Raw genomic sequence first — 47,370 nt, 5'->3', positions numbered from 1 at the left:
ATCGAGCACGAGCCCGAAACTCACACAGCCGAAACCGAATTCGGCCCTCCTATCTGCGAGTTCACTCGCATCGAGCGACATCGTGTCGCAACGGCTATACAGGATGTTCGCCGTGCGGCACCCCGTCGACGCCGCTGGCCGTCGACCAATATCGCTACGAGGTCGATGTCCAAGAAACGATCGACTCTCGACTCGCGGATCGAGTACTTCACCGACCTTGTCCGCGAGGGTATCGACGTCACCCGGGGACAGATCGAGTTGTTCACCCCGGCCCTGGACGAGCCGTACCGGCTCGACGACGCCACGGTGAACCGGGCCATCGAGGTCTACGAGAACCAGCGCGCCGACCAGGTGCTGTTCCGCAACCAGGCCGACCGGTGGGCGGGCGAAGCCGCCACCGCGGCCGGGAAGGCCGCTCTCACAACCTATGTGGCGGTGCTCGACGAACTCGACCGGCTCACGGCCGACGTGCTCGGCATGTGCACGACGCTGTCGGGCCAGACGATCGAGAAGCTGATGGCCAAATCCGACGCCGAAGCCGGGCTCGAGGCGCTGATGCGGCTCGCCCCGCGACGGCCGGATCTGATCACATATCGGGTTCGCTGAGATTGCGTGTCTACCACACGAAGTCGTCGGGGACCTCGTGGGTGTCGGTGGTGAAGTCGCAGCCGGAGCGGTTGCAGACGTGCACCAGCTCGCCGACGTCCAGTCCACCGCGGACTTGATCATCGATCTGTACGCACCGCATTCGGGGCAGTCGTTGTTCGACTCGTTCTCGGTGGGCACGTAATCGTCGTCATCCGGATCGGCCACTACTTTCACCATGGGTGATCAGGCTATCGAGCCGACAGGCTCTGTCGGTGCGGGTCGGCATGATCTCGGATCATCCCTCGAATGAAGATCGAACCCCTGTCGGTACCACGCATCAGCGAGGTCATCGACCTCATGAGCACCGGCATCCTCCAGCACACCGACCAACGTCATTGGCAGCCAAGCCGAGCACCGATCACGATGCCCCGCAGCCCGAACCGGAATCCCGACATCACCGCTGGTCAAGCCATTGTCGTTGTTTTTCGCAAGATTGCTCCGGGACCCCTACATCTTGGTGTATCGGGCCATGGCGAAGCTGTAGAGGCCGTAGGTGATGATGCCCAGGCCGGCCGTGATGAGCAGCGCTGCTCCGTAGGGTTGGGCCCCGAGAGTCTTAAAGGCACCGTCGAGGCCGGCGGCTTTGTCGGGCTCGGATTGGTTGACGGCGAGTATTACCAGCAATCCGATGGCGGCGATGCCCAGCCCCTTCGCGATGTATCCGACGGTGCCCAGCCGTCGTACCAGGTCACTGGTGGTGCCCTCGAGGTCCTGGAGGAAGCTCTGTCTGGCTCCTTTGTAGATGTGGTAGCCGCCGATCGCGATGATGATCAGCGCGCCTGCGATGAGGGCGATCGTGCCGGCGGCGGTTTGCATCATGCGGGCGGTGATTCCTGCGCTCTGGCCGCTGCTGGACTTGCCGCTGCCGCGGGCGAATCCGAACGCGGAGAACGCGAACGCGAAGTAGACCACTGCCAGGGAGAACGCCTTGACGCGATCGATCGTTTCGGACTTCTTGTCCTCGGCCTGGGGTTTGGACGCGCTGCCGAGTGCCGCTTCGGCGAGCCGCCACAGCGCCATCAGTACGAACGCGACGACGCCCACCCACAGGGCGAGGACGCCGCCCGGCTTGGCGGCCAGTTCGGTCATGGCCCCGGATTGGTCGGCGGTGCCGGTTGCGCCGCCGAGGGCGATCCGGATGGCGATGTAGCCGATGATCAGGTGCACGATGCCACTGACAACGAAGCCGGCGCGGGCGAAGCGTTCGAAGACGCTGTTCTGGGCCAGTCGGCCCGCTATCGAGGACGAGTTGTCATACGACGCCGACGGCGATGCGCCGGCCGACGTCGAGGACGGATTGTTGTCAGGCATGGTGCTCGCCCCGTATCCGTGGTGGTGAGAAGCTCCGCCGGGGGTGCGATGGGCGGTCTGCGGGGTGCGCAGCACAGTCCCGAGGCCGGCTACTGTCGGGCCGGGCCGTTGTCCCGAGAACCCACCCGATGGCGGGGGTTGTCGAAGGGTCCGAAAGGTGTCCGTTGTGCGGCGCTGCCGTGCTGTCAGCCTAGCCCCGCCTTCCCTGCTGGCGGTAGATACGGGGCCGGGTCGGCTCGGTCTGATCGCTCATTTTCCCAGTTCGGGGATGTGTCAGCTTTCGAAGTCGCCTTCGGTGATTCCTCGAAGTCGTGTTTCAGTGCATCCCTGCTTCGGTGCGGAGTTGGCGCTGACGTCGGCGCAAATCGGGCGGCCATAAAGTGCAGCTCTACGTTGTTGACTCAGTGGGTATGCGGTGGTTGAGTGAGCATCACAGCGTAGATCTGGCGGGTAGCACAGTGATCGTCATCATCGGTCTTGTCGTTCTGGTCGCGGCCGTCATGGTCGGGCTCGCTGGGGTGCTGGCCAACGGGGGTGTCAACCACGCGTTGACCGACAATTTCGCCGTGTTCGGCTACCACGTGACCGGCTCGACCGGCCTATTGTTTCTCTACGGCATCGTGGTCGGCGCGGCCGGACTGGCCGGGCTGAGTCTGCTGTTGGCCGGTGCCCGGCGCACCGCCCGCCGCGGCCGTACCGCGCGCAGCGAACTCGAGGTGTCGCGCCGCGAGACCACCGCGGTGAGCCGGGACCGCGACGACCTCGCCGACCGGCAGTCCCACCTCGACGAGCAACGGCGGCGCACCACTGCCTCCCCCGCCCTCGGCGACACGCGAGATACCCGAGATACCGGAACCGACGGTGCTGCGCGTCGCGACCGATTCCACCTTTTCGGATTCGGCAACCGATCGGGGGACCGCCACGCCGCAGGCAACCCGCACTCGGGGCGCGGCTGACGCCACCCGCAATAGATGTTCGCCGCATCCGCGACGACAGCACACGCGAAAAGGGACCACCACCATGAGCATCGGTAAGAAGATCGCGCACAAGGCCGAAGCCGCCAAGGGCGTCGCTAAGAAACTGGTCGGCCGGGGCACCGGCAACACTCGCCTGCGGACCGAGGGGCGTATCGATCAGGCCAAGGGCAATACCAAGCAGGCCGGAGCAAAAATGAAGGACGCCTTCAAACACTGACGCCCCACCCAACTAGCGGGGTGGCCCACCCGCACAGCCCCGTCACTGCGCCACCGAAACCAGGTATCGACCATGATCATTCTCGGAATCATTCTTCTCGTCGTCGGTTTCCTGCTGAAAATCCAGATCCTGTGGGTCATCGGGATCGTGGTCCTCATCATCGGTCTGGTGTTGCTGCTGTTGGGGTCGATGGGCCGCGCCGTCGGCGGGCGACGCCACTACTTCTGACGCCCGGTCTTGGTTCATCCATCGACTCCAGGAGGCCAATGATGCGGTGGCTGACACTGCTGGTGCTGGTATGGCTGATCATCGGCGCGGTCGCCGCCGGGCAACGCGGATACATCACCCACGCCGAACAGAACTGCGCGGGTGTCGGGACCATCGCGGTGACCGTGCTCGCGGGGCCACTGAACTATGCCGGGGTCAATCCCAAGGTGACCAACTGCCATGTGCCCCAACCCAGTCGCTGACAACATCGGCGCCCGCGCACACGGTCGCCGGTCGACCGAACCCATTCCCGACACCGGCGCCAACCACACCGACCACGCTCAACCAAGATCGAGGAGGCCGACATGACCACCACCACGATCATCGTCATCGTTGTTGTCGTGATCGCGGCAATCCTGATCGTAGCCGCGCTCACCTGGCTGGTGTTGAACAAACGTAAACAACACCGCCGCGTCGAAGCCGCGGGCATCCGCGAAAAGGCAACCGAACGGTCCCACGAGGTCGGCCAGCGTGAAGCGCTCGCCGACGAGACCGCGGCCAAGGCCCGAGCCGCTCGGGCCGAGGCCGATGTCAGGGCAGCGCAAGCGGCGGGCCTGCAAGAACAAGCAGCGGCTCACCGCGGCGAAGCCGTCACCTCCCGCGACGAGCTGAAGCAGGAGTTCGAACGCGCCGATAAGATCGACCCGGACTCCCCAGCACGCGACACGCGAGAAGAATCCGAACCCCGCCAGACGCCGTCACGCGAAGCGTCCACGCGCGACCGAACCGACCATCGATGACCCTTCCCGGTGAAGGGGCGCTTTCACTGCTGCTGTTCCTTCGCGGGCGCAAGGTAGCGGTGTAGTGATGCCTTCGCGATGCCGGTCCTGCTCGTGATTTCGCCGAGGCTGCTTCCTTGTTCGCGGAGGTCGGCGTACGGGCCTTTCGGAACATGTTAGGTGGAACGACTTCCGGAACGAACGCTGTCCCGGTTCACCCTGGTCACCGCTCGCTGGCTGTGGTTCGTCGGGTGTGGTGTCGTCGTTCCACTTCCAGGGGAGCGGAACAGTTTGCTGACGGGGAACACGCTTCGCGATCACCGGCGTGTCCACGCAGGAACTATCTAGAGTCGATTGCTATGAGTTCCCGGACTCGGAAACGCCGCAAGCGCACCCATAGGGATTCCGCAGCGCTCGGCCTGGTGACGGCCGCAGCGCGGCGTGACCCCTGTAGCCCGACCGGCAGGACCTGGTTCGCCGCTCGGGCCGTCGAGGGCCTCTACCCGCTGGTGCCGGGGTGGGCCGCGGCACCAGCGGGCACGCAGGCGTTGGCAAGAGATACCTCCGGCGCTGATTCCGCTGCTCGCGCCAGGCATCGTCGCTGAATTCTCACCGGCCTGTCCTCGCCGACCACGTAGTCAGAAGATGCAGGGGTGGCTCAGGAATGGCAATTACAGACGTCGCGGCCTACGCGCATCTGAGCCCGGCTGATGTCGAGGCGCTCGGCTGTGAGCTCGATGAGATTCGCCGCGACATCGAGAACCGGCGTGGGGCACGGGATGCGCGCTACATCCGGCACACGATCGCGTTTCAACGCGCACTCGATGCCCTGTCGCGGCTGACGATCGCGGTCAGCCGCAGCAGAGTCGGCTGGGTGCTGGGCACCGTCGGATTGGCGACGGCCAAAATCATCGAGAACATGGAAATCGGCCACAACGTCTGCCACGGCCAATGGGATTGGATGAACGATCCGGAAATCTGTTCCAGCACATGGGAATGGGACATGGTCGGGCTGTCCTCGCAGTGGCGGTACTCGCACAACGTCCGCCACCACATGTACACGAACGTGCTGGGTCTTGACGACGATATCGGTTTCGGTGTGATGCGGGTGACCAGAGACCAGCCGTGGCGGCCTCGGTTCCTGCTGCAGCCGCTGAGGTACGTGTTGCTGGCGGTCACCTTCGAGTGGGGCATCGCCCTGCACGGCTTGTACTCCGAGCAGGAGCGCGTGGCAACCAGCGCGGAGCGAAGATCGCAAGCCAAAACGCTGATCGGCAAGATCGCCCGACAAGCTGGGAAGGACTACGTGCTGGCCCCTGCGTTGACTGGTCGACGCTGGCGCCGCACGCTCGTAGCGAATCTGGCAGCCAACACCCTGCGCAACCTCTGGGCACATGTGGTGATCTTCTGCGGCCATTTCCCCGACGGCGCCGAGAAATTCACGCCTATGGCGGTGGAGCAGGAGACCAAAGCACAATGGTATCTGCGGCAGATGCTCGGCACGGCGAACTTCGACGCGGGGCCGGTGCTGGCGTTCCTGAGCGGGAATCTGTGCTATCAGATCGAACACCATCTGTTCCCGGACCTGCCCAGCAACCGTTACGCCGAAATCGCCCGGCGCGTCCAAGCGTTGTGCGACAAGTACGACATTCCCTACACCACCGGTCCGCTGCCACGCCAATACCTGTTGGCGCTGCGCACTATCCACAAACTAGCGCTCCCGGATAGGTTCCTTACTGAACAGGACTTCGAAATCACTGAAGGCGACTTCGAAACCTGACCAACCTCGCGAAGATCGAAATCAGACGGTGTCGAGAATCGTGTTGAGTAGGCGAAGTGTTTGACAAGTCGGGTTGACCGATTGTTGGACAGCGCCTAGGTGATGCGCGCTCGTCGGCATTACCGGGCACTCGGGTCAGATGTGGCTGGCACCATGGTCGAGCCCGTCGCCGATAGTGCGTTCGGCTTCGGTATGGGTGAATTGATCGATGCCGATGTGAATGGTGGTGGCGTTGTACAGGGCTGCGTAAGCGTCGTGGCGGGTGAGCAAGCCTCGGCCGACGAGTCGGCCGAGGCTGTTGGCCGCCAGCAGCAGCGTCCGATGTCGGGTGCCCGTCGATGCGGTACGTACGCGGGTGGTTTGGTTGCCGAGGGCCTTTGCCACGTACGCGTCGAGGTCCCGTGGTGCCGCAGTGGGGATGATCGGCGGCGGGGGAGTGACCAATGCGGTGATCAGCCAATCGGGTAACGGTATCGGTGCCCGGTTGTCGACCAGTCGGTAGCGGCCGAATCCGAGGCTGGATCCGGCAGCGACGACGTAGCCGCCGTGGCCTCGCGTGTCGATATGCGCTCCTAGCCGCCCGATGCTGTTGCGCAACAACGGTTCTACGGGTGCCAGGTAATACAGGTGAGCACCTCCCGATGGTGTGGCGACGGTATAGGTGGGGACCGGGACGGGGTGTCCGGTTGTGTCCGCTAGTTGTTTGAGAACGTCGCGGCCATCGCCGACTTCGGTCCGAGGCTGCGGCGTGGTCGGGGAGTAGGCGACGTCGAGGTCGAGGACATGGAGGTGGCTGGGACCACACGCGATCCCCACGTTTCTGGTCGAGTTCTGAGGCCACCATGCGTTGATGGTGGAGGAGTTGATGGTGGCTTGCTGCTCCCACCGTTTGATGGCGGGCTTCTTCGAGCGGGGTCGCAGCGGAAACACGAACCAGCCGTGGCGGGCCGCGGCGAGAGCGCTATCTCGAAGCCGATTGTCAGACATGAGGTTTCACCTCCGAACAGATCTTGTGATCGTGGACTATCCGGGAGAACGCAACATCGGGACGCCGAGATCGGTCAGGGTGGCGGTGGCGGGGTTGGTCAGGGTTCGGTCCAGGGCGGCGAGTTTGTCTTTGCCTTTCGCGAGGCTGTATTTCAGTCCCTGGACTTCGCCGAGCCAACCGTTCATGGTGGCTTCGGTGATGCGATCGTCGAGGTTGCGGATGATCTCGATCAGCCGGTTGCGTTGGGTCGGTGCGACTCGCAGCATCGGACAACGCAGACAGGCGTGTTCGTGCTGACAGCCGGTGCCGTAGGGGCGAGCGCAGGTACCGAGTTCGAGTTTGCGGGTGTGGAAATGCTGCTGGAACTCTTGCCATTCCGTGGTGGTGGGTTCGCGATACTCGGTATCGGGGCGCACGGCACGACGCCCGTCGACGTAGGTGCGGTAGGCGCGGATGAGGTCGTCTTGGAAGACCGCGAGATAGGTTTGGGTGGTGACGATGGTGCGGTGCCCGAGCAGGCGGGCCGCGATATGAACGGGCAGCCCACCGGTGACCGCTTCGGTGGCGAACATCCGGCGGAAGTCGTGTGCGGTGTAGGCAAGGGCATCACCGGCCGCATCGCGCAGTCCGGTACGGGCCACAGCGTCGTTGAGTAGTCGACGGACGACGGTGTAGCTCAACACTTTCCAGCGGTGCGCGTGGCGTCGCTGGAACAGGTGGGGAAGGTCGGGCCCGGTGGTGCGTTCGTGTGGATCGTAGCGCGCGGTCAGCGCGACGATGCCGGCGTTGCCGCGGCGCAGTCGGCTGATGATGGAGGCCAGGACGCTGGCGAGCTCCGGACTGACCAGCATTCTCTGAACTTAATCTTCGGTCGGCGCCCGGATTCGACACTGCGCTCAGGAAATTGTTGTGACCGTGGGGATTCCGAGGCTGGTGGTGGTCGTGTCATGGGTGCGCCGGTCGAGTTGAGTGAGTTTGTCCTTGGCGCCGGCGAGGCTGATTCGGAGTCCCTCGACTTCGCCGAGCCAGCCTTCGCGTTCGGCCTCGGCGATGCGGTCGATGAGGTTGTCGCGGATCTCGGTCAGTCGGGGTCGTTGGGCGGGGTTCCGGCCAAAGGAGCGCGCATCGGACGCAGGCGTGTTCATGGACGCAAGGGCTAGAAATCGCGCGTCCGCAGGTGCCGACGGAGACCTTGCGGCGTTCGAAGCGGCCGAGGAATTCTTCCCATTCGGCGTCGGTCGGGGTGCGGTATTCCTCGCTGGGGCGCAGGCTCCGGCGGCGGGCTAGGAACGCCAGGTGGGCTTGGATGGCTTCCTCGGGATAGACGGCTTTGTATCCCATGGTGACGTTGATGTCGTGGTGGCCGGCGATGATCTGGGCGATATGCGGTGGCAGGCCGCTCATGATGGCATCGGTGATAAAGATTCGCCGGAAGTCGTGGGGCGAGTAATGCAGTGGTTGTCCGTCGGTGGGGTCTTTCAGGCCGGTGTGGGCCAGGGCGGAGTTGAGCATGGTTCGTAGTGAGCTGTCGCTGATCGCCCTGATCTCGCTGGGGAACTGTCGCTGGAACAAGACGGGCGCTGGTGGCCTCCATACGCATTCATAACGGTCATAAACGGGAACGAGTGGCACGGTGCCATCGGGTTCGCGGATCCGACGGATGACGGTGGAGAGCACGTCCGCCAACTCCGGGGAGACAACCAGGAGCCTCTCCTCATCGGTCTTCGAGGGAACGATCTGCAGCAGCGGCACGATCTCACCCGTGGTGGGCAGGCGGTATTGGATCAGGCTGTGATGACTGATCTCGAGCAGTTCCTCGACCCGGCAGCCGGTCAGACGAAGAACTTCCACGGCCGCCCACGCCCAAAACGCATGGTCGTCTTCGTGGCCGAGGTCGCGGCGCTTGCCGGTTGCTGGATCGTCAGCCCAGATCTTCTCTGCGGTCTTGGTTATCGAGCGGGTCAGTGTCTGTCCGGCGGCAGTGAAGGGTTGGCCAGGCGGGGTCTGGTCAGCAGCCTGCCGGAGGATCGCCGCGTTGTTTCGTCGCTCGCTGACGGTATGCACCAGCACCGGAAGGACCGGAAGCCGTTCGCGAGTGCGTGCATCCATACGTGCTTTGCGGTGGCGCTGGAATTTGCGTTGGCTGATCTCTTCCTGACCGACCGGGCAGGGAGTGGCCCACCGCGCCCACCGGGCAGGATCCTCGATCGCCCACTGAGCCAGATCGAGGTAGAGCGCCCGCACCGGGGTCAGGCATTGGCGATAGCCGATCCGCTCCACCGCGATGACGGTCTTCTCTCCGCTCGCCGTGGTGGTCACCTGTTGTTTGGTTCGCTGGCGCTGCTTCCATGTCTCGGCGACCTCGCGTGGCAGTTGCAGGCTGTCAATCCCGGGGTGATGCTGTTCAAGATCGGCCCAGAACCGTTGTGCCAGATAGTAGGCGAGTTGCTTCAGGCTGGTGTAGTCCAGCGCAGGTTGGCGTTCGGCCAGGTAGTCCACGAGCAAGTCGCGGACGGGGCGGCACTGCAGTCCGTAGCGGTCGACGAGTTCGGCCGGGGTCAGCTGGCCTGCGGTGCGGAACGCCCGCAATCGTTCCGGCGCGTCGGCTTCGAAAACCCCCACTTCGCGCAGCATCCGATAGAAGACCTTGTGATCTTTTGTCGGACAGGTGAAGGTCGCTGCTTCGCAGTCCATCAGCTCCAGCGCATCACCGACGGTGATGTCGGTCAGGATGCCTCCCTTGGCGGCGATGATCTCGGCGCTGCGGCGCAACGTCAGGCTTGCCGCATAAGCGGACACGTGGGGGTCGGCGTCGCACAACGATCGAAGGCGCGCGAACCCCTGCGGGTCACGATGGCGGGCCAGGTTGCGGGTCAGAGAGCCCTTGCCGGCCGCGCCGGCGACCAGGCAGCCCAGCGAAGGGCGGACGATGTCACCGCAGATCGCGACGACCAGCGCCCCCGACAGTTCATGCCAGAGCCATCGCGACTCCCGACCGCGCGCCCGTTGCCAGGCGATCGGCGATTGACGCCACGCGTCGCCGAGATCGTCGGCGCCGCTGGCCATCCAGCGTTGCTGCCACGTTTCACCGGGCTGGTCGGTCAGCCAGTTCAATAGCCACGCCAGTCCGCGAACGCGCCTCTCCTGGCTGTTGACATTGTCGAGCACGAACATTCCGCTCGTGAGCCGTTGCCACACCTGACCGCGGTCCTGCCCGGTTGCGGGCCAGTCGGTCTCCACCAGACGCGGGGGAAAGCGGACTCGCGCTGACTCGCGCTGGGCCTTGGAAGGACGAGACGCAATGCCCGGAAACGTGATGACCTCAGTCATGGCGCCCGGCCCCGAACAGGATATCCAGCGTTTCCGGTCGGTAACCAGGAGCCGGGGCCGGCCGCTCCCGTTCGGCGGCCTGCCGGGTCTGCTCAGCATGGTGGGCCAGCACCCTGCGGATCACGTCCTCCTTGCGGGGCGTCAAATAGATCTGCGTCGTGGTCAGCTGGGCATGACCCATCACGAACTGGACGTCGGTCAGCGGCAGACCAGGGTCTTCGGCCATCCGGTAGGCCGCAGTGTGTCTCAATCCGTGCAAGGTCGCCGTGCTGCCCGCCGCAGCGTTCACACGCTCGAACATCCGGTGCGCCGCATGGTAAGTCAGCGGCCGGATCGGCCGCCGCAGCGTCCACCACAACGGCAGCCGCTTTCCCCGCGGAATCAACTCACCCATTTCGACCTGGTAGAGCCGCAGCCACACGAACGCATCCGACGAGGCCGGCAACTCCTGAATCGCCCTGCTGCCCTTACGAATCACCGATATCACCTGCCGTCCCGGATCGGCGCCGGCCTGCGTCGCCGACAACAACTCCGAGGCCCGAGCACCGGTGGAGACATAGAACGCGACCAGCGCGCGATCCCGGTGTGAGGGCAGGTGCGCGAAGATCTCGTTGAACTCATCGTCGGGTATCGAGCGCGGAACCCGCTTGGGCACCCGTGGCCGATACAGTCCCGACCGCTCGTTCCGGAAGGGCTCCATCGGATTGTGGTGCGCGTGCCTGCGGCCCTCATGCCCCGCGCGAACCAACGGGAACGGGTTGACCAGAATCGGTCCAAACGCGACGCCGAGGTGGAAGTCGTAGAAGCACCGCAACACCGTCTCACTGTGCGCACGAACCGACGCCGCATACGGCTGCCCGGAAGGCGTTGCCGCCGAACTACTCTGGTTGCGCCAATGCGACCGGACAGGCTTCCCCGCGACCAGCAGCCACCGGCAGAAGTCGCGGGCCTCCACCCGAGTCGCCCGATCCCACGGCATGCCGATCGCCCACAAGAACCGGAACCAGCGCAACAAGCCCAACCCGTATGAGCGGACCGTCGCCCGACTGCGCCCGGCCGCCTGCAACTCACGGAAATACGCCGCTACCGCCTCGACCGGCGCTCCATCCGGATCGACCAGACGATACGGCTCCCACCGATCGCCCGTCGCGACCAACGCCCCGGCCGCCGGCACCACCAATGACTTCAGATCCCGCTGCTTCTCGTTTGAGACCACGGGCAGGGACCGTAGCCCCTTGACGCTGGATCTGTCCCCTGAACTGCTAAGACAGACAACGTAGTTCAGTCAATAGGTAGTAGGCGTTCCTCATCGGTCTTGGACGGGATGATCTGCAGCAGTGGCACTAGCTCGCCGGTATCGGGCAGCCGGTAGGAAGTCAGTGCGAGGTGGGTGATTTCGAGGAGTTCTTCGACGCGCACGCCGGTGTGACGCAGCGTCTCGATGATCGCCCAGGTCCAGAACGCCTCGTCCTCCGCGCGTGAGAGGTTGGTCCGGATCGCTGTCTCGGTCTCTTCGACGATGACGTCGTGGGGGCCGCGTTTGTAGCCGGTCGTCTCGTTGGCGGCAGTAATTCTGCGGTAGCGGTGTCCGTCGTGGCCGAAGACCTCCCCGACACGTGTGGCGGTGGCCGAGTCGAGAGCGTCGCGGCAGGTGTCGCGGTGCCCGGTGGCGGTCTCGACGAGCACGGGTAGTTGCGGAAGGCGTTCGCGGACGCGTTGATGCATCGCGGCGGTGGAGCGTTGGCGAGCTTTGACGATGCCATCGGTGTCGCCTTTGCGGACCGGGCTGCGCACGGCCCACTGCACCCAGTATGGATCGGCGTGGGCCCACTCCTGGATGTCGAGGTAAAAGGCGCGGACCTGAGTCAGGATCTCCAGCACCGAGGTTCGCGGCCGGATCGTGCCTCGCTTGGTCGTACATGTACGCAACCGATGTTTCCATGCGGTGGCGATCTCGTCGGGCAGATCGAGGTCATCGATGCCGGGATGGTGTGCTTCGATATCGGCCCAGAATGTTCCCACCAAGCGACCTATCATCGTGCGCAAGCTGTTGTAGTCCAGGGCGGGTGCACGTTCCTGGCAGTAGCGGATCAGCACTTCCTGTGCCCGCGGGCTGGTGATGCGATAAAAGTCGACCAATTCATCGACCGGGCGCTGCCCCACCCGAACGGTTTCGGCCAACGATCCCTCTACCTCGAGGACGCCGACCTCACCGAGTAGATCCCAGGCGGTGTTGATGCCCTTGTTGGCCGTGTTGTGGCCGAGGTTCCAGTCTCGCTGCTCGAAAATGTCGGTGGCGGTGAGCGCGCGGATCGTTTTCCCGGTGTGCAGTGCCGTCCTGGCGATGACGCGGACAGCGTTGCGGTGTTCGAGCGCCGTCACTTTCAACGCTGTTGCCCGTTCGGCGACGCGGTCGAACATTTCCGCGTCGATCGCGGCAGGACCATGTTCGTAGAGGAACTGTGACCTGTTGTGGGCGAAGTAGCCGTAGCCGGGATTGATGGTGCGCCCCAGCAACAGCCAATTCATTCCCGAACGCAATTCATGGTGGTTGATCGGCCAACCCCGCGGGTCCGCGGCGGTGAGTTGACCGAGCCAGTCGTAGCCGTCATCGATACCCGAAGCTGACCAGCGTTGCTGCCAGCCGGCACCGGGTGATGACTCGAGCCATGCCAGCACTCGAAGCGCACCGCGTAACCGTTGCGCCTGCACATACGCCTTGGAGTCGAACCACATGGGTAGGTCGAGCAGACGACGGGCGGCCGCCTCGGCGGAAAGGCGATCCGCCGGACCAGCGACATGCCCCGGACACGATCCCCTCAGCGGCGCAACACTATTGGCTATCGACGGGGCCGGCTCGATGGTAGTCATCGGATCCCCTCCCCGAACAAAACATTCAGATCGGCTGCGTCGTACCCCGCCGCCGGCGCAACAGGCGGGGCAGCGGCGTCGGTTACGCGGCGCTGCAGATGTTGATGGACTCGCTCGATCACCTCGGTCTGGTCCTCGGCCAGATAGATGTCCGCGGTGGTCGATAGATGGGCATGGCCGAGGATGACCTGGACATCACGCATCGACAGCGCCGAATCCCTGCTCATCCGTAACGCGGCGGTGTAGCGCAGGTCATGCATCGACCAGTTGGTTCCTAGCAGCGTATTGACCCGACGGAACACCGCACGCAGCGCGTCATAACTCAACGGCTGCCGGGTCAGGCCGCTACCATGGTCGCGGCGTCGAAGTGTCTGCCACAGTGGCTGATTCGGCGGCAGCGGAGCGCCGAGATCAGCCAGGTACAACCGGATCCACACGAAGGCTTCCGGGCTGACCGGCAGCCACTGCTCGGCGCGAGTGCCCTTGCGTACGACGCGGACCAGCTGCTCGCCCCAGTCCAGGTCCACTCCGGACCGGACACCGAGCAACTCCGCGGCACGGGCACCGTTGCTGACCGTGACAGCAAGGATCGCCCGATCACGATTAGAACGCAGACCCGAGAACAACGCGATCCATTGCTCGTCGGGAATCGCCCGCGGCGTGCGATGAGGAACTTTCGGGTTGTACCGGATACGGCCCTGCGGGCGAAAGGGTTCCAGCGGGTTGTGATGAGCGTTCGCTCGACCCCTGCCGCGACCCAACGGCACCGGATTGACTACAGGACCCTCACCCAACTCGTTCCAGAAACTGTAAAAGGAGCGGATCACCGCATTGCTGTGCCGGACCGTGCGCGGCTTGTACCGATCGTCGAGATAGGGCTTGCGGGTAATCGGGTTGGTTGTGCCAGCGGTGGCGGTCGAAGCTGTTCGCTGCGACCTGATCGGCTTGTGTGCCAGCCGCATCCACAGAACCAAATCACGGGTTTCAGCTGTGGTGGCATGCTCCCAGTCGACGCCCGCGACGTGCAGCCAGCGCCACCACCGCAGCAACCCGAAGGCATAACTGCGGACCGAGGCCGGACTGCTGTCACGTGCAACGAGGTCCAGCAGGAAGCGTCGGATCGGTTCCACTGCAACACCGTTCGGATCGACCACCAGCCAGGGCGCGGCATCATTGACGGCCATCACCGCACCCCACCGTGGCAGAACGATCAAGGACAGATCGGGCCGGGTATCGCCGTGCGGTGTCATGCAATCTCCTGAATTGAGCGGATGCACAACGGGTACAGGGTGTTTGAAGTGAGGTGACGTTCCAGGCCGGAGTGTCGTCTGTTAGTCCGGTCAACAGGTTGTCGGCGGGCCAGCGGCGCCACCAGCGGCGGATCCGTGCCAGATCACGGGTGGCGTTGTCTTCCCAGCGTTTGATGGCGGGAAGCTTGGTGGCGGGATGGAGGGGGAAGATGTGGAATCCGCGTTCTGCGTGGTCGAGGGCCGCGGTGAGCAAGTCCGGGCCCGCTGGCGCGAGCGGGGTGGTCACTGCTGCTCCTGGCGGGTGCGGCGGTGCGCTGCGATGACACGGGCCAGTTGTATCGTGTGCGCGGCGGTGACGTCGAGTTCGAATTCGGTTGCGCCGCTGTAGAGGACGCGGATCTGCCCGCGAACACCGTCACCGGATTCGCCGAAGCTGATGCGATCACCAGGAGGGAGGACTTCGGTGGGGGCCAGGACCCGGCACAGGGTGTCGATGGTCGCGTCGGGCTGGGTGAGGCGGATCGTGTGGGCGTGCGCGCGGGGGCGGCACCGCGCGAGAGTGGCTTGGTAGTCGGGCAGTAGTCGCCGGGAGATGTCGGTGGCGATCGCGGTCGCGGTGCGGTGGGCGGAAACGGTGATGGTGTTATCGCCTTCCCCGGTGCCCAGGTCTGAGCCGTATTGGTGGTAATCGGCGCGGATGTGCAGGCGGCCGTGGTCGCTGCGGCGGTGGGAGTCGTCGCCATCGGTGACCGACAGGCGCTGTTCGTCGGGGCCATGGAGTAGGACGTGTGCTCGGTGTGGCTGGCCGCGTTCGGCGACCCAGCCCGCCCCGAGGGCGGCGGTGATCTGGTGGGTGAGGTCGAGCAGATCCATGATCACGCTCCTTGCTGATCGGTAGAAGCGCGGATCGCGGTGATCCGGCGCCCCGTCGCGGCGAGCCCGGCGAGGACGTCGGGCGATGTCACCGCGACTCACCCGGGTCGCCGAACAACGCACGCCCGAGGATGAGCGCGGCGAGTAGGTCTGCGGGTTGGTCGGGGTTGGGGGCGGCGTCGCGGATCTTGCGGACCTTCAACAGCCGGGCATTGCGCAGGTCGACCCCGATCGCGGGTGGGGTGGTGTCATCACCGGGGTCGGAGACGATGATGTAGTCCGACAACGGCATCCACGCCTCGTACCAGGCTTCGGCGGGTTGGCCTTCGCGGGCAGGTTCGCGGGGATCACGCTCGGGCACCGTCCACACCGCGCAGCGGCAGGCCGGGTCGGTACAGCGGGAGAACCGCTCGCCCGGGTTGGGGTTGTAGCGGTGGATGCGCCCGGCCAGCATCGGACATACACGCCGGGAGTAGTACCCACATTGCGGGTGGACTCCAGGCTCTACAGCCAACCCACGCAGGTAGTCGACGGGCCGTATGTAGATCACGACACGGTCGTAGAGCCGTTGCCCGCAGATCTGACACAACCGGTCACGGAAGGTCTCGGACAAGATCGCGGGGTCGAGTTTGCCCCACACCGGTCGGCTCCGGTCGCGATGGGCCAGGGTGATGTGCGGGACAACCATCCCCTGGGCGGTCGGTGCGCCGGCCAAGTACGCCAGCGCGGGTGCACGGTCGGACGCCGTCGGTGGGTGAGGGGTTGGTGAATCGGTCATGATCATCTCGAATCTGGTTGTGCCGCCGCAACACTGCGCGACATCGGTGAATGCTCGGGTGGTTCGGTGACAGGGCTGGCCGACAGGGCAACGGCGGTGACGCGGTCGGCGGTTGCGGTGCCGTGGATACGCACTCGCACTTCGATGTCGGCGGTCACCGCGCCGGGGGCGGCCGGTGCGGCCTGCCAGGGTCCGAACCGGTCCTCATCGAGGACAGGCAGGTTCGCTTCGATCCAGGCCAGCAATGCTGTGCCACTGCCGATCACCTTGGCCTCCAGCGCCTGCCGGTATGCGGGTCGTGGTCGTGGACGTCGACCACGGTGGGCGCACCAGGCGCGTGCATGGTGACCGACCGGGGCAGCACGGCTTGACGACCACCAGCCGACCAGCATCGGTCGGCGATCACGCACCGGCCCGCGACGTCGATGTCGGTCGGGGCGAGATACCAGCTGAACCCGGTGGGGAGTTGGTCGAAAGGGCTGTTTTCCCAGTGGGTTCGGCTGGTGCCGTCGCCATGTGGTGTGATGACCTGGGTGGCGTGCTCGACCCGCACCAGTGCCATCACCGGCAACCGCTCGCCGCGAGCAGCGGCGACATCGACGCCGGGAAACATCCCGACCACGGTCGCAGAATGTGGGTGCATGCCGAAGGCAGCGTGATAACCGGCGACCACGACACCGCTGAACCCAACAGAGTGGGCCGGGTCGCAGGCGCGGAGGTGGTGGTCGTAGCGGGGGGCGACGCGTAGCCGTGCGGTGTAGGCGTGCAGGTCAGTGTTCATCGGCGCCACCGAGGGATCGCGACGCCGGAGCCGCGGTGATCGTGAACGGCAACCGCCGCACCCGGTCTCCGAGGTAGGCCGGAAGCGCGGGCAGCAACTCGGTGACGATGTCGTCGCGATGCGACGGCGCAATGCTGTTCATCAGTTGGTGTCCTCTCCGAATGGTGGGTCAGGGCAGTTGCTGCACCGATTCGATGAAGGTGAGCGGCAGCAGAACTCCGGGAGTGTTGGTGTTGTGGTGCACGACGGTGTGGTGGCGATGCACAGCACCAACCCGCACCCGGTCGTGGCGGTACCCGCCGCGTGTCACGACGGTCGCGATCGTGTCGAGGCGACGCAGCCGGTGCAGTTCGGTACCGATGACCTCGACGACCGGATCCACCGCATCACCGCGCGCGGCAAAGTTGCTTGCGTCGGAGAGGGTGAGCGGGCGGCGGTTGACGAGCTCCCGGACGTGGTGCAGGCCATCGCGATTCGCGTCGTCGACCAACCAGGCGTCGATGACCTTGAGTACCCGGCGCAGGAACTCGCCTTCGGTGTCGACACCCACCTGCGAGGGCAGCTACGGCCTGCTCACCGATGGCTCCAATAGAAGTCGAACCAGCGGGCGAGACGATGCAGCGGGCGTGGTCGATACGGTTAGAGCGCCGACGCCAGATCGTCGGCTGCCTGGGGGCCGAGATCGGTGTAATGCCAACCACTGTGAGGGTTTTGGCCCTCGTGGATGAGCAGCCGTACCCGGTGGCCATCGGTGCTGGCGATGACCGGGTGGTCGTAGATATCGCGCAGCCGGATCAGCGTGCTGGCGAGGGTGAGGTGTTGTGTCATCACAGGATCGGGGTCCTTGCCTAGGGAGGGGCGCCACCGGCGCCAGGGCGGTGTCTTGCGGTGGATATGTTGGCGTTCAGGCGGTTTCGAGGTCGAACAGGTCGGCGTAGCGTTCCTCGCCGTCCAACGACGGGCACACGCACTTGGGGAAGGAGTACAAGCAGTCGGCGCAGAAGCCGCACAGAGAGCAGTGCGGGCCGACGGGGTTGTCGTTGAAATAGCCGCATTCCTCGCAGTAGCCCCAGTAGCCGTCCTCGGCGGGTAGGTAGGTGTGGTTGGAATACCAGCTGCCTTCGTCCCAATGGCCGAGGCGTTCGTTGAAGATGTAGGCCGAATGCTTGTAGGCGGGGTCGACGCTCAACAGCACCATCTTGTCGGTGCCGAGCCAGCGTTCGAGCCGTTCACGCCCGGCCCAGGAATCCAGCGACCCGAACGGGTGTATGGGTAGGAAATCCTCGGCGGCGATACGGGTGTCCGAGCGCGGATCATCCTGGGTGGGGTGCACGGTCTCGGGCAGGATGCCGTTGTGCGCGAGGACTGTTCGCGCGTCCCCACCGACGACGAACGGGTGACAGTTTTCGACATCGCGCAGGCCGTGGGTGGCCAGACGGGAATGGAACAGTGCGGGGCTGTTCGGGTATTGCTGTCGGACAGCGGCGAATTCGTTGAGGACGGCTTCGGCGTCCATGCCGCGGCCGACGGTGATGGTGGCTGCGGTGATGACCGCGTAGCCGTGCCCGTGCGGGTTGGCCAGCGCGCCGCCGCGCAGGGCGTCGAGGTTGGGGCTGATGCCGGGTTTGACGAAGGTCAGGATGCACATGCCAGGGCCTCCAGTTCAGCGAGCAGGGGCGAGTACTGCGGGCGGGTGCGTAGCCAGGTGGTGAACGCGGCCCATTCCCAGCCGCGGCGGCGCGCGATATCGGCGGCGCGCAGGTGGCGGGTGTATTCGACCGATCCTGCGGCGAACGCGAGTGCGGCTTGGACCTGTTGCGGGGTAAGGGAACTGGCGAAGACCCGCAGCTCGAACGTTTGCTCGGGGCGGACGTTGATGGCCTCGTAGCGGGCCGCGTCACGCTCGCCTTTCGCGAAGTCACGGACACGCGAACGTGCCGAGGGGGAGAACAGCGCCCAGTCAGATGAGCGCCGCGCCAGGGTGGTGACCTGAGTTTGGTTGCGGTACACGAACTTCAGCCACCGGTAGGCGTGGGCGGGGGAGTCGAACCCATCGCGGGAAACGTGGATGTGGATACCGACGTTGGTGTCGGTGTAGCAGCCCAGCGACCGCAACCGGTTCAACAACGGCCACGGGAACCTGGTTCGTGCGTAGTCGAACGACATCGGGTGGGTGACCAGTTCGAACCCACACGGCCGGATCGAGGAGTCCTCTTTGAGATAGGCCAGGTCCCCGAGGTGGTCCACGGCGGTGTCGACCGCGTCACGGAATCGGGCATCGGGGGTTTTGATTTCGAGTTCGAGCCCGAGGAACAGCGGTCCCTCACCGTGGAAATCGGGATCGGGTTTGTAATCGTAGTAGTGGACTGCGTCGTGCTCGGGTCGGGCGCAATCGCGGCAGTAGATGTCGTCGTAGGCGATGACGTTGAAGCATTCGGCGCAGTCGTGGTAGTTCTCGTCGAGGCAGGAAGCGCAGACCCGGTTGCCACTATCGACGCGATAGGTGTCGATCGCGAGCCGGTCGCAGTCATCGCAGGTGGTGTATTCGTCCGCGCAGTTCTCGCAGATGTCGCGGCCGCCGACCGCGGTGCGGATGTCGTGGCTGTAGGTGTCGCAGTCAGCGCATCGGGTCCACCCGGACACGCAGTCCTGACACAGCAGGCTGTCTTGGCTGGTGCGGTGGCTGGTGCGGGTGTGTCGGGCGCAGCCATCGCAGCGAGACAGGTCGGTGGCGCAGCCCGCGCACAGGTCCTCACCCTCGACCGTGGTGGTGAGGTCCGCTGCAGGCATGGGATCTGAACAGTGCGAGCACAGCTGGTCGAGCAGCGTGGATGCGGGCATGGCACAAGGCCTTTCGGTGAAATGTAAAGAACCCCGCACACAGCTCGATCGGCTGCGTACGGGGTTCTCGGGGACAGATCAGCGCGGGCTAGGACTCAGGGAGACGTCGCCCGAGGTCGTGAGGTCGATGGAGCCAGGCACCTTTGGTTGGGCTGGGGTGTGCGTTGCGCGGTCCGGCTGTGGTCGAAGCACTCGCAATCGGGGAAGGCGGTTTCACACTCGAAGCACCAGCCGCATCCGCTGCAGTAGCGGCCCTTACGGTCCAGGTCGAGGTCCTGGCAATAGCCGCACAGATACCGGCGGGCCCGTTTCGGCCGGCGCAGCGCCGAGGGCAGGTAGCTGGTGTTGGAGTACCAGACACTGTTGTTCCAGTGACCGGCCTTCTCGCCGAACAGGTAGGCGCTGTAGCGGTAGGCAGGGTCCAGGGTGAGGATGACCAGCTTGCTCGAGCCCAGCCACGAGGCGAGACCGCGTGCGCCGCGGCGGGTGTCGATCGACCCGAACGGCGCGGTCGGCAGATAGTCCTCGGCAGCGATACGGGTATCCGAACGCGGATCGTAGGGGCCCGGATGCACCCGCTTGGGCAGGACACCGTTGTGCGCCAACACTGTTCGCGCATCACCGCCGAGACGGAACGGATGACAGTTCGCCACAGAGCGGACCCCGTGGGTGGCGAAGCGCGAGTGGAACAACGCGGCCCACCGCGGATAACGTTTGCGCACCGTGGTGAATCGGTCGATCACGGCCGTAGCTTCCATACCGTGGCCGGTGATAATCCGGTGTCCGGCAATGATCGCGAATCCGTGACCGTGCGGATTGACGCCCGCCCCGACCGACAGGGCGACCGGATCCGGTGTCGTGCCGGGCGGGAAGTAGGTCAGCAGGCACATGCGAGGTCCTCCATCTCGGCCAGAAGGGGCCGGTAGTCGCCGCGCTGGGCCACCCAGGCGGCGAAGTGGCCTTCGGCGGTGTCGGTCAGCTCGATGACGCGTTCGCGGCAACTATCGCAGCGAGCGAGTAGCCGCAGGCAGCGCTGGCATACCGACTGATCGTGGATCGGATAGCGGTCACCAGGATCGGTCGACCGACACACGACACACACAGGTGGGGAGTGCAGGGAATCGGGCATGGTGCAGCACCTTCCGAAAACGAAAGAACGCCACACCCGAGCGTGTGCTCGGATCTGGCGTCCGGGGTTGGTCGGGGATCGCGGTTTCTCGGCTGGCAGACAACCGCCGCCCGCCGCTATGAAAAGTCGAGACGGGCGAGCGTTTTCAGTGGGGAAGTGGGTTCGCCTGAAACACAAGTGGATTGAGATCTCGAGTTGTCGGGGCTGCCGCGTCACAAGGTGGGGCTGGGGCGGACCGGCGCGGCGAGTGAGATTCAGAGATGGCCGGAGCCGGCACGAAGATCGGCGCGTATCCTCGTAGCTGGGGACTGATGCGCGGATCGGCTGGTCAGGAATTTCAGCATGGACAAAAACGTTGCATCCCGTCGTGCCCGCGGCACCCGCTCACCAGAGGTCGTCGCACGACTTGAACGCTCGCGCGCACGAATTCGCGATCGCCGCGATGCTGCCCGCAAACGAGAGCAAGCGGTCACCGGTGAAGTAAGGCGGTACATCGCTGCCTGGCAGGCGATCACGAGGATCGAGGAGGCGCGCGATGACAACATCGCCGCCCTACAGCAGCAGATAGCGGCGGCGCGGGAACGCGCTGCCGCCGAAATCGAAGAGCACCGACACCGTCAAGCACTCGCCGCCGCGAGGATCCGCGAGCAAGGCAACACCGATGACGATGTCGCTGACCTGCTCGAGATCACGCCAAAGCAGGCACGTCAGCTGGTAGCCGCTGCTGACGACGCTACGAAAACACGCGATCCTGACGTTGGCGCACGTCGAGACGGTATGAAGACGGGCGCCCCCGGACAGCGCTTCGAGCGTGGACTTGCCGCCGATCCGGAGTCCATGTCGGCAGCGGTAGAAGTGTCTCGACGGGTTCCAGGCGGAGGTGATTCCGCGCCGACCGGCGAGAGTCTGGGGCAGTCCAAATGACCCGGACTGTGCCCTTCGTTTCGGCTGAATGGACTTGCGCCCGTTCAGACCTATCGCTCATCGATGACGTGGCATCAGCGGTGGTCGAGGGCGTTGTCAGCGTACGAGAGCCCATCGAAGGGACAGGAGATCCGCCGGACCGCTGCGGCATTGAGGTTCAACAGTTCGTCGGGGGAGCATGTGCTGTCCACCGTCCTTCTCATCCGTCGTCACGCTTCCGCGCGGTGCGCAGACAGCTACGAAACCTCTTTGCGGTCGGTAGGGCGAGGTCGACGCTACGGTTGAGTGCAACCTCCACAGCGTGTAGCTCAGACGTTGGCGTATCCGCCTGCGTTCCAGACGATCGAGGTGAACTGGTGTGGCGCGATCGATTCTCGGGCGGTAACGGTGGCGGTGGGTGGGTAGGGCCAGAAGCAGAGCCCGCAGCGGTGGCAGTATTGACCAGCCCGCCAGACAATGCTGGCGGCGGGGATCCCACGAGAAATCCGACTGTTGCGACGGACGCGATGACTGGCGATCGTGAACACGATCGCGGAAGGTGTCGCGAGCACACCGAGAATGACGAGAGCCGCGAACAGTGCCCAACCCCATCCGATACCGGGCTGTGGCCGCATTACCGAGAACGTCATCGGGGCAAGGGCTCCGAGGAATGGGATCGACATCAGCAGCCCCCATGCAACCAGTCGACCTGATCGACGTTGAGCCGGTGCGATGGCCAGAGCACGTGCAAGGTTCGAAGTGCTCGTACGTTCGATCGTCGTGGAGCCAACGACAGGCACGAAGCCGCTGGAAGCGATCCCGACACCGGTGTAATAGTCGGTGCCTGTGATCGTCTGGACTCCGGTCGCGCGGATCGCGGGCACACTTTGGACCCACTCCATGCGCCCGCAAGTGGGGCAGGAGATATCGATGTCCATGCCTACGTCCCCTCCCGACGTGGTCGCGCCGCGGTGACGTCTGCTGCGCAACGGCGTCTCTGCTGATGTCCAGTGCTGCGGCGAAGGCTCCCTATATGAGACACCGCGCGCGGTCAGATGTCGAGGAGTATGGCGGACGGCGCGGCGGGTCGGGACGATGCGATGCTTCATCGGGAGTCCTCCCTGTTAGGTGCTGCGGGATACGGATTCGATGGCCAGGACGTCGAGACTGGACGAGTCGACAAGCCGATCCGCGGCGAACCGGTTGCATCGCGGCGTGGTTGCATGGCCGGATCAGATTGCCGAGCGTCGTGCGTCGAGGTGGCGGATGTGGCTGACCGCGGCAGCGTTCGTCCAGGATCGATTCAGTCGCAAGGATGATGCTGTAGCAGGTGATGAGGGTGCCGTCCGATGCCTCGACGATCTCGTATCCGTCGCGTGCTCGCGGGGGCCTGGAGTCGTTTTCGCAACTTCTACTTCGATTTCAGTGACGCTTGTTGAGGAATATTGCGCCGGTGATGGCGGAGACGGGTTGAGTGCGACGATGGTGGTGGTATCGACAGGCTGCACGGCGGAGGTGTTGGCGTGCGGTAGGGCCGGATCGTCGAGGTCGTGTCTCAGCGCAGGTCAGGAGTGGTCTTCAGTGTGCCGCCAGTGTGTCAAGACAGGCAGGTACAGGCCGGACACGGCGACATCAGCGGAACACGAAAGGCCTCTGACCTGGATAGGACGGTGTCAGCTGGACGTCAGAGCGCATAGCCGGGTTCACTGGGGGTCAGGTGGTCGCAGGTTCAAATCCTGTCAGCCCGACCGACAAAACCCCTTCCGACCAGCATCGGAAGGGGTTTTCTCGTTTCTGGAGAAGCTCCGAGATTTGAACGATCTCACAAAAATCTCACGTTTTCGACCCCGGCCCGCGCGCCCAGGCCTCCAGCACGGCCCGATTGTCGGGCACGGTCTCGGGAATATCGATGTAGTGGGTCTTGGCGACCTCGCGGGTGTTACCGAGTTGGCGGGCGGCGCGTTCAGGGTTGTCGAAGGCGTGATCGACTGCAGTGGCCACGCCTTTGCGGAACGTGCGTGGGGTGACCCAGGCGAAGTCGTCGCCGCGGGCGGCACGCCAGGTGCGCCCGAAGTTGTTGGGGTTACGCACCGAACCGTTGCGGGCGGGGAACAGCAACCTGTCCGGGTTGGGGCGTGCGGTGACTTCGAGGTCCTTGACGGCTTCACGGACCGCTTCGATGGTGTGCTCGGGCAACAGGATCCGCCGCCACCCGTTCTCGGATTTCGGTGCGGGTTTACGCACCCAGCCTCCGGCACCGGCGCCCTTGATCTCCACCAGGGTGCCGGTGACATCGAGGTAGGGGTCGGTGGCGTCTAGGTCGATGTCATCGAGCAGCAGTGCGAACACCTCGTGAGGTCGCATTCCGGTCCCGGTGATCACATCCACCACCCACACCACGGTCCAGTCCCTGGCGGGACCGCTGGTGTATGCAGGTGTGCCGGGGATGGCTTCCCCGCGCGCCCAGGCCCGCACCTGGGCCCGGAACGCTGGCAGCGCAGTGTGGTCACCGACTTTGCCGCGCGCGGGAACGCGGCGTCGGGTGAACGCGGCGACGCCGTCGACGGGGTTGGTGTCGATCACGCCGTGGCGGACCGCGATCTGCATCATCGCCCGCAGGATGATCTTGTGCTGCTTGGCCTTTCGTCGCAATCCGAGGGAGACCAGGTGCTTGATGTGGCGGTCGAGTTCGCCGGAGGTGGCTTGCCAGATCTGTAGGTTCCCGATGGAGTTCTCGATCTTGATCGTGGCCTTGTTGGCGCGTCGGTCGGTGGAGACGTAGATCTCGCGCCGGTAGTCCTCGATGTTGCTCGCGGTGTAGGCGTCATCGCCAGCCAGCTCGCCCAGTAGTTCTTTCGCCAGCGCAATCAGTTTGGTGTTGCGTGTGATCCGATCCCGCCCGAGCTGCTCTCGGTAATCGCGCATGGCCTCCGCCAACCGGTTACGGGCGTCGTCGGCACTGACACCCATGCGCTCGAGCTGTTGCGCACCGCCCGCACCGTAGTAGCGGACAGTGGTCCGCCAGCGCCCGTTGCGCTGCTTCTTCGGCTTGGTTGGTACCCCAAAAGTGCCGACCGGTTTCGGCAACCTACCGCCCATCACACCCTTCCCAACATTTCGATTGCTACTGATTCACTGGTCGACAGCCAGGTTCTCGAAGGAATTCACATGCGCCTTATGTGCACTTCGCCTCAAGATCGGGCCGCGCGAGAATCTTCGGCAGAGCGATCCGCTGATAGCAAGAGCCAGAAGATAGCCGAGAATTAACTATCGATGGTTGGATCTCTCACCGGGAGCATTGGGAAGCGTCGTTTGTGCCGATCGTTTCGGCTCAGCTGTGCGTCCTTCGGGTGGGGCCCGTTCCGCCGCCTCGGTCGAGTTGTTCTTGTTCCCAGGCGAGCAGGTCACTGAGCCGATAGCGGCGGTACCGGCCCATCCGGGCGAAGCGCGGGCCGCGACCGGCACTGGCCCACGACGCCAGCGTCTTCAGCGGGATCTTCAACCGTTGGGAGACTTCGAGTGAACTCAGCCAGACTTCATCACCGGACATCGCTGGCCTGAACTGTGCGCGTGGCGTCAGGGGCGATGATCCCCGAGTGGTGCGAAGTGCGGTGTGGTAGAAGTTTTTTGGGCATGGGTAAGCACCTTTCTCAGATCCTCCCCAGCGCATACGTACCCGACCTCCATTGAACACCAAGATCGGCCGCCGCGGCCAGATCTCACTGATGGGACAACACTGCACGGTCCCTCGATGGCGGCATGGACGTCGGCCTGTTGCGTTGCGGCGCACCTACATTGGGCGACCTGGCGACATGGTGGTGTCGCCGACATGGTAGGGAAGCGAGGGGCCCGGACAACTGGTTCCGGGCGGCTCGACCACTAAGCGCAAATGATGAATGCCGCCGGATGGTCTCCGGACCGGGCGTGCGTCCCGACCCGAAGCGCCACCTTCTGCGTGGATCCATAGCAGCGACACAAATGCTTGCACATCCAACCTGGAATGCGGAGAGGCAGTACACGATCGCGGGCCAATGAAGGATTCGCCGAAACGGTTTGACGGTGTCTGGACCGCGGAAGACATACTTTGCTAACCGGGTTCCGGCCGCCGGACACCCGCACAGCGCCCACGTGTCTACAGGAAGAGCTCGCGGCTCGGACGGGAACGGAGCGGTCGCCGTGTCAGATCACCGGGCGGCCGAACGGAAGCCCTGCCACCGTGTCTGCCAGGGCACCCCACGAAGGTCGCAATGAGTCAGGTGTCCGGACTATCCGACCGGCCGTTCACCGTAAGTAGACTGGAAAGGGGAGGACCAGCGGTTTCTCGTCGACCAGTTGGTTATTCAAGCCGATCGCGCGTTGTCGGGCGGCCATAGGGCGGGGGCCGGGCAAGACCGATTCCGGGCTACTTTGGGGGTTCATGTCCGGAGGGGGATCGGACCCATATCCCCAACCTGGTGCACGCCACTGAACTGCAGCTTTTCTGAATTTGGCGTGTCTGTGTCTAGGACACGGTGAAGGACAAGGGGGAGTGCACCGAACTGCAGCGAATTGACAAGCTGGCGTGCGGAATCTGCGGTGAAGTTGCCGGAGATCTGGGTTGGGCTGCCGGGCGGGGTCGGCGATGACGTGAACGTAGGGAACGTCTTCCTGATGCGCTTGTCGGGCTCGGTATCCTATCGCACATCACCGGTCAACACCCCGCGGGCATACGCGGCGGCCAACTGGGTTTACGGACTCCCCACATCCCGGTCACCACCACCACCGGGCCCCGATGCACCAGCTTGCGTAACCGCGTCAACGGCGCCCGAGTAATGAACTCGACCGGTGGGTGTCGGGTCCGGCTGATCTCGGGCGGCTGGACTACCCGGTGGATCCCGCCGGGTAGTCCGCAGCCGACCCATCCTTCGGCTCGGGCCGACCCACTCAGGGGCGAGTGGCCAGCTCCACTGGCTGTCCGGACTCAGTATCGGGTAGCAAGATGAAGTCGGGATCGATCTGTGCGACCAGATCCTCGCCTGCCCATGCTTTGGCGTTGCGCACGTGGAATTCGACGGCTTGGCGCTGGTAGGTAACCCAGTCGCGGGTGACGGCGTCGAGGGCTTCCTGGATCGTCGCCAGGGCTCGGCGATTGTCGGGTTCGAGGTCGGCGATCGGTCGAACGTCGCCGCGTTCGGCCGCGCGCACGTGCGCGGAGCGGCCGATCCAGCACAGCAGGTTCTCGCCGACGTGTTCGCGCAGGAAGGCCAGGTCATCGGCGTCGCAGATCTTGTTGCCGATGACGGCGATGCGGATGCCGAAGTCCTTGGCGTAGTTGAGATATTGGCGATAGACCCCGACGCTGCGCAGTGTCGGCTCGCATACCAGGGCGGTCAGATCGAAGCGGGTGAACAACCCCGAAGCGAACGAGTCGGCACCGGCGGTCATATCGACCACCACATACTCGCCGATACCGTCGACCATGTGGTTGAGCAGTAACTCGGCCGCTCCGACCTTGGAGTGATAGCAGGCCACTCCGAGATCCTCATCGGTGAACGGTCCGGTCACCATCAGCCGGGCGCCGCCGACGTCTCGCATGCAGGCGGAGTAGATCGGGTTGTCTTCCACGACACTCATCAGCCGCGAACCCGCTCCCGGCGGGGTTGTTTTGATCATCGCCTCTGCCGAGGAGATCCGCGGGTTGTGTCCGCGCAAGTAGTCCTTGATCAATGGCAGGTGCTCGCCGAGGGTTGGCAGGGTCAGCGATTCCTCTTCGGTGGAACCCAGTGCCGTGGCCAGGTGTTGGTTGATGTCGGCATCGATCGCCAGGGTGGGCAACGCCTGCTCGACCAGATGACGGATGAACAATGAGGACAGGGTTGTTTTGCCGCTGCCACCCTTACCGACGAAGGCGATTTTCACCGCCACTCTCCTCTCGTATCAGTAACGATATTCATGTTCGAGATTGGCGACGACAATGTACTCGATACCTCGCCGCGATCGAACGGAGGGTTGCGCAAGCGTCGATGAGTTCCGATCTACCGCAATAGGTTCCAGCCGACACGCACGCGACGAGCGCCCGTGTACAGCGCATCGGTCTCGGTGTCCGGCAACTGCGGAGCCTGGCCCGGGTGACGTGCGGCGGCAACACCATCCCTACGCATTTCGAGATCGAGCGTTGCGTTGATTTCCCCGGTGCTTCACGGTGCCGCGGCCGCCGGTGAGCGTAGTGGTCGTGTCCGGAGGGGCTCGAACGTGACGCCACCTGATCTACGAGCGGAAGTCGCCGATTCGAGGAGAGGGGATGGCCGGTCGCCCGACCGTTGGCATCGGCTGAGGTCGGCCCTACGCTGATGCGCTTCGGTGAGTTGGTATGGACGGGTCCCTATGTTCAGTTGGTCGGGCCGTCGATGCGGTAAAAGTTGACCTTGTAGTGGCCGAAGCGCTTGCGGAATATCGCGCTGACCGCGCGGAGCACGATTCGGCGCGGTAGCGGCACTCGGGGGCGGATCCGGTCTGGCAGTTGGGACAGGTCTCGGGATTCCAGGGTGTGCAGGCCGGGGTGCCAGCGTTCGAGTTCGCGTGGGTCGTCGCAGGCCCATCGCATGCGGGCGGTCACCTTTTTCATGGCGTCGTGGCGATCTTGGTGGTCGATGATCCAGCGGCCCGAGGTGTCCAGGACAAGGTGTGCGCCGGGGAAGTTCTCGGTGATGAGGGTGAGTGCCCGTCGGACGTCGGATTCGTCCAGGTAGATCAGTACGCCCTCGGCAATGAGGAAATACGGTGCGGGAAAGGACTTGACGATCTCGATCCAGGATTCCTCCAGCACGGATGCTGCCACCATGCGGCGTCGGTCGGATTCGGTGAAGAACTTCGATCGCAGGGCCATCGCATCGGGTAGGTCGAGGTCGACCCAGTGCAGTGTGCCGTTGTCGACCCGTTCGAAGCGGGTGTTGAGCCCGGCGCCGATTTCGACGACGGTGCCCTCGGGGTGCTTGTCGAGGAAATCCAGCACCCATGCGTCGATCATGCTAGTGCGCAGCACCACGCCGAGGAGGCTGCGGCCGCCGTCGAAGCGAGCGAAGTCGTAGTCGATCGCCTCGACCATCTCGACGGCCTTGGCATCGTGTAGCAGCCCGTCCGGCTTGTGGGTTTCGGTGGCCCGGCCGAAGAGGGGGATGAGCAATGTCTCCTGGATTTCGCCTAGTTCCGCGGCACCGGTAGTCATAAGCTACTCTTTCTGGAAAACGTTTTCAATAAATGTAGTCAGGTCGAGCGATCGACGGCAACGGCTTCATGCCAGGCACACTGTGGCAGCCGCGTGGCCGAAGATGTCGTGGCCGTCGGTGTGTGCGGTGAGCGCGATGACGGCGGTGCGGTCGCGCTGGTTGATGGATCGCACGATGCCGCCGAATTCGAGGTCGGTTGGGCGCCGGGAGTTGACGGTGACAGTTCGGGCGAACCGAACGGTGTATTCGCGGACGCAGCTCGGATCGTCGAGCCAGCTGGTGAGGTATCCGGCGCCGAGGCCCATGGTCAGCATGCCGTGTGCCACGACGTCATCCAGGCCTGCTGTGCGCGAGACGATGTCGTTCCAGTGGATCGGGTTGTTGTCACCGGAGACACCGGCATAGTTGACGAGGTCGCCGCGGCCCAATCGGTAGGTCCGTCGCGGAAACTGGTATCCAGCGACGATTTCCCCACGGTGCGGCAATATGGCGTCCGGCTGGGTCGGAAACGTCAAAGGACCGTCTGCCTTCCGGGTATCGGGGATCGGCGGGGCGATCTCCTGGATCGAAACCCGTTGTGCGGCTTCGATGATGTCGCTGACTTCGTTGCCGCCACGGCCGCTGAGGGTGGTGTGGACGGTCTGTACCGGGCCGGTGTCTCGATCGCTGATGACGGTGGTGACGACGATGAGGTCGCCGCCGTCGACCGCGCGGTGGCTGTTGACAGCGAGGTCCCAGGTCAATCGGTTGCCCGCGCGGATCGGCCGGTGGAACAGCAGCTCCTGTTCGACGTGGAGCAGGCGGCTGGACTCATAGCCTCCCGTCGCTTCGCGGAACATCGCCCGCTGTGCGAAGGTCGCGACCGAGGAGGCAAAGGTCAAGGGGGCCAGCAGGGTTGGATGGCCGAGTACCGCGGCCGCCGCGTCGTCCCAATGTGCCGGATGAACGTCCTGGACGGCGCGGGCGAACTCTCGGATCTTTTCACGGCCGACCTCGTAGTAGTCGTCGCAACGGTATTGCTCCACGATGTCCTTCGGTCAGGGGCGTTTGCGGGCGACGAAGACGCGTTGGCCGAGCGCGGCCAGTGGATGGTCCGTGTCGGGCAACACCAGGTGCGATTGCAGACCGGCGAGGGTGAGCTGGTCGAGCCATTGGTGCTCGCTGAGGAAAATGCGATCGGTTCCGGCGCGGATATCGGTGCCGCCAGGCGGGGCGGCGCCCGGTTTCGGCGACATCAGGAAATGCATCGAGGTGAGCAATTGGCAATGCTCGCGACAGGATTCCACGAAAATCAGGAATCCGCCCGGTGCCAGGAGCTCACCCAACTCGTGCAGCGTCCGGCCGCAGTTCTTCGCGTTGTGCAGGACGTTCGCGGCCAGCACGATGTCACACGGGGGCTGGCGTGGCAGGTCGGCATTGAGATCGACGATGCCGTAGCGCATCCAGGGATAAGCGGCGAACTGTTCGCGCGCGGTGTCGAGGAAGAATTTCGACAGATCGGTGAAGTGATAGTCGACCAGCGAATTGCTCAGCGCCGTAACAAGATCGGCTGTCGTTCCGCCGACTCCCGCGCCCAGTTCCAGGATTCGGACCGGTGCGTGCGCGGGTTCGAGTTCGCGAATGGCCCAGGTGATGATCTCGCGGGTCGCGGCGTTGAGGTAGTGGTTGATCGGGTTGGTCCGGTAGGCCGCTTCGGCGGTGCGGAAGTCGCCGTCGGGAAAGAGGAGTTCCTGCGCGAGTACACGATCGCGCAGTAGGTCGGGCAGCGCTCGGTTGGCGCGCGCGAAGAACTGTGCGAGTTCGGGTGCGAAGCCGAGGTCGGCGCAGACCTCGCGCAGCTCGGCGCGAGCCGGGACGTGCTGCTCGCGCAGTGCTCCGTAGCCGCTTCCCGGTTGCCGGGACAGCCATCGGCGCGCGGTCAGTTCGGCCAGCCACCGGCGCAGCAGCCATCGATGCCGCGGCGCGACCCGCAGGCGGGCGGCGATCTCATCTTCGCCACAAATCACATTGTCGGGCAGTGCTTCTCGCAGCACGCGAGTCATGGCACGCAGACCGAAGGTGTCGAGGTCGTCGACGGCCGAAATGTAGTGCTGTGGGTCGGATGTGCTGCTCGGTAGGGGAGTCGCGGCGTCGGCGGCACGGCGGGCGCTATCGGCGAGTTCGGCGATCATCGCGACTCGCTGTCGAGTCGGGCACCGGCCGGTGGGATGTTGTGGTTACAGCGGAAGACGTTGTTCGGATCGTATTCGGCTTTGACGCGCTGTAGCCGCTGGTAGGCGTGGGGGTGGAAGGCACTGCGGACCCGCGCGGGCGAACAGGATCCGTCCAGGATGCCGACGTACGGACCTCCGGCCGAACAGCTTTGGACGGTGTCGATGATGTCGGCGATCCAGCGTTGCGCTGCCATCGGCTGCCGACCGCCCGGTGCGCCGGAAAAGACGACCAGATGATAGTTCGCCTCGTGGAAGCTGAATGCCGTGGCCTCGTTGGATGTCCGGCGGATCGCGCCGCCGAGCTGATGGATCGAGATCAGGGTGTGCGGTGTAGGCATCCGGGCGCCGAAATCGACCAGCCCGTCGATGGTGCGGTCGTCGAGGGCGCGCAGCCATTCGGTCCCGGTAGCCGTGCCGTGCCCCTCGGTAAAGGCCTGCTCGGTATTGCTTTGCAACTCGGGATAACTCAGCGGCCGCATCAGATCGAGCTCAGGTTCGCCGATCCGCCGCAATGGCCGCAGCGCCACGCGAGCGTCTTCGGCCGAACCGAGGTAGGAGGCAGTGATCGCCGCCATCGGTGGCCCCTTGGGCGCGGTGGGTGGCCAGTTGATCAGGGTGGCCCGCAGGGACAGCTCGGCGGGTGCGGTGGCGCACAATTCGCGGAAGGCGGTGAGCACCGCGCGCACCTTGTCGTATCGGTACAGCAGGGTGCCCGCATAGATTGTGCTGATCGGGTGGAGTTGGAGTTCCAGGCTGGTGACAACGCCGAAGTTGCCGCCACCACCGCGCAATGCCCACAGTAGGTCCGGATGATTGTCGGCATCCACCCGTACCTGTCGGCCATCGGCGAGCACAATATCCGCAGCGAGGACATTGTCGCAGGTGAAGCCCAAGGCGCGTTGCAGCCAACCGGTTCCCCCGGACATCGCGGTGCCGATCACCCCGACCGTCGAGACATCGGCGCCGGTGACCGCCAGTCCGTGCGCTTGTGCGGCGCGATCGAACTCGGTCCAGGTCACCCCGGGCGCGACGGTTCCGCGACGGTTGATCGGATCGATGGTGACGGCCTTCAGCGGTGACAGGTCGAGCATGACAGAGTGCTCGACTTCGGCGTGGTCGGCGACATCGTGTCCGCCCGCCCGCATCGATACGGGTAGGCCGCGGCGGCGCGCGAAGTCCACGGCCGCACGGATATCCGCGGTATCGGCGCAGCGCACGATCACCGCGGGCCGGTGGTCGACGGCGATGTTCCAAGTGTGGCGGGACGAGTTGTAGCCGATGTCGTCGGGCAGTAATACCGCGCCGCGGCAGGCGCTGCGTAGGTCGTCGAGTTGGTCGAGGAATGGTGTTGTCGTCATGGGACGGTTGGCTCCTGTGCTACCGCGATAAGCGGTGTGGCTGCGGTGGGGAGTTCGCGCTCGAGGTAATCGGTGAGGATCTCCGGAAGTCGCCGCTGCACGAAGGTGGTGTTGGGGTCGTTGCTGGCAACTGTTGAGTCGCTGTCGCGCATGGCATCTCGATCGCGATAGAACTCCGGCGGGCCGGCGGCGAGCACGCGGCCGTCGGCGGAGTCGAGCAGCACCGCCCACGAGGGCGGGATGGCGACGGCGAGTTCGGCGGGGCGGACGGCGCCGGGGGCGTGCGGATCCAGCAGTGCGTTCGGAATCCCGGTGACCAGTGTTGGTTCGCGCGTCAGATCGGCGGCGTGGAGCCGGCCGGCGGGTAGCGCGGACCATGCGATGGTGCGAGCCGGTTCCGGTGCGGGGGCGTCGACGGTGTACACGATGTCGTAGCGGTATCGAGTGAGTTCGGTGTCGTCTCGGAACGGTTTGGCGTAGCAGGTGGTTCGGATGTCGCGGTGATGCCGATTGGCGATGCGGGCGAATAACCTTGGATCGCACAGCAATTCCTCGTCGGCGGCGAGCCGATCGGCGATGCGCGCGGACAGCTGCGGCTCGGTCGCCTCGGGGTTGCGTGCGGTTTCGAGCCAGCGTGCGAAATCGGGGGCGTTGGCGAGGTTGCGGATATCGCCGACAATCACGGTCCCGCCCGCGGTGACGAGATCGAGCGCGTCGTCGAGTACGGCCGTCAAATACTGTTCGTTGGGGAAGCATTGGGTGACGCTGTTGAGCACCACACAATCCGGGTCCGCCGCATTGTCGCCGGTGGCCTCGTGCAGCGCCGCGGTGACCGACGCCGAGGTGAGCTCGTGCGCGGCTCCCTGCAGCACCCGCACACCCGGCAATGCTTGGGCGCGCAGCCGCTCGACGGCGGGTTCGGCGACATCGATGCCGACGTAGGCGCGGGTGCTGCGGTGTACGCGGTGAGCGAGGAGGCCACTGCCGCAACCCAATTCGAGCACTACGCGTGGTTTGTCGCGCAGGACGAGTCCAACCGCGTGGTCCACCCATTCGATCATGTGGCCGCGTGAAAAGGGCTTGCCGGTGTCGGAGGCGCGCCATCCGGACAGGTCCAGATCGTCGCCGTGTCGTCCCTTGGTGGTCGAGTACACGTACTCGTACACGTGCCGCCAGTGCTCCAGATGTTCGGTGAGCAATGGTCCGGGAACCGGCCGGACGGCTACAGCCGACACTGATGGGCGCACCAGGATCGCGCGTTTGCCTTGGTCCCACCATGCTGTGTCGACCCAGGGATGCCTGGCCAGGATCGACACCGCCTGCTCGCTCACTGGGGCACCATCCTTTCTGCGGGCGTTGCTACGGTTTGGTCGCCGCCGGGTCGTCTCTGCCATGTCACAGCTGCTCCTCGCTGACGATCGGCTCCACTGCGACCGGCCCGAGCCGCGTCTATGGTTCCTGCGCTGTGCACGGTCACGACTCCTGCCCCCGGGTGTTCGATGGGACCGAATCCGTTGTCGGCGGTGTCAATTCGGCTGCTCCGAACATCCGGTAGGCGCGTTCGGGGTCATTGGCGGCGTGTGCTCGTCCGGCGTGTGCATCGCGCCAGAACCGTTGGATGGCGGTTCCGGCTCGCAGTGCGCGGCCGCCGGAATTCTCGAAGAGCCGGTCTACCGCGAAGATCGCGCGTTCGGTGCCGCGGACCTGATCGCGGCGCACCCGTATTCGGTCGAGCGCGGTGATCGGGGCACCTGTCGTGGCGCGGTCGTAGAGGGTGCCGATGTTGTGGGTCAGTTGCAGCCATGCGGCATCGATTTCGCTGGCGGCCTCGGCGATGCGCACCAGCGCGGCCGGGTCGTCCTGGAAGGGTGTTCCGGTGAAGCCGCTTTCCTTGGTCGCGTCCCCGGGCAGTGCTACGCGAACTCTCCCGCGCTGATGTTCGATGTGCGCCGCGTATGCTCCCCGCGCCATTCCGATGATGGGTGCGGTGATCGCGCTGGTGTGGATCGAGCCGAACGGAATCCGGTACAGCGGGCTGTCATTGACGGCATGGCCGGGGGCCACGCACTTGCCCACCGCCGCTGAATCCAGGACACGGTGCGTGGGCACGAACGTGTCCTCGACGATGAGGTCATTGCTTCCGGTGCCGCGCAAACCGATCGCATCCCAGACATCCTCGATCGCGTAATCGCCGAGCGGCACCAAGACCGTACAAGTATCGACAGCAGTACCGTCCTCGACGATGCGGGCGCCCAGCAGCGCCCAGGTCGCGTGATCACAGCCCGAGGCGAAACCCCAACGGCCACTGAGCCGGTAACCGCCCTCGACCGGAGTTGCCGTGCCGGTGAGGGCATATGACGAGCAGATGCGAGTGTCGGTGCTGTCACCCCACACCTCGTCCTGCGCGCTCACGTCGAAAAGCGCCACATTCCAGGGCGGTACGCCGAGTACCGATGCCACCCAGCCGGTGGAGCCGCAGGCGCTGGCCAGCCGTGCCACCGCGGTGTAGAAGGTGACCGGATCGGTTTCGCAGCCGCCGTAGCGCTTGGGTTGTAGCAACTTGAAGAATCCCGATTCCTGCAGCTCTACAATGGATTTCGCGGGAATGCGGCGTGCGTCCTCGGCTTCCGCGGCGCGTTCGCGCAGCGCGGGCAGCAGGTCTTCGATGGCGGCGAGCACCGCCTCGGCCGGGCTGTGGACGCCATTGTGCACGGTCATCGGTGCGTCCTTTCCTTGATGAATCGCAGTAGTCCGGACTCGCTGTCGGCGCGGGTGAGCCGAAGGCCCGCGGCATCGGCTTCGTCGGTAAGCCGATCCGGGTCGGCGGGCCAGACGAGATGTTCGGCGACGGTCTCCTGCAGCAGGAGCTGGTCGCGGTAGACGCGGTAGGTCATGCGCCAAAGCAGGGATTCGGTGTCGATCACCTGCGCCGCACTCCAGCCCTCGTAGCGCAACTCACCGGCGTGGGTTCGGGTGTAGCGGCGTTCGGCCACCTCGGCCACCCGCCCCGGCCGCTGCACCTCCACCACCGCGCCGGCACCAGGGGCGAGGGCGGAGGCGATCGTCGACCACACCTTCGGTCGCGCGGTGGCATCGAAATGCCCGATCACGCCGAGCGCTACGACCGCCGCGCATTTGTTCGGCATTCCGGTGTCGAGAAAACCGTGCGGTAGCACCGTGATCCGCTCGCGCAGATCTTTGCGCGCGGCCAGTCGCGACATCAGCACCGCACGCATCGCGGACGCAGGTTCGACCGCGACGAGTTTCGCCTCGGGTAGTGCGTCGGCGATCATGACGGTCGACAGTCCGGTGCCCGCGCCGATATCGACGATCGGGCCGAGCACGGTGTCGACATCATCGAGCAGTGCGTTGAGTGCCGGTTCGACCTGTGCCACATAGGGTGTCGCCATCAGGTCGTAGAACTCCGCGGCTGCTGCGTAGGAGTCGTGACCCGGGTCAGCCATGACGCTCCCCGACCTTCGCTCCTGCACGGTCCAATGCCTGCGATACCAGCCGCGCGACGGTATCGACGGCGGGCTCGTGCAGTAGCGAATAGTGGTGCGCCGCAACCATATGCGTGGCTATCGTGCCGTCGGTGTAGGCCCGCCAACCCAGGTCGGGCAGGTCCCGGCAGTCATCGACACCCATCCCGACACCGGAATTACGCGGCGCGGGCAGATCCGCACGCACGATGAGCGTTTCCAGTCCGCCGTCGCCGTCGAGGAATCCGGTGCTGTGCGCGCCGAGCACACGCAGGTGTCGCTCGAAGGTCGTCTCGCGCAATTGTTGGGTCGCGGGATCGCGTCCCACGAGACCGGCCGCGTCCAATCGCCTCGCGATCGCCTCGCGCTGTTCCTGCTCGGGCAATTCTGGATCGAGCGAGGCCGATTCGAGGTCGATGTCCAGGAACGCCTCGAGGGACCCGAGATACCGCGACCAGAATTCGCCGCCGTCGGTATGTCGGATGCGGTCGGCGATATTGGCGTCGATCAAAGCCAGCACGGCGACGGTTTCGCCGGAATCCCGCAGTCGCCGTGCGACTTCGTGGGCGACGATGCCGCCCATCGACCAGCCGCCCAAACTGTAGGGCCCGGTGGGCTGCTGGGCGCGCAGCACACCTTCGTAGATCCGCGCCAGCTCCGCGACGCTATCCGGTCCCGGCGCACCGGCCAACGCCGGATCCTGGATGCCAATAACAGGCCGGTCGGTGCTGAGCTTGCGCGCCAATTCGGTGTAGCACAGCACATCACCCCCGGTGGGATGCAGCAGGAACAGCGGATTCCCAGTCCCGTCGCGCAGCGTGACCGCACAATCGTCATATGTTGCGGCGGACTGCTGCGTCTCGGCTGCCCCGGCGGTCGCCGCCAGCGTGGGATCGGCCAGGAATGCCCGGGGTGTGACAACCAACCCGAGTTCACCGCGCAGCCGGTTCAGCATGCGGATAGCCAGCACCGAATCCCCACCGATGGCAAAGAAATCCGTCGCCCTATCGAACCGGGCATCGTCGGGCTCGATATCGAGTATCCGTGCCCAGAGCGCGGCGACCGCGTGTTCGGCGTCGGTGCCGAGCGGACCGCTGACGGCTGCTCGTCCGGTCGCCGGGACGGTCGTCGCACCGCGTTCGGCGGTGGGCAATTCAACAGTGGCCGTCCAGGTTTCGGGCTGTTCGATGAGCGCGATGACCTGGGTGCGAATATCGGTGAACAACGCGTCGAGCACGCCGGGGGAGAACAGCTCGGCGACGGCGTCGAGGTTCACGACCACCGAGTCGTCCCAATCCCATTGGAAGACCTGCATATCCAAGGCCACCTGCGGGGTGCGCACGCGCTGGTAGAACTCGCTGACCCGCACGGTTTCCGGTGTGCCGCCGGGCGGATGCAGTCCGAGGGTGCTGTGGAAGACGACCGGCGCCTGCGGTGCGGTATCGCGGCGGCGGCGACCGAGTTCGCGCACGATCTCCACGCCACTGACCTGGCCGTGGTCGAGCATGCGGGCGGTGGCGTCCTGCATGCGCCGGGCCGCGTCGATGAACGGCGCGGGTGCGGGCAGGTCGACATCGAGCAGGACGGTCCCGGCGTATGGGCCGATGGCGTGATCCAGATCCGCGGGTAGGTGTAGGCGGTTGAGGTAGAGCACGTTGAGCAGGAATCGGCGGTGCCCGGCCAGCCGGGCCAGCGCGATCGCATAGCAGGTGGCGAAGGCCGTGGTGGGGGTGATGCCGTACTCGGTGCAGCGGGTACGCAGGGTCGCCATCTGGGGGCCGGACACCCGCAGCTCACGCCGGACCAGGGTGTCGGGGCGCACCTGATCGAATGGAACCGCCATCGGAAGGTTGGGCGCGGTGGGTAATTCGTCGAGCCGGTCCCACCACCAATCGCGTTGGGCCTGCCATTCCGGTTCTTGCCGTTGCCGATTGATGGTTTCGACGTAATCGCCGAAGTGCGCGGTCAGCGGCGGCAGCACGGTATTCGGTTCGTCGAGATAGGTGAACAGTTCGGTGAACATCAGCTGCACCGACCAGCCATCGGCGACCAGCAGGCTGCACACGATATGCAGGCTGAGTTCGTCGCCGGGCAGCCGGATCGCGGTGATCCGAAACGGCCACGGATTCATCGCGGGCCCGCTGCGCTGCATCTCGGCACGGGTCCGGGCGAGCAGCGCGTCGATTTCCCTCACATCGGCGCCGCGCCGATCCAATGCGGTGATCGGCAGGGCGGCCAGGCGCGGATCGGTCTCCTCGAGCACCTGCTGGGTGCCGTCGGGCAGGAATATCGCGCGCAGCATCGGCTGGCGGCGGATCTGGCTGCGGACCGCGGATTCGACCTCGGTCGGGTCGATGCCGGTGAGCCGGAAGTCGACATAGTTGTGGGCGGAGTCATAGCTGAGCGCCCAACCATGCTGCTGCCCAACCCAATACGCCTGCTGCAAAGGCGTCAGCGGGAACGCGGCGGTAGGGTCGTCCTGGCGCACCAGTTGCACGCTCGCCGAGGCCGGGGTATTGGCTCGGCGGTCCGCGATGAAGGCCACCAACCTCTCGAAGGTCAGATCGCCGACAAGATCGACCACCGGGACCGCGACGCCGAGCCGTCCACGCACCATGGTGGCCATCCGCACTGCGAGCACAGAATCGCCGCCGAGTCCGACGAAGGTGGAATCGGTACGGACAGCGCCGGTTTCGAGGCCGAGCACCTGGGTCCAGATCGCCTCGATGGTGGCGGCCACATCCGCGCCCGGACTGGTCAACTGTGGTCCGCTCTCGGCTGCGGTCCAGGTGCTCGGATCCGCGACGAGCAGGCGCAGCCAGGCCAGGTAGGCGGCGAAGGCGGTATCGGCGGCGTCCGGGTCGAGCACGGTTTCCAGGACGTCCCACTGCAATTGCAGTGCTCCCGCGTGCACGAACGCCTGATGGTCGAGCCAAACCTGGGGCGTCTGGGTCACGCCGTGCACCATCCGCCCGGCCCATTCCAGGTCCGGATCCGCGCCGACCAACTCGGCGGCATCGAGAGCGCTGGTGAAGACCACCGGAAGCAATTGCCGCTCACCGAATTTGGTGGTCATCTCGGCGAGCAATTCGAGTGCGGAATAGTCGCGGTGATCGATATCGTCGAACAGGCGCTGCTGGGTGCTTTTGACCCGTTCGGCGAATGATTCGGCACCGGCGCGGTCGACTTCATGGGCGAGCAGCGTGGTGAAATCGCCGATCGCGTCCTCGATTCCGGGTAGCGCTAGCGGCCGGTCGATCAGCGTCAGCATGATCGCGAACCGCTCGTCGCTGGACCAGGCGGCGAGTACGTCGGCGTAGGCGGTGAGCAGGACCGCCGACGGTGTCACGCCGTGCTCGGCGGAAATCCGGCGCAGCGCGGTCCATTCGTTGGCGTCGAGTTGTCCGGCGCGGCGGGCGAACCAGGGCCGGGTCTGGGTGCGGGTGCGGGTCGGGAGTGCGGGCGGTCCCGGGATCAGGTCCATGCGCTGCTGCCAGTAGTCCACCGCGCGGCGGCGCGCGGGTGTGTCGAGGCGGGTCGCGGTGTGGGCGACGTAATCGGCGAATCGGGTCCGCACCGGCGGCAGGGGTGCCGTGGGGTGGTCGTAGAAGTGCCGCAGATCGCGGTCCAGGACCAGGAAGCTGCCCGCATCGCAGATCAGGGCATCGATCCCCAGAAAAATCCGGGTCGTGGTGTCGTCGATCGCTGCGGCACGCACGTCGAACAGCGGCCAGCGATCCGGACGGTGCACCCGGTGCGACAGCTGCCTGCGCAGGTCGGCGAGGGTTTCCTCGCGCTCGGTGACGCGCAGGTCGGTGAGGTCGTGGCGGCGGATCCGGTAGTCGGGGACCGTGTCCAATACCTGGTTGCGGCCGTCTTCGGTGACGATGGCGCGCAACATGTCGTGGCGGGCGATTACCTGATGCCATGCCTGCTGGTAGCGATCGAGATCGAGGTCGGTGCAGTCGTATTCGAGATAGATGTGACAGGACACGTCGCTGAGGCCGAAGGCACCGGATCTGCCGACCCAATAGGCATGCTGGACCCGAGTGAGGGGGAACGGCTCGGCGGCAACCGGCGTCGTAGTCTGGCCATCATCGCGGCGGATGCCGGGATCGGTCGCTGGCATATGGTCGCGCCGTTCGCCGGAATGAGGGGAGGCGGTCGTCGAGAGGACCGCGGGTGATGTCGATGCGACCGGATCCGCCCGCCGCGAGGACAGCAGTCTCGCGAAGGTCGCGACCGTCGGCTGCGCCAGTAATTCGCGCAGTCTGATGTCGGCGTGCTCTTGGTCGTTGAGCTGTTCGAGCATGCGGGTCGCCAGCATCGAGGTTCCGCCGAGGGCGAAGAAGTCGGCGTCGGTGGTAGTCACCGGGGTGCCGAGAAGTTGACCCCACAGCGCCGCGACGAGCTGCTCGTCGGAGGTGGTGAAATCGGTTGGGGCATCTCGATGGCCGCGGACTGTGCCTGCGCGGTCGTATCCGGACTCGTCAGCGGAGCGAATAGGGTTGTCTGCCTTAGGATCCCGGGACACGCGGGGGCGGTCGGGTTCGCTGTCGGCGTGCACGGCATCGCCACCGGGAAGCGCAGGCGTGATGCTGGTGTGTTCGGCGAGTGCGGCCGAATGTCCGTTGCCCATGGCTAGATTCGCGATCGCTTCGGGTTCGTCGAGCGGGTCGATCCACACTCTTCGCCGTTGGAAAGGGAACCCGGGCAGGCGGACCCGCCGACGACGGCCGTGCAGCCCTTCGGGCCGTAGATCGGCGCCGGCGCACCACAACTGACCGACGGCGGCCAGTAGCGCGACTCGATCCGTCTCGGCGGTGTCGTCGGCATCGGGCAACGTACTCATTGCCGCGACCAACCCGGTCGGAGCGTTGCGCCGCGCCAACGACGCCAACGCACTCCCGGGGCCTACTTGGACGATCACGGTGGGTTGTGCACCGGCGGCAGCCCGCACGGCCGTGGCAAAGCGCACGGGTTCACGTAGGTGCCGTGCCCAGTGCTCCGCGTCGACGGTGCGCGTCGCCTGTCCGGTGAGCGTGCTGTAGAGCGGAATCACCGCGGGCACCATCGGCACCGTCGTCGCCGCCTCGCGTACCGTCGTGACGGCGTCCGCCACGGCGGGGGAGTGCAGTGCGGCAGCGATCCGGAGCCCGGCGCACCGAATGCCGCTGCGGTTCAGCACGGTGGTGAGGTCCCCGAGCGCGGCAGCGGGGCCGGAGACGACACATGCGTCGGGCGCGTTGATCGCGGCGATGGTGAGATCCGGATGGTCGGTGAGCAGGTCGCTGAGCGCGGTTTCGCTGAGCTCCACCGCGAGCATCGCGCCCGACGCGGCGTCGGCCAGCGCGAGGGAACGCACCGCGACCAGCCGTGCCGCGTCGGCGAGATCCATCATCCCGGCCACGACCGCGGCCGCGTATTCGCCCAGGCTGTGGCCGAGCACCCCGTCCGGCGCAATGCCGAACTCGCGCAACGTCATCGCGGTCGCCAGCGATACCGCGAACAATGCGGGCTGGCCGAAACGCACGTCATCCACGGCACTCCGGGGCGCCCGCCCGCTGACGATGTCACCGATATCGAAGTCGAGCAGCGGGCGCAGCGCCTGCGCGCATTTGTCGATCGTGTCGGCGAATACCGGTTCGTCGCGGTAGAGCCCGGACCCCATGCCCGAAAACTGAGCGCCCGCACCGGGAAACGCGAAAACGATACGTGGCCGCTGTGCTGGTGGCAGTCGGGAGGTGACCTGCCGCGGTCCAGGGCCATGCTCCCGCAGAATCGCCGCTGTCCGCCAGCCGCCGCCGGTGTGGCGACCCTGATGCAGGGTGTAGGCGTAGTCGGCGCGGCTGTCGGCCTCGATATGCGCTGCGGCTAGGTCGAGTTGGGCACGGCAGCTCTGTTCACTGTGCCCGGATACCAGCAGCAACTGGGCCCGCTCGTCCGAATGCGAATCCAGTGCATCGGCCGGTGCTTGCTCCAACACGATGTGACAGTTCGTCCCGCCGATCCCGAACGAACTCACTCCGGCGATTCTGGTGCCGTGGCGTTGTGGCCAGTCTCTGGTGCTGTTCGCGACCTCGAAAAGCCCGCCGTGGCGGCTCAGTTCGGGATGAGCTGGGTCGGCGTGCAGTGTCGCCGGTATCCGACCGTGGTGTAGCGCGAGTGTGGTCTTGATGAGTGCCGCTATGCCCGCGGCCGTATTGGTGTGCCCGATATTGCTTTTCACCGACCCGATCGCGATCGGGTCCGACGCGGTGCGGTCGCCGAATACCGCGGCGAGCGCGGCCAATTCGATTTGATCGCCCAATGCGGTTGCGGTGCCGTGGGCTTCGATGAGGCCGACCTCGTCGGTTTCGACATCGGCGGCGGCCAGCGCCTCCGCTACGACCCGAGCCTGTCCGGTCGCCGAGGGCGCGGTGAATCCCGCCTTCCCGGAGCCGTCGTGGTTCACGGCGCTGCCGCGCAGTACCGCGTAGATCGGATCACCGTCGGCCACTGCGTCTTCGAGCCGCCGCAGCAGCACAATGCCGATGCCTTGGCTGTGCACCATGCCCGAGGCCTCGGCCCCGAAGGCGCGGGTGTGTCCGTCAGCGGCGAAGATGGCATCGGGTACATGCAGGTAGCCGCGACCCTGCGGCACGATGAGCGAAACGCCGCCAGCGAGTGCGGCATCGCATTCACCGTTCGCCAGCGACTGGGCGGCGATGTGCACGGCGACCAGCGAGGTGGCGCAGGTGGCCTGCACCGCCATCACCGGTCCGGTCAGATCGAGCCGATAGGCGATCTGTTGCGGGAAGTAGTCGGTGATCGAGCCCATCGTCGCCTGCAGATACCCCAGCGGGTCACGGTCGGCGGCACGTCGATAGTGAGCGAGGTTCTCGGCGAGGTAATCACTGTGCGAGGCACCGGTGAAGACGCCGACCGCGCCGAGCCCCGCACCACCGGCGTGGCCCGCGTCGCCGAGGGCGTTCCAGGAGCACTCCAACAGCAGGCGCAGCTGCGGATCGAGCAGTTCCGCCTCACCGGCGGTGAAACCGAAGTGGTCGGGGTCGAAGCGATCCTGGTCATCGATGACGCCACCGACCGGCACGTAGTTGCGGTGCGCGCGCAGTTCGGCCGGTACGCCGCGCGCGGTCAGTTCGTCATCGCTGAAGCGGCTCAATCCTTCCCGGCCGGAGGCGAGCAGATCCCAGTAGGCCGCGAGATCGGGAGCACCGGGAAAGCGGCAGGCCATGCCGACGATCGCGATGGAGTTGGGGTCGTTGTTGGTCATCAGGCGAGCTCCAATTCCGAATGCACCGGGGTCGTACCGCGCGCGATCGCCAGGACCGGGCAGGATTGATCGACGAGTTGTTGCAGTTCCTGGTAGCGTTCCGGTGTGCTCGGGCCGCTGACCCGTGCCCGCATCTGGATCGCGCCGACCTGCGGTGCGGCATCGATGCCGAATACCGCGCCCATGTCCAGCTCGGCGCTGACTTCGACGGTCAGCGAGTCGATTTCGACACCGAGGCGGGCCGCGTGGAAGCGATAGGTGACGATCTGACAGGTTCCCAGGGCGGCGAGCGCCAGCCCGATCGGGTCCGGACCCGCATTGCCGCCGCCCACCGCGACCGGTTCGTCGACCACCAGCGTGTGTCCGTTGATCCGGACGCTCACCTCGGTGGCCGTGCCCGGCCGGTGCTCGGTGTGGGCGGTGAAGCGCTGCCTGCGGTCGCCCCTGCGACGTAGCGCGGTTTGCAGCTGCTGTACGACATCAGTGAGCGGCATGCGACGGGTGCCTCGCTTTCGATCGGTGGGCCCGCCGTCGCTTGCCGCGTTCGGCGGCGTCGGTGAGATTCGGTGCGGCCCGGAGTGGTTCGTCGCTGTGCTCGGTGTGCGAGTCGTTGGTCTGGGCGGCGATCCAGGCCGCGAGGCGTCGGACCGAACCGTGCCGGAACAGATCCGGCACAGTCAGCTCCGGTGCCAGTCGCCGCAACCTGCGGTGCGCCCGGACCAGGGTCAGCGACGTCGCGCCCAGGTCGTAGAAGGGTGTCGTCGCCGAGACGCCGGCGCCGAGGAGTTCGGTGAAGACCGCGGTGACGGCCTGTTCGATATCGGCGGGCACTACTGGCTCGCCGCCGGTCGGATCGTCGAAGGCGAGCGTGAATTCGACGAGAGTGTCTGGGGTATCGGCTATTTCGGAGACCAACAGGTTATGGGTGACGGTTGCGTCGCGTAGTTGGCGCGTCCACAGCGTGGCTGCCGCGCGCGCCGCGACCGCGTCGAGCTTGTCCGGTCCCAGTCGTATCGTGAGCGTCAAGCCGCGGCTGTGCGCCTGGTTCACGGCCTCGATCAGCCAGCCTGCGTCGACCGCGAGCGGCAGATCATCGACGGACCCATTGGTCTGCGACGCAGCGATACCGGTGCGGCGAAACGGGTTCGGCAGTCGCGAGGTATCCACTTTGCCGTTCGGAGTCAGCGGAATCGAGTCGAGCGACACCCACCGCGACGGCACCATGTACTGCGGCAGATGCCGGGCAGCGTAGGCGGACAGTTCCTCCGACGCCGGAAGTGCCGCTGCGGCAACAAGATAGCCGACTAGTCGCGGCCGATCATCAGCACCCGGCAGCACCGCGGCGACGCAGCGGCGCACATCGGGATGCCGGGTGAGCACCGATTCGATCTCGCCCAGTTCGATCCGGTGGCCGCGAATCTTGACCTGACGGTCCACCCGGCCGAGGAATTCGATCGCACCATCAGCTCGCCAGCGGCCCAGATCGCCGGTGCGGTACAGGCGTTCACCGAGGTGCTCATTACGCACGAATCGACGCTCGGTCTGTTCGGTGTCACCGACATAGCCGCGGGCCAGACCGGCGCCCCCGATGTTCAGTTCGCCGGGCACGCCGACCGGACACGGCCGACCATCCTCGTCCAAGATGAGGAAAAACTGATCGCGCAGCGCGCGACCGTACGGAATGCTGGTCCACTCCGGCGATACCTGGTCGATGGGGTAGTGGATCGACCAGATCGCGGCCTCGGTCGCGCCGCCGAGACTGATCACCCGCAGGTCGGGGACGAGCGCACGCAGACGGTCCGGTAGCGAGATCGGTATCCAGTCGCCGGAGAGCAGCATCAGTCGCAGCGACCGCAGCTGGGCGGCCGCCGCCGGATCGGCTTCGGCGTATTCGACCAGCATTTCCGCGACGGCGGGCGCGGTATTCCACACTGTCACTCGATGTTCGGCGATCAGGTCACACCAGTGCCCGGGGTCGCGCTGTCGCGCAGCCTCGGGCATGACGAGCGCGCCGCCGACGCCGAGCACGCCGAAGATGTCGTAGATGGATAGGTCGAAACTCAATGCCGACAACGCCAGCACCCGATCATCGGGGCCGATGTCGAATCGGTGATTGATGTCGTCGATGGTTCCTCGTGCGGCGCGATGTTCGATCGCCACGCCCTTCGGTGTACCGGTCGAACCCGAGGTGAAAATGATGTAGGCCAGCTCGTCCGGTTCACCACGACCCGCAACGGCGGCCACGGTACAGTCGGCATCCTTATCGATGAGATGCGCGATGACGTTGTGCGGCAATCGATCCTGTGTCTCTGCGGTCACCACCGCGTGGGCGATTCCGGCGCGCTCGCACACCGACGCGATGCGGGCCTCGGGCCACTCCGGCTCGATCGGTACGAAGGTCGCACCGGCCCACAGCACCGCGTACACCGCGACGACCTGGTCGGCCGATTTCGGCAGCACCACCGCCACCCGGTCACCGGACCCGACACCGGCGGTAGCCAAACCGGCGGCGAGGGCCTGGGATTTCGCCAGCAATTCGGTATGGCTCGTGACACCCGTCGGACCCAGGATCGCCGGTGCGTCCGGTCGGGTCAGCGTGGCTGCCTGCTGGGGGTCCATGAGCAGCTGTTCCACGGCAGGGCGAGGCCCGGACTCCATCGTCTCGAAGTAGGGATTCCACCCGAGATCGACGCTGTCCCAAGCACTGTCGTCCTCGACCAGCCTGTGCAGCAAGCGCACGTATGCCGCCAGCATCTGCCCCACGAACTCGCCCGGGAACACCTCGGTCACCGCATCCCAGGCGATGCGCAAACCACCGTCCTCGTCCCAAACGATATGGTCGAGCACCACCTGCGGGGTCTGCGAGACACCGAACACCTCGGCGCCCAACCAGCCCGCCGCCGCGCCGCGCGCACCACCGAGTCCGACACCGCTGGTGAACACGACCGGATAGCGCGGGGTGAGGTCACCGGCCTGGGTGCGCTGCACTTCAACGCCGCTATAGGAGCGATGCGCCAGATCAGCCCAGAACCGGGCGTTCACGTGCGCGGCGAATTCGGCGAAGCCTTTCCAGGAGCGCAGTTCGGCCGTAGGTAGTTCGACCAGGGCGGTGGTGGTGAAGTCACCGACCACATCCAGCTGGTCGGCCGCGTCGGGGCGATCGAAGAGCGTGGCGTTGAGACAGAACGGATCCGTTGCGCCCCAACGAGACAGCGTCAATCCGAACGCCGCCAGCAGCACCGCCGTCGGGCTCAACCCGCGCGCCGCCGCCCGCGCCGTCAGCGCCGACCACTGCCGCGCATCGAGTTCGGCACCATGGCGTTGGAATCTCGGGTTGCGGACCTGCTCCGGTGCCACGAGATAGGGCAGTCGAGGGCCCGGCGGAAGCGCCGCTGCCCGCGCCTGCCAGTATTCGCGGTCCTGTTCGCGGCGTTGCCCATCGGCCTGCTTGCGCTCACGCAGCAACCGCAGAAACGAAGCCGCCGGAGCGAGCGTAGCGGTCGAGTCCGCGACGAGCTCGCCCCACTGACGCATCAGCAGATTCCAACTCGCCATATCCAGCACGATGATGTCGAACCCGACCAACAGTCTCAGGTTCCCCTCGGGCAGCACGACGGCATGGATATCGAACAGCGGCCACACCGTGGTGTCTCGAACCTGATGCGACCGCTCCCGGCGCAACGCATCCAGCGTCGACTCGACCTCTTCGGGACGGCTGCGCAGATCGGTCACCTCGATGCGGTACCGCAGCCCCGGCGGTTCGACGCGCTGGGTGCCCTCGTCGGTGATGGTCGCTCGCAGCATCTCATGGTGATCGACCAGCCGATTCCACGCGATCTCGAGTGCCCGCACCTCCGCCAGCGGATCCGCCGCGACGAATCGCGCCACGTCACGGTCGAATTCGAAGTAGTAGAAGGTGGCCACCCCACCCAACGGCATACCGGCTTCCCGCCCGACCCAGTACGAGGCCTGGATCGGGGTGAGCTCCTCTTCATCCGCCCGGCTCGATGCGGGAGCGTCTTCAGCCGTGCGGCCCGATGATTCGGCCGCCGACCCGGTATCCGCCGCTGTCGCACCCCGCTGCTCGACCTCTGCGGTCAACGATTCGAGGGTGGCACCGACGAACAATTCCAGCGGAACCCGCACCCCGATCCGCTCCGCGAGCCGCAGATG

43 protein-coding genes (1 of these 43 cut by a window edge) are annotated in these 47,370 nt (G+C 65.5%); 9 read left to right on the top strand and 34 right to left on the bottom strand.

Features of this window, described 5'->3' with window-relative positions; genetic code table 11:
- Nucleotides 1–165 precede the first annotated feature (165 nt).
- A complete protein-coding gene (locus tag ACIBJI_RS34840) occupies nucleotides 166–606 on the top strand; it encodes a hypothetical protein (protein WP_397087570.1) in 441 nt (146 codons plus the stop codon).
- Nucleotides 607–616: 10 nt separating this feature from the next.
- Here ACIBJI_RS34840 and ACIBJI_RS34835 read toward each other — a convergent pair whose 3' ends face one another.
- Both ACIBJI_RS34835 and ACIBJI_RS34830 read right to left on the bottom strand, forming a co-directional pair.
- Nucleotides 617–748 carry a hypothetical protein gene (locus ACIBJI_RS34835; RefSeq protein WP_397087568.1) on the bottom strand — a complete coding sequence of 44 codons (132 nt, stop codon included), beginning with the start codon at nucleotides 746–748 and terminating at the stop codon, nucleotides 617–619.
- A 347-nt stretch (nucleotides 749–1,095) separates the two neighbouring features.
- Nucleotides 1,096–1,959, bottom strand: coding sequence for a DUF1206 domain-containing protein (locus ACIBJI_RS34830; protein ID WP_397087566.1), 864 nt, complete (start codon nucleotides 1,957–1,959; stop codon nucleotides 1,096–1,098).
- A 410-nt stretch (nucleotides 1,960–2,369) separates the two neighbouring features.
- Between ACIBJI_RS34830 and ACIBJI_RS34825 the strand changes: the two genes are divergently transcribed.
- From ACIBJI_RS34825 to ACIBJI_RS34795, 7 genes are all read left to right on the top strand, one after another.
- Complete coding sequence (locus tag ACIBJI_RS34825; protein WP_397087564.1) at nucleotides 2,370–2,915, top strand: hypothetical protein; 546 nt, start codon at nucleotides 2,370–2,372, stop codon at nucleotides 2,913–2,915.
- Between the two features lie 64 nt (nucleotides 2,916–2,979).
- The gene (locus tag ACIBJI_RS34820; RefSeq protein WP_357196941.1) at nucleotides 2,980–3,153 is read left to right on the top strand and encodes a CsbD family protein; all 174 of its coding nucleotides are present in this window, start codon (nucleotides 2,980–2,982) and stop codon (nucleotides 3,151–3,153) included.
- Nucleotides 3,154–3,225: 72 nt separating this feature from the next.
- Nucleotides 3,226–3,381 (top strand): DUF6131 family protein, encoded by a 156-nt coding sequence (locus ACIBJI_RS34815; protein WP_397087561.1) that lies wholly within the window; start codon nucleotides 3,226–3,228, stop codon nucleotides 3,379–3,381.
- A 41-nt stretch (nucleotides 3,382–3,422) separates the two neighbouring features.
- Entirely contained in the window at nucleotides 3,423–3,623 is a 201-nt protein-coding gene (locus tag ACIBJI_RS34810) for a hypothetical protein (RefSeq protein WP_397087559.1), read from the top strand.
- A 102-nt stretch (nucleotides 3,624–3,725) separates the two neighbouring features.
- Entirely contained in the window at nucleotides 3,726–4,160 is a 435-nt protein-coding gene (locus ACIBJI_RS34805) for a hypothetical protein (RefSeq protein WP_397087557.1), read from the top strand.
- 338 nt (nucleotides 4,161–4,498) lie between these two features.
- Nucleotides 4,499–4,744 (top strand): hypothetical protein, encoded by a 246-nt coding sequence (locus ACIBJI_RS34800; RefSeq protein ID WP_397087555.1) that lies wholly within the window; start codon nucleotides 4,499–4,501, stop codon nucleotides 4,742–4,744.
- Nucleotides 4,745–4,803: 59 nt separating this feature from the next.
- Nucleotides 4,804–5,919, top strand: coding sequence for a fatty acid desaturase family protein (locus ACIBJI_RS34795; RefSeq protein ID WP_397087553.1), 1,116 nt, complete (start codon nucleotides 4,804–4,806; stop codon nucleotides 5,917–5,919).
- Nucleotides 5,920–6,054: 135 nt separating this feature from the next.
- Here ACIBJI_RS34795 and ACIBJI_RS34790 read toward each other — a convergent pair whose 3' ends face one another.
- The 18 genes from ACIBJI_RS34790 to ACIBJI_RS34705 form a co-directional block, all read right to left on the bottom strand.
- Nucleotides 6,055–6,906 (bottom strand): bifunctional DNA primase/polymerase, encoded by an 852-nt coding sequence (locus ACIBJI_RS34790; RefSeq protein WP_397087551.1) that lies wholly within the window; start codon nucleotides 6,904–6,906, stop codon nucleotides 6,055–6,057.
- 36 nt (nucleotides 6,907–6,942) lie between these two features.
- Nucleotides 6,943–7,758: a tyrosine-type recombinase/integrase gene (locus ACIBJI_RS34785; protein ID WP_397087549.1), complete on the bottom strand. Its 816-nt coding sequence runs from the start codon at nucleotides 7,756–7,758 to the stop codon at nucleotides 6,943–6,945.
- 94 nt (nucleotides 7,759–7,852) lie between these two features.
- Nucleotides 7,853–10,237: a tyrosine-type recombinase/integrase gene (locus ACIBJI_RS34780; protein ID WP_397087547.1), complete on the bottom strand. Its 2,385-nt coding sequence runs from the start codon at nucleotides 10,235–10,237 to the stop codon at nucleotides 7,853–7,855.
- Nucleotides 10,230–11,453, bottom strand: coding sequence for a tyrosine-type recombinase/integrase (locus tag ACIBJI_RS34775; RefSeq protein ID WP_397087545.1), 1,224 nt, complete (start codon nucleotides 11,451–11,453; stop codon nucleotides 10,230–10,232). The genes ACIBJI_RS34780 and ACIBJI_RS34775 overlap by 8 nt, the downstream gene beginning before the upstream one ends.
- Nucleotides 11,454–11,518: 65 nt before the next feature.
- Nucleotides 11,519–13,108 (bottom strand): hypothetical protein, encoded by a 1,590-nt coding sequence (locus tag ACIBJI_RS34770; protein ID WP_397087543.1) that lies wholly within the window; start codon nucleotides 13,106–13,108, stop codon nucleotides 11,519–11,521.
- Nucleotides 13,105–14,358 (bottom strand): tyrosine-type recombinase/integrase, encoded by a 1,254-nt coding sequence (locus tag ACIBJI_RS34765; RefSeq protein WP_397087541.1) that lies wholly within the window; start codon nucleotides 14,356–14,358, stop codon nucleotides 13,105–13,107. Before ACIBJI_RS34765 ends, ACIBJI_RS34770 begins: the two co-directional genes overlap by 4 nt.
- The gene (locus tag ACIBJI_RS34760; protein WP_397087540.1) at nucleotides 14,279–14,644 is read right to left on the bottom strand and encodes a bifunctional DNA primase/polymerase; all 366 of its coding nucleotides are present in this window, start codon (nucleotides 14,642–14,644) and stop codon (nucleotides 14,279–14,281) included. The genes ACIBJI_RS34765 and ACIBJI_RS34760 overlap by 80 nt, the downstream gene beginning before the upstream one ends.
- On the bottom strand, nucleotides 14,641–15,231 hold the full coding sequence (locus ACIBJI_RS34755; protein ID WP_397087538.1) for a hypothetical protein: 591 nt from the start codon (nucleotides 15,229–15,231) through the stop codon (nucleotides 14,641–14,643). The genes ACIBJI_RS34760 and ACIBJI_RS34755 overlap by 4 nt, the downstream gene beginning before the upstream one ends.
- Nucleotides 15,232–15,319: 88 nt before the next feature.
- Nucleotides 15,320–16,009: a hypothetical protein gene (locus ACIBJI_RS34750; protein WP_397087536.1), complete on the bottom strand. Its 690-nt coding sequence runs from the start codon at nucleotides 16,007–16,009 to the stop codon at nucleotides 15,320–15,322.
- 2 nt (nucleotides 16,010–16,011) lie between these two features.
- On the bottom strand, nucleotides 16,012–16,275 hold the full coding sequence (locus ACIBJI_RS34745) for a hypothetical protein (protein ID WP_397087534.1): 264 nt from the start codon (nucleotides 16,273–16,275) through the stop codon (nucleotides 16,012–16,014).
- Nucleotides 16,272–16,790 (bottom strand): hypothetical protein, encoded by a 519-nt coding sequence (locus tag ACIBJI_RS34740; protein ID WP_397087532.1) that lies wholly within the window; start codon nucleotides 16,788–16,790, stop codon nucleotides 16,272–16,274. Before ACIBJI_RS34740 ends, ACIBJI_RS34745 begins: the two co-directional genes overlap by 4 nt.
- Nucleotides 16,780–16,932 carry a hypothetical protein gene (locus tag ACIBJI_RS34735; protein WP_397087530.1) on the bottom strand — a complete coding sequence of 51 codons (153 nt, stop codon included), beginning with the start codon at nucleotides 16,930–16,932 and terminating at the stop codon, nucleotides 16,780–16,782. The genes ACIBJI_RS34740 and ACIBJI_RS34735 overlap by 11 nt, the downstream gene beginning before the upstream one ends.
- A gap of 27 nt (nucleotides 16,933–16,959) precedes the next feature.
- Nucleotides 16,960–17,340, bottom strand: coding sequence for a hypothetical protein (locus tag ACIBJI_RS34730; RefSeq protein WP_397087528.1), 381 nt, complete (start codon nucleotides 17,338–17,340; stop codon nucleotides 16,960–16,962).
- An 89-nt stretch (nucleotides 17,341–17,429) separates the two neighbouring features.
- Complete coding sequence (locus ACIBJI_RS34725) at nucleotides 17,430–17,621, bottom strand: hypothetical protein (RefSeq protein ID WP_397087526.1); 192 nt, start codon at nucleotides 17,619–17,621, stop codon at nucleotides 17,430–17,432.
- 73 nt (nucleotides 17,622–17,694) lie between these two features.
- Nucleotides 17,695–18,438 (bottom strand): hypothetical protein, encoded by a 744-nt coding sequence (locus ACIBJI_RS34720; protein WP_397087524.1) that lies wholly within the window; start codon nucleotides 18,436–18,438, stop codon nucleotides 17,695–17,697.
- A complete protein-coding gene (locus ACIBJI_RS34715) occupies nucleotides 18,426–19,580 on the bottom strand; it encodes a hypothetical protein (protein ID WP_397087522.1) in 1,155 nt (384 codons plus the stop codon). The genes ACIBJI_RS34720 and ACIBJI_RS34715 overlap by 13 nt, the downstream gene beginning before the upstream one ends.
- Nucleotides 19,581–19,726: 146 nt before the next feature.
- Nucleotides 19,727–20,521 carry a hypothetical protein gene (locus tag ACIBJI_RS34710; RefSeq protein ID WP_397087520.1) on the bottom strand — a complete coding sequence of 265 codons (795 nt, stop codon included), beginning with the start codon at nucleotides 20,519–20,521 and terminating at the stop codon, nucleotides 19,727–19,729.
- On the bottom strand, nucleotides 20,509–20,760 hold the full coding sequence (locus ACIBJI_RS34705) for a hypothetical protein (RefSeq protein ID WP_397087518.1): 252 nt from the start codon (nucleotides 20,758–20,760) through the stop codon (nucleotides 20,509–20,511). Before ACIBJI_RS34705 ends, ACIBJI_RS34710 begins: the two co-directional genes overlap by 13 nt.
- A gap of 342 nt (nucleotides 20,761–21,102) precedes the next feature.
- Between ACIBJI_RS34705 and ACIBJI_RS34700 the strand changes: the two genes are divergently transcribed.
- Entirely contained in the window at nucleotides 21,103–21,684 is a 582-nt protein-coding gene (locus tag ACIBJI_RS34700; RefSeq protein WP_397087516.1) for a hypothetical protein, read from the top strand.
- A gap of 308 nt (nucleotides 21,685–21,992) precedes the next feature.
- Here the strand turns inward: ACIBJI_RS34700 and ACIBJI_RS34695 are convergent, their stop codons facing one another.
- From ACIBJI_RS34695 to ACIBJI_RS34630, 14 genes are all read right to left on the bottom strand, one after another.
- Nucleotides 21,993–22,346, bottom strand: a complete 354-nt coding sequence (locus ACIBJI_RS34695) for a hypothetical protein (RefSeq protein ID WP_397087514.1) — start codon at nucleotides 22,344–22,346, stop codon at nucleotides 21,993–21,995.
- Between the two features lie 1,150 nt (nucleotides 22,347–23,496).
- Nucleotides 23,497–24,762, bottom strand: a complete 1,266-nt coding sequence (locus tag ACIBJI_RS34690) for a hypothetical protein (protein ID WP_397087512.1) — start codon at nucleotides 24,760–24,762, stop codon at nucleotides 23,497–23,499.
- Between the two features lie 232 nt (nucleotides 24,763–24,994).
- On the bottom strand, nucleotides 24,995–25,213 hold the full coding sequence (locus tag ACIBJI_RS34685; RefSeq protein WP_397087510.1) for a helix-turn-helix domain-containing protein: 219 nt from the start codon (nucleotides 25,211–25,213) through the stop codon (nucleotides 24,995–24,997).
- A gap of 1,373 nt (nucleotides 25,214–26,586) precedes the next feature.
- Nucleotides 26,587–27,561: an ATP-binding protein gene (locus ACIBJI_RS34680; RefSeq protein ID WP_397087508.1), complete on the bottom strand. Its 975-nt coding sequence runs from the start codon at nucleotides 27,559–27,561 to the stop codon at nucleotides 26,587–26,589.
- A gap of 469 nt (nucleotides 27,562–28,030) precedes the next feature.
- A complete protein-coding gene (locus tag ACIBJI_RS34675; protein WP_397087506.1) occupies nucleotides 28,031–28,867 on the bottom strand; it encodes a class I SAM-dependent methyltransferase in 837 nt (278 codons plus the stop codon).
- Between the two features lie 66 nt (nucleotides 28,868–28,933).
- Nucleotides 28,934–29,893, bottom strand: a complete 960-nt coding sequence (locus ACIBJI_RS34670; RefSeq protein ID WP_397087504.1) for a fused (3R)-hydroxyacyl-ACP dehydratase subunits HadA/HadB — start codon at nucleotides 29,891–29,893, stop codon at nucleotides 28,934–28,936.
- A 12-nt stretch (nucleotides 29,894–29,905) separates the two neighbouring features.
- Nucleotides 29,906–31,039, bottom strand: a complete 1,134-nt coding sequence (locus ACIBJI_RS34665) for a class I SAM-dependent methyltransferase (protein ID WP_397087502.1) — start codon at nucleotides 31,037–31,039, stop codon at nucleotides 29,906–29,908.
- Nucleotides 31,036–32,439 carry an FAD-binding oxidoreductase gene (locus ACIBJI_RS34660; protein WP_397087500.1) on the bottom strand — a complete coding sequence of 468 codons (1,404 nt, stop codon included), beginning with the start codon at nucleotides 32,437–32,439 and terminating at the stop codon, nucleotides 31,036–31,038. The genes ACIBJI_RS34665 and ACIBJI_RS34660 overlap by 4 nt, the downstream gene beginning before the upstream one ends.
- Nucleotides 32,436–33,770, bottom strand: a complete 1,335-nt coding sequence (locus tag ACIBJI_RS34655; RefSeq protein ID WP_397087498.1) for a class I SAM-dependent methyltransferase — start codon at nucleotides 33,768–33,770, stop codon at nucleotides 32,436–32,438. The genes ACIBJI_RS34660 and ACIBJI_RS34655 overlap by 4 nt, the downstream gene beginning before the upstream one ends.
- A gap of 142 nt (nucleotides 33,771–33,912) precedes the next feature.
- Nucleotides 33,913–35,157, bottom strand: coding sequence for a 3-hydroxy-9,10-secoandrosta-1,3,5(10)-triene-9,17-dione monooxygenase oxygenase subunit (gene hsaA / locus ACIBJI_RS34650; protein WP_397087496.1), 1,245 nt, complete (start codon nucleotides 35,155–35,157; stop codon nucleotides 33,913–33,915).
- Nucleotides 35,154–35,903, bottom strand: a complete 750-nt coding sequence (locus ACIBJI_RS34645; protein ID WP_397087494.1) for a class I SAM-dependent methyltransferase — start codon at nucleotides 35,901–35,903, stop codon at nucleotides 35,154–35,156. The genes hsaA and ACIBJI_RS34645 overlap by 4 nt, the downstream gene beginning before the upstream one ends.
- Complete coding sequence (locus ACIBJI_RS34640) at nucleotides 35,896–43,197, bottom strand: condensation domain-containing protein (protein ID WP_397087492.1); 7,302 nt, start codon at nucleotides 43,195–43,197, stop codon at nucleotides 35,896–35,898. Before ACIBJI_RS34640 ends, ACIBJI_RS34645 begins: the two co-directional genes overlap by 8 nt.
- Nucleotides 43,197–43,691, bottom strand: a complete 495-nt coding sequence (locus ACIBJI_RS34635) for an OsmC family protein (protein ID WP_397087490.1) — start codon at nucleotides 43,689–43,691, stop codon at nucleotides 43,197–43,199. The genes ACIBJI_RS34640 and ACIBJI_RS34635 overlap by 1 nt, the downstream gene beginning before the upstream one ends.
- Nucleotides 43,678–47,370 carry the 3' portion of an amino acid adenylation domain-containing protein gene (locus ACIBJI_RS34630; protein ID WP_397087488.1) on the bottom strand. It continues 123 nt past the right edge of the window, so 3,693 of the gene's 3,816 nt are visible here — the last part of the coding sequence; its start codon lies beyond the right edge, outside the window — the gene reads right to left on this strand; it ends in the stop codon at nucleotides 43,678–43,680. Before ACIBJI_RS34630 ends, ACIBJI_RS34635 begins: the two co-directional genes overlap by 14 nt.

Source organism: Nocardia sp. NPDC050408 (assembly GCF_044458905.1).
GTDB lineage: Bacteria > Actinomycetota > Actinomycetes > Mycobacteriales > Mycobacteriaceae > Nocardia.
The sequence above is the reverse complement of the archived record's forward strand: the minus strand, read 5'-3'. Positions and strand labels throughout refer to the sequence as shown.

Coding starts and splice junctions, on each gene's coding strand:
- ACIBJI_RS34840 (WP_397087570.1), top strand. CDS start 166: ATGTCCAAGAAACGATCGACTCTCGACTCGCGGATCGAGTACTTCACC.
- ACIBJI_RS34835 (WP_397087568.1), bottom strand. CDS start 748: ATGCGGTGCGTACAGATCGATGATCAAGTCCGCGGTGGACTGGACGTC.
- ACIBJI_RS34830 (WP_397087566.1), bottom strand. CDS start 1,959: ATGCCTGACAACAATCCGTCCTCGACGTCGGCCGGCGCATCGCCGTCG.
- ACIBJI_RS34825 (WP_397087564.1), top strand. CDS start 2,370: ATGCGGTGGTTGAGTGAGCATCACAGCGTAGATCTGGCGGGTAGCACA.
- ACIBJI_RS34820 (WP_357196941.1), top strand. CDS start 2,980: ATGAGCATCGGTAAGAAGATCGCGCACAAGGCCGAAGCCGCCAAGGGC.
- ACIBJI_RS34815 (WP_397087561.1), top strand. CDS start 3,226: ATGATCATTCTCGGAATCATTCTTCTCGTCGTCGGTTTCCTGCTGAAA.
- ACIBJI_RS34810 (WP_397087559.1), top strand. CDS start 3,423: ATGCGGTGGCTGACACTGCTGGTGCTGGTATGGCTGATCATCGGCGCG.
- ACIBJI_RS34805 (WP_397087557.1), top strand. CDS start 3,726: ATGACCACCACCACGATCATCGTCATCGTTGTTGTCGTGATCGCGGCA.
- ACIBJI_RS34800 (WP_397087555.1), top strand. CDS start 4,499: ATGAGTTCCCGGACTCGGAAACGCCGCAAGCGCACCCATAGGGATTCC.
- ACIBJI_RS34795 (WP_397087553.1), top strand. CDS start 4,804: ATGGCAATTACAGACGTCGCGGCCTACGCGCATCTGAGCCCGGCTGAT.
- ACIBJI_RS34790 (WP_397087551.1), bottom strand. CDS start 6,906: ATGTCTGACAATCGGCTTCGAGATAGCGCTCTCGCCGCGGCCCGCCAC.
- ACIBJI_RS34785 (WP_397087549.1), bottom strand. CDS start 7,758: ATGCTGGTCAGTCCGGAGCTCGCCAGCGTCCTGGCCTCCATCATCAGC.
- ACIBJI_RS34780 (WP_397087547.1), bottom strand. CDS start 10,237: ATGACTGAGGTCATCACGTTTCCGGGCATTGCGTCTCGTCCTTCCAAG.
- ACIBJI_RS34770 (WP_397087543.1), bottom strand. CDS start 13,108: ATGACTACCATCGAGCCGGCCCCGTCGATAGCCAATAGTGTTGCGCCG.
- ACIBJI_RS34765 (WP_397087541.1), bottom strand. CDS start 14,358: ATGACACCGCACGGCGATACCCGGCCCGATCTGTCCTTGATCGTTCTG.
- ACIBJI_RS34755 (WP_397087538.1), bottom strand. CDS start 15,231: ATGGATCTGCTCGACCTCACCCACCAGATCACCGCCGCCCTCGGGGCG.
- ACIBJI_RS34750 (WP_397087536.1), bottom strand. CDS start 16,009: ATGACCGATTCACCAACCCCTCACCCACCGACGGCGTCCGACCGTGCA.
- ACIBJI_RS34740 (WP_397087532.1), bottom strand. CDS start 16,790: ATGAACACTGACCTGCACGCCTACACCGCACGGCTACGCGTCGCCCCC.
- ACIBJI_RS34735 (WP_397087530.1), bottom strand. CDS start 16,932: ATGAACAGCATTGCGCCGTCGCATCGCGACGACATCGTCACCGAGTTG.
- ACIBJI_RS34720 (WP_397087524.1), bottom strand. CDS start 18,438: ATGTGCATCCTGACCTTCGTCAAACCCGGCATCAGCCCCAACCTCGAC.
- ACIBJI_RS34715 (WP_397087522.1), bottom strand. CDS start 19,580: ATGCCTGCAGCGGACCTCACCACCACGGTCGAGGGTGAGGACCTGTGC.
- ACIBJI_RS34710 (WP_397087520.1), bottom strand. CDS start 20,521: ATGTGCCTGCTGACCTACTTCCCGCCCGGCACGACACCGGATCCGGTC.
- ACIBJI_RS34705 (WP_397087518.1), bottom strand. CDS start 20,760: ATGCCCGATTCCCTGCACTCCCCACCTGTGTGTGTCGTGTGTCGGTCG.
- ACIBJI_RS34700 (WP_397087516.1), top strand. CDS start 21,103: ATGGACAAAAACGTTGCATCCCGTCGTGCCCGCGGCACCCGCTCACCA.
- ACIBJI_RS34695 (WP_397087514.1), bottom strand. CDS start 22,346: ATGTCGATCCCATTCCTCGGAGCCCTTGCCCCGATGACGTTCTCGGTA.
- ACIBJI_RS34690 (WP_397087512.1), bottom strand. CDS start 24,762: ATGGGCGGTAGGTTGCCGAAACCGGTCGGCACTTTTGGGGTACCAACC.
- ACIBJI_RS34685 (WP_397087510.1), bottom strand. CDS start 25,213: ATGTCCGGTGATGAAGTCTGGCTGAGTTCACTCGAAGTCTCCCAACGG.
- ACIBJI_RS34675 (WP_397087506.1), bottom strand. CDS start 28,867: ATGACTACCGGTGCCGCGGAACTAGGCGAAATCCAGGAGACATTGCTC.
- ACIBJI_RS34665 (WP_397087502.1), bottom strand. CDS start 31,039: ATGATCGCCGAACTCGCCGATAGCGCCCGCCGTGCCGCCGACGCCGCG.
- ACIBJI_RS34660 (WP_397087500.1), bottom strand. CDS start 32,439: ATGACGACAACACCATTCCTCGACCAACTCGACGACCTACGCAGCGCC.
- hsaA (WP_397087496.1), bottom strand. CDS start 35,157: ATGACCGTGCACAATGGCGTCCACAGCCCGGCCGAGGCGGTGCTCGCC.
- ACIBJI_RS34645 (WP_397087494.1), bottom strand. CDS start 35,903: ATGGCTGACCCGGGTCACGACTCCTACGCAGCAGCCGCGGAGTTCTAC.
- ACIBJI_RS34640 (WP_397087492.1), bottom strand. CDS start 43,197: ATGACCAACAACGACCCCAACTCCATCGCGATCGTCGGCATGGCCTGC.
- ACIBJI_RS34635 (WP_397087490.1), bottom strand. CDS start 43,691: ATGCCGCTCACTGATGTCGTACAGCAGCTGCAAACCGCGCTACGTCGC.